This is a genomic window from Anabaena sp. CCY 9910 (genome assembly GCF_963920875.1).
Lineage (GTDB): Bacteria > Cyanobacteriota > Cyanobacteriia > Cyanobacteriales > Nostocaceae > Trichormus > Trichormus variabilis.
The window spans coordinates 1-57671 of sequence record NZ_CAWUDJ010000003.1 but is presented as its reverse complement, the minus strand read 5'-3'; the positions used below and the strand labels follow the sequence as shown (position 1 = coordinate 57671).

Here is a 57671-nt window from a genome sequence, read left to right as displayed (position 1 = left end):
GCCAATTAAGGGACTGTAGTTCAATTGGTTAGAGCACCGCCCTGTCACGGCGGAAGTTGCGGGTTCGAGCCCCGTCAGTCCCGTTCTAATTTGTAAGTGATTATAGCTGAGTCCTGAGTAGCATAGATATGGGATGGAAGCAATTACCTAACTATGTTGAGTCCATGTTTCCTAGATTGATCTCAGGACTCAGAAGCTTAAGTATTAAGCTAAATTTATTCATGCTTTGCGAGAGAGAGAAATACTGTGACTGTTAGAGTCAGAATTGCCCCTAGTCCAACAGGGAATTTACACATTGGTACAGCGAGAACAGCCGTATTTAACTGGCTGTTTGCCCGCCACCACGGCGGCACATTTATTTTACGAATTGAAGACACAGATTTAGAGCGATCGCGTCCCGAATATACGGAAAATATTATGACGGGATTGCGTTGGTTAGGGTTGAACTGGGATGAGGGGCCATTTTTCCAATCCCAACGCCTCGACCTTTATCAAAAAGCAGTAAAACAACTTTTAGATCAGGGTTTAGCCTATCGCTGCTACACCACATCAGAAGAACTAGAAGCCCTACGAGAAGCGCAAAAAGCCAAAGGCGAAGCCCCGCGTTACGACAATCGTCATCGCCACCTCACCCCAGAACAAGAAGCCGAATTTAAAGCCCAAGGACGTAGTTTCGTCATCCGCTTTAAAATCGACGATGAGCGAGAAATCGTTTGGAATGACCTAGTACGGGGTAAGATGTCTTGGCGAGGCAGTGATTTAGGCGGTGATATGGTCATTGCCCGTGCTTCCGAAAATGATACTGGTCAGCCGTTATATAACTTCGTCGTGGTGATTGATGACATCGATATGCAAATCAGTCATGTTATTCGGGGAGAAGACCACATTGCCAATACCGCCAAACAAATTCTGCTATACGAAGCCTTTGGGGCAAAAATCCCAGAATTCGCCCATACTCCCCTGATTTTAAATATGGAAGGGCGAAAACTTTCCAAACGGGATGGAGTGACTTCCATTTCTGACTTTCAGCAAATGGGCTTCACATCCGAGGGTTTAGTGAACTATATGACCTTGCTTGGTTGGTCACCACCAGATTCTACCCAAGAAATATTTACCTTAGAAGCAGCCGCCAAAGAATTTACTTTTGAGCGGGTGAATAAAGCCGGGGCAAAATTTGACTGGGCGAAACTAGATTGGTTGAACAGTCAATATATTCACAACACCCCAGTTGATCAGTTGACTGATTTACTCATTCCCTATTGGGAAGCGGCTGGATATTCATTTGCTGGGGGACGCGATCGCCCTTGGTTAGAACAGTTGGTGGGTTTACTCAGCGCCAGCTTGACTAGGTTAACCGATGCGGTAGATATGAGCAAACTGTTTTTCAGTGAAACAGTGGAATTGAGCGAAGAAGGTAGCAAACAATTGCAGCAAGAAGGTTCTAAAGCTGTACTTGAGGCAATTATCGCCGCCTTAGAAGCTCAAGCCCAACTTACAGAAACTGCCGCCCAAGACATAATTAAGCAGGTAGTGAAAGCCCAAAATGTGAAGAAAGGTTTAGTCATGCGATCGCTCAGAGTCGCCCTCACCGGAGATGTCCATGGCCCAGACTTAATTCAATCTTGGTTACTCCTGAATCAAATTGGTTTGGATAAACCACGCTTGAATCAAGCGATCGCAGCTAGCCTTTAAGTTGCACAATCCATCATGAGGGTTGTTGACTGTTGACAGTTAACAGCCCTTATCAATAGTTATGCAATTGATACCAATTATTTTTAATCAGTCAGCAAACTAGGAGAAGTTAATACAAAAACATCCCTAATACCTTGAGCTTCTGTCTGCGGTTTTATCGGAGTAGTAAAGTGATAGAAATCATGGTCGTTGACCAATAATAACTCTCCGGGATTGAGAATCTTACTGAATACAGGCTTATCTTTTTTGGCAGTATACAAGTGCGTTTCCCCACCTTGAATATTTTCTCTATCAACAGAGAAGATACCGATAAAATCTGTACCATCTTGATGGATACCCTCAGGTGCGGGATTGCCAAAATTATCTGGAGAACAAGTAGTTCTGATTTGATGCACGCCGATTTCTGCTTCTGGATGGAGTTTGCAAGAATCGCTAAATGCTAATACCAGATTTTTAAAACTATTAAGTCCGATGAGTGCGTCATCTAATTCTGCAAATTCTCTTTTAATATCGCCAACTAATGGATTGTAATCTTTACTTTGAAACAGATAACCATGAGGTAGCTTAACTAACTGATCCTCTGCAACTATAAATCGAGATAATCTTCGCAGACGATAGTTGCCTTTAATATAAGGATCAACTGGTAAATTATTATAAAATGGCTTAAAATCTCCTAACTCGATTGAATTTACCTTTCTGAGGGTGAACAAAAAGGCATATTCTAATTCCGTCATTCCCCCGACTATTTGCATAGGATTTCTCTCCTTGCAGATTGCAACCCTTCCGATTTTCCTCTAAGGAAGGCTTATTACATCGAGTATATGCTTCTTTTTATTAAAATGTCGTCATTTTAACTACAAAAATTGACAAATTATGATAAAGGCATAACAAAAGCTCAACCATAGGATATGCCAAACAGATTAATGGTAATGGGTAATGGGAGTATCACTTATTACTAATATCCCAATTCTCTTGTAAGCAAAGATTTTAAATAGTCAGTACTTAGGTGTATATTGGCTAAGTACTGAAAAAAAGCTATAGGACTAGTATCAGGGTATAGAAATCTATCTTCCCAGTCCCCTTAAACATGATTGATTGGCTCTACAGTTACCCACCTTTATATCCTGGCATTTTGCTAAAGCGCTATAAGCGCTTTTTCGCTGATGTACAACTAGCTTCCGGCGAAGTTGTAACAGCACATTGTCCCAATACAGGCCCCATGACCGGAGTCTCAACTCTGGGGAGTGTGGTACAACTTTCTAAAAGTGCCAATCCTAAGCGTAAATTGGCTTATACTCTAGAACTGATTCAAGTACACGATAATGAGCCGACTTGGGTAGGCGTAAATACAGCTTTACCAAATCAGATAGTCAAGTTGGCTTTGGCAAAATACTTGTTTCCAGAGTTAGGTAACTATAGTCACATCAAAAGTGAGGTAGTTTACGGGGTAGATAAAAAAAGTCGGGTGGACTTCTTTTTGACAGGAAGTGATACAGAACGCCCAATTTATCTAGAGGTAAAAAATACAACTTGGGCAAAAGGGACTTTAGCATTATTCCCAGACACAGAAACCACAAGGGGACAAAAGCACCTACGGGAATTAATGGCGTTATTGCCACAAACACGATCAGTAATGCTGTATTTTATTAATCGTGGTGATTGTACAGAGTTTGCCCCTGGTGATAGTACAGATCCTATATATGGTAAGTTGTTACGAGAAGCGATCGCCTTAGGTTTAGAAGTTTTACCTTGTCGTTTCGATGTTACCCCGGAAGGCATCCGTTATTTAGGTTTAGCAAAACTGGTAATTTAATCTCAGCAATGATAATTATCATCATGGGTGTATCTGGTTCCGGTAAAACCACCATCGGACAAATGTTGGCGGAGTCTTTACACTGGGAATTTTATGACGCTGACAGTTTCCACTCACTAGAAAATATTGAGAAAATGCGGCGTGGTATTCCTCTGGATGATGCTGATAGAATACCTTGGTTACAAAGTTTGCAAACCGCTATTACAAATTGGTTACAAAACAATAGAAATGTTGTCTTAGCTTGTTCTGCCCTCAAAGCTAGCTATCGGCAATTTTTATTATTAGATACTGATATTAAACTAGTCTACCTGCAAGGGACATTTGAACTCATTCAAACAAGACTGCAAAAGCGTGAGCATCATTTTATGAATGTCGAATTGCTCACAAGTCAATTTGCTTCACTTGAGGAACCGGATGATGTTATACGTGTCGATATTTCCCAGTCACCTCAAGTTATTATACAAGTTATTAAAACAATGATAAATGTTTAATAACAAGAAGAATTTACATATTTAATGCTCCTGTTATATACCTCATTTATTTGCAAAAATATGTTATTAAGAGCAAGATTAAAAAATTTAAAATCACACACTAAAATTGAATACGCCCTTGCCAATTTTCTATCATCTTTGGACTGATTCCAGGTACTTTATCCAAGTCTTGTGATGAGACAAATTTTCGCTGCTGACGGGCGGTGATAATTTTTTGGGCTAGCTTTTTACCTACACCAGGTAAGGTCTCCAATTCTACTAAATTTGCTGTATTGATATTCACCACTTGAGTTGGAGTAAGTTCGCTGGAAGTGGGAGTTTTAATTTGACCGCATTGCTTTTGTTCTTGTTGAATTTGTGCTTGGACTTTGGTTGGGACACCGACTTGAGCTTTAGCATAAAGACGAGCAAATTCGCGCTCATAATGAGCAGCAATTGTGGGATTATTAATTACTATCAAAGTCTCATCATTGCCATAATTTGCTGCATCAGACCAGTTGTGAGAACCTGTAATTACCGTTTGGTTGTCGATAACAGAAAATTTATGGTGTAGCAGGTCTCCTTCTCGTAAAGTGGGTACACCCACCGTAGTAACTGGATTAGACCAAGGTCGATTATCAATTTCATATCGGCATTTATTACTCAAGGCAATTCCCATCATATCTAAAGCTTCGCTGTAATAACGATAAGCGAATTGTTTGTCAATTAATGCTCGAATTGAGACTTGTTGTTGATGACGTTTTTCTAATGTATTAGCAAGACGCTGTTCGGAAAAAACAAACAACGCCATATCAATAGATGTATTCGCTAAATTTAAGGTTTCATTAATTAAGCCGTTGCTGCTTTGAGTCCAAGGTAAGGTGTGTGAAGTTGGGGAAAAATGCACAGTAATTGTGTTGTCACCCAAGGTAATTTTTTGGGGAGGACGTACAGGTTTATTTAAACCAAATTTACTGTCTGGTTTACCGCCAACACCATCACCCCACATGAGGTTAAATTCTTCTGTGAACAAAGCTGCTAATTCTGGGCTATCAATGTGTAATAGGTTATTGGCATTTCCCAAACTTGAAGAATTAGAAAAATCCCCGAAAACATCGCTTAAGGTGAAGTTTGCCGAAGTCACAATTACTATGCGATTATCTACAACCACAAACTTATGGTGCATCAACTTACTACCTGCTGAACCATCAGCTTGATCATCTATCCAAGGAATTTTGGCATTTTGTAAAATTATCAGTGCATCCCTCTGATTAACTTCTTCAGGACTGAGTTGATTATCTTGATTTAGGTCTACAAATTTAAAGTATTCTTGATATCGAGCTTGTTCCCGTTCAGGTAATTTATTGACTTCATCTGGTGTCAAGTTACTCAAAGAACGAGTATAAGTATTTTCTAAAATTACTCTGACTTTGATTCCCGCTTTTTGTTTGTCTTTGAGGGCTTGGGCGATTCTCGGTAAACGCAATTCTTGTACTGCTACATCGATAGTAGATTTAGCTTGAGAAATAGCGTCAACAATCTGCTGTTCTAAGTTATCTCCCAGTCGAGTTTGTTGACGGTAAGGTTCTCGATATTCTGAGGATTCAGATTGATTAAAGTAAACTTTCACAAATGAGTCTTGCGGTAGAGGTGCAGGACGATTATTGTGAGATTGGACTTTTTGACAGGCTGTGATCGCCACTATCAAAAAAAATACCCAAAAATTACTAAATGCTGGGAAAATCTGCACGTTAATCTGCTACAAGTGGGATGGGAATGGACATATATATAATTCCCACATTGATGATTAATCCATAGTCAACAGTCAGTATTTATTCCCCTCTGCCCCTGCCCTTGCCTTATATGCAAATATATCTAGATTACAGTGCTACTACTCCCACTCGTGCAGAAGCGATCGCACTTATGCAATCAGTCCTGACTCAACAGTGGGGGAATCCTTCTAGTCTACATGAATGGGGACAACGGGCAACGACTATTGTAGAACAAGCAAGAGTGCAGGTAGCAGGGTTAATTAACGCTGCCAATCCCGAATCAATTATTTTCACCTCAGGCGGTACGGAAGCGGACAACCTAGCAATTGTGGGTGTTGTCAGAATGCAAAATGTGCCGCAACATATCATTATTTCTAGTGTGGAACATTCGGCTATTAGCGAACCTGCCAACCTACTAGAAAAATGGGGTTGGGAAGTCACTCGGCTGGGTGTGGATAATACAGGGAGAGTTAACCCCGAACATTTAAAAGCTGCGTTACGACATAACACGGTTTTAGTTTCTGTGATTTACGGTCAAAGTGAGATTGGCACAGTCCAACCAATTGCAGAGTTAGGTAAGATAACTCAACAACACGGGGCATTGTTCCACACAGATGCAGTGCAAGCAGTGGGACGTTTACCTATAGATGTGCAGCAACTACCTGTAGATTTACTCAGTCTTTCTAGTCATAAGCTATACGGGCCGCAAGGAGTAGGGGCGCTATATATTCGTCCTGGTGTGCAATTATCGCCTTTATTGAATGGTGGTGGACAAGAAAGGGGATTACGTTCTGGTACGCAAGCAGTCCCCATCATCGCCGGTTTTGGTGTCGCTGCCGAAATTGCCGCCGAGGAATTATCTATAGAGATACCACGTTTAATGAAATTACGCGATCGCTTATTTGCCCAGTTAGCAGATGTCCCTGGTTTAATCCCCACCGGCGACAGAGAAAATCGTCTACCCCATCATGTGAGTTTCTACCTCGAACAAGCCGACGGTGAAAAACTCAGTGGTAAAACCTTAGTGCGTCATTTAAACCTTGCCGGTATTGGCATTAGTGCGGGCGCAGCTTGTCACAGTGGTAAACTTAGTCCCAGCCCCATATTGTTAGCGATGGGTTACTCAACAAAAGCCGCCTTGGGAGGAATTAGGTTGACATTAGGACGTGAGACTACAGCAGCCGATGTAGATTGGACGGCGATGGTCTTAAAACAAATCTTACAGAGGTTGGTACCAGGAGAATTAGTGATTCATCATTAATCAAGCGTTATCCTCCCATTTCCTTGAATATCCTCAAAGGAATTAAAGTCATAGTCACTTCCAGAGATCAAGTTAGTTCATCGTTACAACTTAGTTGTTATAGTTATGTGACTTATAGTCCGTAGACATATAGTCTACGTCATTCGATTATACCCACAGATATTTAGTGGGTATAACATGCAGGAAGCTAAAATACTATTTTTGTTTGGCGCACATATTAAAAGAATCAGGATCACGAAAGGTTATAGTCAAGAGCAACTTGCTGCTTTTGCCGGATTAGATCGAACTTATATAAGTGGTATAGAAAGAGGACAACGAAATATTAGCTTGATGAATTTGGTAAAACTGGCTAAAGCCTTAGAAGTTCCCGCCAAGCAGCTTTTGGATTTTGATATGGAGGGGGACAATGGCCAGCAATGAAATCAATTTTTTAGAAGAAATTGCTGATAGCTATGAAATCAATAAAAACTCTGTAATTTTTAAGTACATTGAACGTAAAACTAGAGCTTCTGAAAAAGGAAGTAAGGCTCGACGTTCTTTGGGAAATTTGTATGCACTTTATGTATTAGCTCAAGATTATATAAATGATAATTTTGAGGGGTCAAGTTTTACAGAACTAATGCAACGCATGAAAACAATGCCATTTGGTTCAAAATTACAAAATCACCCTCTCGATAATCGATTGAATGATGAAGTAAAACGCCAATACAAAGTCAGTGATAATATGCTTCCTGTACAGCCTGCTAATCTTGGCGACGGAAGAAAAGCTAGAAGGATATCTGTTGATTTACTAGTCGAATATAATATGAATCCTAACTCTTCAGCCAGCTTCATTGTAGATGCCATAGATAGTTATATAACTATTATTGATAATAATCAAACTGCCTACTTGAACCAAATTGAAGCAGCTAATACTGATTCACAAATCGCTGAGTTGATTGCAGAGGCATTTCAATACAATTCAGATGCTAGACTATTTGAAATTATTTCATTCGGATTACTTTATTTACACTTTGCGAAGACAACAGTTTCTTTTTCTATAAATGGTAGAAATTTTTCAGAACAGTTAACTCTTTATCGTACAGGGCGAACAAACGCAAATGATGGCGGAATTGACTTTGTTTTGAAACCATTGGGTAATTTCTTTCAGGTAACTGAAACATTAGATTTTAAAAAATATTTTTTAGATTTTGACAAAGTAAATCGATTTCCAATGAGCTTTGTTATCAAAACCGATTTAACACAACAACAAGTAAGAGATAAAATCAAACAAGACTCTCTTCAGATATACAGCACTGAACAGGTCAAGGTATATCTGAATTTGTTTGATGAGATTTACACGTTAAATGAACTTAGGGCTATTCTTGAACAGGTTAAGGATTCTCATGATTCAATTTATAAATTGAAAGAAATCGTTGTTCAATGCTTTAAATTAGAATATGGATTGTTAGATTATTGAAGCCTGTTTCGGTCGTTCTTCTGATATAAATCTTGCTTTTTTAGAGAGATTTTTTGTTTTTCTTCTTTTTTCTTTAGCTAGTTCTTCACTGGTATAATCAGATGGCAAATTTAGCCGTCTAATTCCAATCTTTACGTATTCTTCGTTTATCTCAATCCCGATAGACTTTCTTCCTAAACGCTTGGCAACTGCACATGTTGAAAAACTACCACAAAACGGATCTAGTACTATGTCTCCAACATTTGAAGATGCTAAAATAATTCGTTCCAGAAGTGATTCAGGCTTTTGGGTTGGATGATTTTCGTACTCCTCCATTTTGAAGCGTACTCGTGCGAAATTCCAAACATTACCTGGTACTTTCTCAGTATTGTATGGTTGAGGAGGTTCTTTTCTATAATCAATTAACTGACGTTTTGCGCCTGTTTTAGCCTCAACCATAATATCTTCAGCATTAAATATATAGTTTCGATCATGCTTTGTTAGCATAAGTATTGGCTCATACATAGATCCGAAGTACCTTTTTGCCTGCATTCCTGAGCTATCATAAGCCCAAATTATTCTGCTTTTAATGTAGAAATTATTACGGCATTTAATATCAATATAAGGCATATTTTCTGTGCTATTCATTAGGTAGAATGTGCCATTAGGCTTGAGAATCCGATGGCATTCATCAATCCACTCATATGTCCAATGGAGAAACTCTTCTTCCGTCCAGTTTTCCAGTAAACCATCAAAGTCTTTTCCTATGTTGTAAGGTGGATCAGCAAAAATTAAGTTTATTGATTCTGATTCAAAGCGTTTTAAGTTTTCCAGAGCATCACCGTGAATAATAGTATGAAAATCATCTTTATATATTTTGGTGTTTAATTTAACTTTTGAAACCATGAGCAATGCCTTTAGGTATTAATTTTAATGTGACTTAAAGTCTACATCATTGACCTGAATATTTCAAGGTTTGATTCTACCCAGTGGCATTTGGGCAGTGCATATAGCGTTTCTGAATCAGGACTGAAAATTGAATTTCACCAACTCATTGGCCAAATTTTGATAATATTCTCAGCACTACCGCCACTAGCAAGATTACGCCCATCGGGACTAATGGCTACGGAATAAATGTATCCAGAATCGCGCTTTAAGGTGCGGATTATCTCTCCTGTCGTTAAATTCCATAGTTTAATTGTGTTGTCATTACTGCCACTGGCAAGAACTGTGCTATTTCTTGGTACATAGACAACAGAATTAACCTTGTCAGAATGCCCTTTTAGGGTGCGGATGGTCTTTCCTGTCGCCAGATTCCACAATCTAATCGTTTTGTCCTTACTAGCACTGGCAAGAGTTTTGCCATCTGGATTGAAGACTACAGACATCACCAAATCGGAATGTCCTTCCAAGGTACGAATTACCTTACTGGTTGTGAGATTCCATAATTTAATTGTTTTATCCCAACTGCCACTAGCAAGAGTTTTGCCATCTGGACTAAAGGCTACATTGGCAACCACATTGGAATGTTCTGACAACGTGCGGATTTCTTTGCCTGTTGCTAGGTTCCACAGTTTGATTGTCTTATCTAAGCTGCCACTAGCTAGAGTCTTGCCATCTGGACTAAAAGCAACGCTAGCCACTCCCTGAGAATGCCCTTTCAGATGGCGAATTTCTTTGCCTGTTGTGAGGTTCCACAATTTGATAGTCTTATCAGCACCGGCACTAGCAAGAGTTTTGCCATCTGGGGAGAAAGCAATAGCCCAAACCCATCCAGAATGACTTGGAAGAGTATGAATTTTCTGTTTAGTTTTTAAATTCCAAACTTTAATAGTTTTGTCATCACTGCCACTAGCTAGAAATTCTCCATGAGGAGAAAAAGCAACGGAATTGACATCGCTGGCATGACCCTTGAGAGTGTAAGGTTGGGTAGAAATTTCGGAAAATTTAGTAATTAACTGGGGGAGAGACTGTAAATGCCCAACACCCACTAACCCTAACAGCGCACTCATGGTATTTATGAGGAGTTGTTGTTTAAACTTACCATTGAGTGATTTCCGAGCTTGTTTTTTGGTTGTAGACGCGGTTAATGAAGTTGATGCAGACCAAGATGTTGAAAAGAGAGCAGACTTTGGTATTGTGGTTTTTAATCTTGAGAGTAGCGATCGCTGCTTGATCAAATCATTCATCACTTCATCAGCCGATTGATAACGCCTTTGAATATCTGTTTCTAACAGCTTGTTCAAAACCTTAACCAGATATTCACCTTCGTTTCTATCTGAATCTAAAGTGTTCCAATATTGCCGCCAGGATTCAACCCAACTGTAGCCTTGTTCTACAAATAAATTAGATGGGTTAATCCCCGTCAACAGATGAAAGCAAGTCGCACCCAGACTAAATAAATCACTCGCTGGGTAAGCTTTGCCATACTGCATTTGTTCAATTGGAGTGTAACCAAGTGAGCCAATAGTGGTTCCCAATTGAGTCTGCATTGTCGCTTTTAGCTGCTTGGCAGCACCAAAATCAATTAGCACTAATCCCCCATCACTCTGACGGCGGATGATATTCTGTGGCTTAATATCTCGATGAATTACCCCACGTTCATGAATATATTTCAATACAGGGAGTAAATCTAAGAGAAATTCGACAATTGTACTTTCGTTGTAAACTACCCCTTGACGTAATTCTTGTAATAGATTGTTTCCATTAATAAACTGTTGCACCAAAAATAGATAATTATCTTGCTCGAAGTAAGCTAATAGGGTAGGAATCTGGTGATGTTCTCCTAAATGTTGCAAGCGTTGAGCTTCTTGTTTAAATAACTCAACTGCTTTTTTCATAGCTGAATTTTCTTGAACTTTAGGTGCAAATTGTTTAACTACACACAATTCGTTCAATTTATCTATATCTTCTGATAGATATGTTCTCCCAAATCCACCTTCATCCGATAGCACCTTGATAATGCGATAATGCCCCCTTAATAAGGGTATCAATTGTGTATTGCAACGTTGGCAATACATTTTGCCATCGGGATTTTGAGGCATGGAGCAATTAGGATTCAAACAGCAAAGCATACTGGGAATCCGTGTACAGTTTGAGTATATGTCAATCCAACAGATATAGTTTTGCTATCAACCTGGTGCATTATGTTAAATCAAAAAATTTTATACAGATGTAACTAAGAGATTGAAGATGGAAGATGATTTTTTTCAAAAACAGTTAACATTTTCTAGAAATCCGATTTGATTATTGAAACAAATATCAGTGTTGGTGGGGGTGGTATTGCCCACTCTGGGTATATTTCAAAAATTAAGTATGAATCTTATCCCTGCTTAATATCAATTCCTATATGTGAGCTATATGTTCCTGATAAAGTATAGTGAAGTTATTGACTCCAAAAATCTAGTATTTTTTGTATATAAAGTTTCTTTCATAGTATAACAATAAACGAGGCAAAACAAAATTTGCCAATACTTGGATATTGTCCAGCATTAAAAGTAGATAAGGCTATCTATCTGAAGTTATATAAATAACTCAATACTAGCAGTATGAGGAGTGAAATTATGGCAGAACAGAAGAACAAAAATTATTGGCTCAAATTTAACTTAGCTTTGATTGTTTCCATGAGCAGTAGCTTAGTAGTTGCAAACTATACTTTGCCTATAAAGGCTCTTGATATCCATGAGAACTCTGGAAAACTGATAATAGCTAAAACCCCAGACGAGAGACAACCAGAAGCAGTACAACAAGCTATCGAGCAAATCCCTACTTCTCCACCGCCTGCAACTCCACAACAAAGCAAGCAATCAATCGAGTCACCCATTCCTGTTCGTGAATCTTCCAACTCAACAGCCTCTAATCCAACTCCCCAACCTAGAGAAAGTAATTCTGCAAATAGAACATCCACACCATCAAATTCCAACCCAACTTCTCAGCCGAGACAAACTAACTCTGCGCCTAGAACATCTACACAGTCCAACTCCAACTCTAGACAAACTAACTCTGCTTCACCGCAGAGAGGTCGTCAATCAGCTACAAATCCAGGTAGCCGCAATTCAACTGCCAAAATTTCCCCTGTTTCCCTGTCTAATCTTCCTTTTAGAGAGATTAACTTTGTAGATATCGCTTTTGGCGTACTTTCTAAAGGTGATTTTCAGTCCCAAGGAAGGTATTTTCATTTCTATAAATTCGAGGGAAGAGAAAACCAACTACTCCAAATCAGGCTGGGTGGTAGCACTGATTCACGTCGCTCCAGCAATTTGAGTCTCAGTCCGTTTATGTTCCTCCTTGATCCTGATAATAAAGTGATCTTAAAAAGAGGTAGTGTTGGGACAAATAGTGATCTTCAGGATGCGTTTGTCTTTGTAAGATTACCTGTCAAAGGTACTTACACAATTGTAGTGACTAGTCGCAACCCTGGTGATACAGGACGTTATAGTTTAGCTCTCAGGAATGACAGAGCCAGCTATATCCTAGACGAGTCGGCGGAACTGAATGCTCAAAGCTCAACCATTAAGCAAAATCGTAGTGCTTATAATGTGTCTCAGTTCCAAGGCAAAAAAAATCAGCTTGTCAGTATTCGTGCAGATAGTGTCAATGAAGAGTTTTCTCCTTATATAGTATTGCTGAATTCTCAAGGGAAGACTATTGCTGCGGATAATGCTAAAGATGGTCTTTATAGTGCTTTAATTGACCGAGCTAGGTTGCCTGAGGATGATACCTACTATATAGTTGTTACTTCCAATAATCCCAATAACCGTGGCACATATCGATTGACTCTTTTCTAAAAATTATTCCTCATAATATCTGCGGAACTTGGTAACGGGTAATGGGTAATAGTAAAAACAATTACCGTTCGACTGAAGCTCACGGCGGAAACCCGTTACCACTCAAGCCAACTACAAGTGATTATCCGGGATTAATATTATACACGCTCATACAGAAGAGTGTTTTGGCTTAAATAATCGACAACTTCTGAGAAAGCCCTAATTTGATTTTGATGTTAATTTAGGATTTAAAACTGGGAATACTATTTGTCTAAGCATAAAAAAATATTTAAAAACAGTCTTAAAAGCAGGTGAAGTGATGGTAGAGTCTAATCGGAACGACAAAAACAACTTTTTTTCTGCTCGCAGTCGCTACTACGGCCGGGGGAAAGCAGAAAATCTTACATTTAACGCTGATTTGCGGGAATTTGCTAACAAAATTGGCTATGTCACAGCCTTGGAAACATCCGGTAAGCTTTCTCCTGATGAAGCTTGTAAGCAAATTAAGTCTCTTTGGAAACAATTGAAACGTAGTAAAAAAGCTCTCTCGATTAGTAACGACCCACCAACATCACCTTGAAGACAAGGGTTTTTACTTGTAGAGGATGTTACGGCAAAATTAGCCAAGGCGATCGCTCAATTGGGTTAAGCTAGCAAATAATTCCTGAAACTGCGGTTATAAGGCGCTTAACCATGTTTTGGCGCGGTTTAATATATATGTTAATCTCTTGAGCTTTAGCTAGTTAGCGAGGCGCTATTTTTCATAAACTGAAACAATAGAAGTAAATGCTTGAGAGATAAATATATTATGCCGGAACTTCCCAACAGTTTAGAAGACGCGATCGCCCAATCTCGTGAAGCCGCTAAAGCAGCTCTCGCAGACGGTTGTAACCGCATCCAAGTCGAGTTGCTGTTTCCCGAACTCAAGTTTATGCCTGTAGCAGAACAGTTTCTCCCCTGTTTGGTAGAATACGAATCTCGCTTGAAAGTCTTCTTTGCTGACGCTGGTGCTGCTGCTTTAGCTCGTCGTGATTGGAAAGATGCACCCTTTCAAATTTTGGATATTGGTACGGGAAGGACTGCTTCTATTCAATCGAAAATTCAACCAGAAGATGAAATTTTCCTCTTTATTTCCCCCACTTCCGTAGAAGTACCCCAACTAGAGAAAATTTGTGAAATAATAGGCGATCGCCCGGCTATTTTCCTCAACCCTCGCTTAGAAGATGCAGGTACTGTAGGTATTGGTTATACAGCAAGACAAACCCGTGAGCGTTTCCTCAGTACAATTCAATCCTGTTACTACCTACGTCCTATTGATGACGAAACGGCTTTATTCCGTTCTTACCCTGGAGACTGGGAAATTTGGGTAGAAAATGATAGTAACTGGGCGAAAATTGCCAATTTACCCAAAAAGCCTTCAGGTGATGAAATAGATTTAATTCTTATGAAAGGACAACCACAAACAGCAGAAACAGATGCTGTACCTGCCAGAAAGCCCAGTGTTTTCAAAAGTTTACAACGTTTTATTAAGGCGTTGAATCGTTGAGTTAGGGGGAATGGGGATTGGGGACAAATCAAATTCTCTTTCATACCCGTTACCGATTACCCATTACCGGAAGAGGTAGGGGGGAAGGGAGCAGGGAGCAGGGGAAGCCCTTCCCCCAACGCGAGTGCGGAGTGGAACATCGGTACAAGCCCCGTCCCGGTCTTTCCCCTTGCCCCCTGCCCCCTGCCCCTTTTCCTCTTTTTGACCCATTCCCCATTCCCCAAACCTAATTCGCCTGCAATGGGGCATTCAAAGCTTTCTCAATGCGATCGCTAGTTTCTAACAAGTGGGCTTTGGTATATTCATCGTTGGTATTGACTGACTTGAGTTTGTCGTTTAATTGTTTAAGTTTATACCACGCTAGGGAACGGGCATCTTCAGGGACGTATTCTCGCCGCAACACCATACCAATCAAGATATCGAGATATTCTCGTTGCAAGCCGCGCCGGAGGCTAGTAATTTTCAGCGCCCCGGCTTTTGGTTTGAGAACTTCTGTCCAAACTCCAGTTTGCAGAGTATCAAAAAGCTCAGGTAATGCTAGTGATTTTTCTGGTAAGCTTTTGAGTTCAATATCCTTGAGACGAGTGAGGCGATCGCCTGCTAGTAATTCCCGTAATACAGCAGCTTGCAGGAATAATATTAAGTCATGAACGGGATAATCTAAGCGTCCAATTTGGGGAAAACTCCCCCAGTGATACCAGCGAGAAGGTGCTAATTTATTCAGTAGCTCTGGGGGAAAATTCAGGGCATCTTCTGCAAAAATATACTTTTGTAATGTTTTGAGTGCTTGCCGTTGTTGTTCAACAGGTACGGGTTCAAAGGGTAAGTGATTTGGGCGACTGGCTAGCTTAGTAGCGGATATTTCCCCAGCCTGTAGACGGTAGAAGGACTGCCCACCAATGTATTTTGTTGTGTAGAAAATATTCTGAAAATAGTTACTGAGAACTGAGCTAAAGCGATCGCTTAAATCACTATAACTTTCTCCCGGCATAGGGAAACGTTTATTGAGATTTGCCCACATCAACCGAGAATTATCTAATTGCCATTGGGAATAAACCAGCACGTTACCACTATGATCCCAAGCATCGGCGGTGGGGTCGAGGTCATACATATCCTCATCGGGAGAATAACTCAATTCCGGCTTATAAGATTGGCTGGCGATCGCTTGTAAAATCGGCTTTTCTGCTATGGGAGTTTTCGCGTTGGTTTGGGTATAACCGTACTGAATGGCCCAATCATCATAAGACCCGACCATACTGGGAAAATAGTCTCCCTGCGGTGTCCCTTGGGGGGCAATATTCGGTGGAATATAATCCATCACCGAACTTGTCAAACCTTTATGGCGGCTAATTTCTGGATTGTTCATCTCTTCTGGTGATAGCAGATTACTACCACGGAAGTTATGCCGCAAACCCAAGGTATGTCCTACTTCATGGGCAACAATTAAACGTAAATATTGATTGATATATTCTTGTAGCTGTTCTTGATTCGGTGCGTTGTTTTGTAGCAGTGACATGGACAAAGCCCCAAAAGCAAATTGATTGGCGGCTTCCATGCCGTAGCATAAGTCATAATCACCGGCTAGCTTGGATAAACGCTGCAAAAAACCATTTGGTCTTGGAGATTTTTCTTGGGTAGTGTTGTTGGCTTTTGCGGCTAAACCTTTGTTACAAAGTCCCCGATTCCGCATTAATGCCGATAAGGAAGTACGGGTATTGAGTTGACTAGGTTCTACAAGTGTGCTGTATCGATTTTTGAGTAAGCGGACAAGACTAGCATCAACTAATATGTCTGCATCCAAAATTTCTCCAGTTAAAGGATTAACGCGAGATGGCCCCATAGCAAAATAACCATCAACAGTGTTAATCCAACGAATTGTATTGTAACGAATATCGGCTGGGTCCCATGCGGCATTGTCTGGCATTTGTCTGGCTTCCACCGCATCTTGAAATCCCGCTTTAAGAAAAGCCTTGTTCCACATGAGTATCCCTTCTTTGACAGCTTCGCGGTACTGTAAGGGTACGGCGTTATCAATCCAGAAGACAATGGGTTTTTTGGGACGAGATAGGGGTGATTCCGGGTCTTTCTTTTCTAAGTGCCAGCGATTAATATAGCGGACAAAAGGATCGTTGCGTTCTTCTTTAGATAAATCTTGGTAAGCGGTGATAAAGTAACCAACCCGTTCATCAGCTATCCGGGGACGATAATTATTTTCTGGTAGTTGGGAAAGACTATAGTGAACCCTGAGGGTGAAGCCACGACTGTCTGGTACGGTCGTGAAATATAACATTTCATTGTTAGGGTTAGTACCAGTACTACTAGAGAAGTTCAAGACCGACTCAATCTCTAAGTTGTGGGGAAAGGTTTTGGCACTGCCAAAGGAGGACTGGTCTGTATTTGGAGTCAATCCTGTAAACAAAGATAATCCGGCTAAGTCTGCCAGCAGCAAGTCACCCAAGTCAATTAGCAAGGTTTTTCTCTGGGGATGGATGCTTTTGATGTCCACCGAGTAGAGAACAGAATCGCTAAACGAACGGGCGAGCGATCGCGCTTGTGGATCACCTTCCCTTGTGCGAAAATTCACATTACGCACCACAAAAGATAGTTTTTTGTCTACTCTCTGGAAATAAAATAAAAAGTCTTGTAATGGTAAACCACTGTAAATTCCTTGTTCGCCAATACCAGATTCTAGGGTTGCGGTAGCTAAGTAATTTTTATTTAGCTGTTCTGGCTTAATTTCTAGATATATTTTATTCTTTTCTTTATGACGATAGAGAGTAAATAGACCGTCTAGTTTTTCAGTATCTTTTACTACTTCATCAAAAGATTCTAAGTCATCCTTTTTTTCCGGCTTAGATTCTGTAGCAGGTTTCTTCTCTGGTTTATCTGTGGCTTTACCAATTTGTAGAAATGGTTGCTGTGCCGCCTTTTTATGATCATTCACCACCCAAATAAAGGGTTGATCCTTGACCTGTTGATTTTGGTTAATTACCCAAATTTGTTCTGGTCTTTGTAGTAGAGGCTGATGTGATTGCTTGATAGCAGCAGAGGAAGAAAGAGTGTAAGCAGGGTGTAAGGGTGTAGATATATAGGGGTGTTGATTGGTTATGGGTTTTTGAGGCTTAGTTGTTATATCTATAATTGGAGAATTTTGCAAATGTTGATTAACTATATCTACAGGTGATAACTTGGCGTTCGCTGTTGCAATTCCTAAAAATAATCCATTGAACAATATTAAATAAAAGGTAAATTTTCTCATCTAGTTTATTCCTGATAAGTATCGTTAATTATTTCTCATGCGCTATGAGCGTTAGTTAGTTGTCTGTTCACCGGAAAAGACACAAAACTACCTGATGGCTAGCAATTAGCTTCTCAGTTTGGTGAGGAACAGCATTTTTTAGATTTTTTGTGCTGTTTTGTTGTAGTATTTTTCCTAACAATCGTCTTTGTAGCAAACAGTACGTATTATTTTTACATCTGTTTTGGTAGAGTTAGCGCCTAAAAATAGAATTATTTCCTTAAAATAGCTCAATTTCCCCAATTTTTGAGAACATATAGCCTTATCGTCCTCTTAAAGATTAAATTTTCTACCGAGAAAATCCTTATGTCAGGTGTTGTTGATGTAATTTTAATTTTAAATACTTGGATTTATTTTATACTAAATATTTATGTTCTCACAGCACCAAACCATTGAATTTATCTATATATTTCTACCTTGACAATTTATTATTAATGGATAAAAAAATGTCACAACTACCTCATGTTTGGAAACTATTACAAAATTATGTTCGGGGTACAAGGTCAACAGATAGGCCTACAACAAAGTATGTAGGTAGTCGCTCATTTTTACCTCTGGGAAAATACCAACAAAAACCAGCCAAAGATGTAAATTTTTCTCAAGTTAATTTACAGAAAGAAATTTTATGTGAAAGATTACAAATCAGTTTAGAGGCATGGATAAGAGAGGATAGTAGGGGGCAATTTTCAACTAGTAGTAGCCAACTCCAACAAGAGATTTATGATTTACTCGGTAATGGTGCATTAACTCCAGAAATAGTCGAAAAAGTTATAGAATTGCTTATCTTTGAAAAAGAATTTCGCCCAGAGTTGCTATTTCACCGCCTAGAAGACTTTTATCAACGTTGGTGTCGAGGAGAATTTATCGATGCGCCACCAAGCGAGAACTTACCTCAGCGAAAATTGATGGAGATGGCAGCACAAAATCAGGGTATTGGACTGAGGCAGATTGATATTTACGCCGGGCTTAATGTCCTGATTTTACTTCTAGAATTACACCGCCACGCCCAAGAGCAAGAAGAACTGCGGCAACAAATCAACTTTTATCCTTCTTCCCCACCAGATACAGACAGCTTTTTCACCTCCCAACTACTGCGGGTAATTAATTATAGCGATGCCATTGAAATTGGCAACTTTAGTAATATCGTGGGGGAATTTCTCCGGGGTGGTAACTTTCAAGGTGCATACCTGGGAAACGCCAACTTGACGGGAGTCAACTTCAGTGGTGCTAACCTCAGTGGTGCATACCTTGGTGATGCCAACCTTACAGGGGCAAACTTCCAAGGTGCTAACCTCACAGGTGCAGACTTTGGTGATGCCAACCTCAGCAGTGTTAATCTCAGTGGTGCCAACCTGAGTAGTGCCGACCTCAGCAGCGCTAACCTTACAGGCGCAAACCTAAGCGGTGCTAACTTGGAACGTGCCGACCTCAGCCGTGCTGACTTGAGTAGCTGCATCCTCAACGATGGCGAATTCAGCCACGCCAACCTCAGTGGTGTTAACCTCAGAGATGCCGAACTCTGTCGGGCTAACCTCAGCAACGCCATCTTATTTGGTGCTAACCTCAGTGATGCCAACCTCAATCATGTTGACCTCAGTCGCGCCGACCTTTGTCGTGCAGACCTGAGTGGTGCAGACCTGACACACGCCACCCTCAACGGTACTAACCTGAGCGATACCATTCTTTTTAGTACTAACTTAAGTGATGCCATTCTGGAGGTAGCTGACCTCAGTTATGCCAAACTCAACGGCGCGAAACTCAACTACGCCAGACTCAACGGCGCTATGTTCTTAGGTGCAGACCTCAGTGGCGTAGATTTAACTGGCGTAGTTCTCAACGATGCCGATTTGAGTGGCGGAATTCTCAGCGAAGCCGACCTCACAGGCGCAGACCTCAGCGATGCCATACTTTTGGGTACTGACTTTAGCTTTGCCAACCTCAACAGTGCCAACCTCAGTGGTAGTAACTTGAGTGGCGCAATTTTGAATGGTGCAGACCTCAGTAGTGCTAACCTCAGTTATGCCATTCTCGATGATACAGACATAAGTGAAGCCAACCTAGAAGAGATGACATGGGGAGAAATTCAGCAATGGGAAGGTGTACGGGGTTTGGAGACAGCACTGAATTTACCGGAGGCGTTGCGGGAAAAGTTGGGAAAGAGGTAAATCAATTCAAAATTCAAAATTCAAAATTCAAAATTCAAAATTCAAAATTCAAAATTCAAAATACCTCACTGGCGTGTCTAGAGTTTAGTAGGGTGCGTCAGTGCGATAGAACCTAACTATACTCAGAAATTATCCATACTGACGCACCCTTACATTTTGGATATTTTTTGGCGTTGCTGATTAAGGGGATGATTTTTATCGGGCTACGCCCCACTAACGCTAACACGCAAAGGCGCATTCGCCGTAAGGCGTTCCCGAAGGGTAGGCGCAAAGGTGTAAAAAGCAAGGATTCATCTAGAAGTTCCCTACTCGGCGCTCCTCAAAATGCTACACTAAGCTCGAATTAACGGTAGTTACACGGGTGTGAGTGGATGGGCAAGCGCTTCTGGCAAACTTGGCAAGAATTTAGGCAGTCATTTTCAGTATCAGAAAGCCTAAGTACAAGTGTCGAGACAGGTAAGGCAGTGTTGGAAGCTGCCAATACTCTCAAAGAAGAGGGTGATAGTATAGAAATCTTGCAATCAGTCCTGCAAAACTCATCTTCTTTATTAGATGTGTTGTGTTCGCCAATGGCGCAGGTGATAGGTGCAGGGTTGCCATTTGTGCCAATTGGCATTGCTTTGTTAAAGTTTGCCCGTGACATAAATCAAAAAGACCCATCTTTAGAAGACTGCTTTTTTATAGTTAGTCAAGCGGCTTATTTGGAAAGCACCAAAGAAATTTTAAGTTTAAATATATATCAAAATTTTAATTGGGATGCCAAGTTAGATATTAAAGCCATCAGTCAGCAAATAGAAAAGCTCAATGATGTTGAATTTAATTCTGATGGTGCGAATAAAGCAATCAGATGTTTCCATGAATCACCTTTAGCTGAAGCTTTCAACCGGGTCTTATTAGCTAGATTAGCAGCAGCAAATATTTCCCCAGGACTAGCGGAAATTTTAACCCAACGTGTGGCGCGGAACACTCACCGCTATATTATTAAAGCTTGGATAGAAGCGGGTGAGGTGATAAAAACTTTAATTCAGCCTTCCTTGGGTGATTGGCAGAGAGAACAGGAGAGATTTCAGAGTATTGATAGTTATCTAAAAACTCATATTGAGCAGAAACCTTTTGAATTAGTTTTTGATGAAAAATTTGCCTTTAAAGATATTTATGTACCTATCAAAGCCAAGCCTGTAGATGCAAATGGCAAGATAGATGAAAAAAAAGATTCATTCAATTTAGAAATTTGGGCGAAAACGATTCTGTTGAATCCCGATAACTTGGAACAGGTCATGTTTATCCAAGGAGGCCCAGGTAGAGGTAAAAGCGTTTTCTGCCGGATGTTTGCTTATACAGTGTGGCGACAATTACATCCAATTTGGACACCAATTTTAATTCGCTTGAGAGATATCGATACTTTTGAAACACGGTTAGAAAATACTATTAAAGCCGAATTAAAACTGGGTTTTATTCAAGGTGATGCTAACTGGTTGACTAATGCTAATACTCGATTTTTATTTATTCTTGATGGTTTTGATGAACTGCACATTGAAACGAGAAATAACCTCAACTTGGGCGACTTTATTAAACAAGTAGCTGGATTTCAGAAGGAATGCAAAGATTACAGTGAAATGGGGCATCGAGTTATTATTACTGGTAGGTCGATGGCTTTACAAGGTATTGCTGATTTACCCCGCAATTTAGAACGGGTGGAGATTGTCGAAATGGATGGACAACTCCAACAGCAATGGTTAAATAAATGGGAAGCCTTACAAATAAATAAAGGTAAAACCATCGCATTTGAGCAGTTTTTACAAAGTGATAAATGCCCCGATGAAGTTAAGAAATTAGCTCAGGAACCTTTACTGCTCTACTTATTAGCGGCAATGTATCGAGATGGGAAGTTAGATATTCATAAGTTAGAGCAAGCAAGTGATAATCGCACCGCTAAAATTATCATTTACCAAGAAGCTGTAAATTGGGTACTGACTAAACAGCGTTCTGAAGCAGATGGGACTGATTTAAATATTGAGTTCACTAAACAAAAGCCGGAGGATTTAAAACGCATTCTCATGGAAGCTGCGGTTTGTGTTGTGCAGTCTGGTGGTGAATTTGCTTCTATGTCGATGTTAGAAGCACGTTTACAAGAAGATGAAGCAGCGAAGGCTTTAATTGAAAAAGCGAAAGAGAAACTGGGGAATGAAGCACTGAAAACGGCTTTGGCTGCATTTTACATTCGTCCGGCGGAAAAACAAGAAGGCGGGGTTGAGTTCTTCCATAAAAGTTTCGGTGAGTTTCTCTTTGCTGAACGCCTGAAAGCACGGCTTAAGGCTTGGACGCAAGATTATGATGCAGATGAGGGGAGACAGCCAATTATTTCTGAAGCTGTGATGAATTGGGAAATCTATGATTTACTCGGTTACGGTGGGTTAACACAGGAAATTGTAGACTACTTGATGGGGTTGTTAACTGAGAGTCAAGATTTCCCGTGGGTGGAATTATTTAAGCGGTTAGACAAGTTTTACGGTAAATGGTGTCAAGGGAAATTTATTGACACGGCTGAAGAGACTTTACCCCAGAAGAAGTTGCGACAGTTGCAAAGGTATGGAATTCAAGGGTTAGGTCAGCGTCAGGTGGATGTTTACGCTGGGTTGAATGTGATGATTCTGCTGTTGGAGTTACACCGCTATGCTCAAGGGCGAGATGAGCTGAAAGCAGAAATTGTCTTTTATCCATCTGGGAAACCGCAGGAAGATAATTGGACAACTCAATTACTTTGCATCATTAATTATAGTGATGGCTTGGGTTTAAGGAACTTTATTAAGATAGTTGGCAAATTCCTCAGAGGCGCAAACCTCAGTGGCGTATCCCTCAGAGGCGCAGACCTCAGTCTCGCAAACCTCAGAGGCGCAGACCTCAGTGGCGCACACCTCGGTGGCGCATCCCTCATTTTCGCATACCTCAGAGGCGCAGACCTCAGTGGCGCACACCTCAATGGCGCATCCCTCAATGGCGCATCCCTCAGTGGCGCATCCCTCAATGGCGCATCCCTCAATGGCGCAAACCTCAGTGGCGCATACCTCAATGGCGCACACCTCAATGGTGCAAACCTCAGTGATGAATTTTTGGGAGATGTCAAATGGGATGAAAAGACAAACTGGGAGAATGTACGAGGACTAGATACAGCGATTAATATGCCAGAAGCGTTAAAGCAACAGTTAGGACTGAGTTAGATTTGTGATTAACTCCCTGTGCAGCTTGCTCTCAATATATAAGGTTGAGTTGCGCTGTTGCTTCACACGATGAGATTTTGATTTATGTGGGAGAATAACGCTCTGCTTTGACTTTGGGTAGAGGAGAATGTATTTGGAAGAACCCCTCTCCAAACCTCTCCCCGACGCGGGGAGAGGCTTAAAATCGTGTTTCTTTGGTGGTTAGTAATTCGTGGTTGGCAAAAACGTTATGGTAGGTTGGGTGGGGTGATAGCGCATCTCAACAAAGTTTTGATTTGTCTGCGAGAATAAAAGACTCGTTCACGAGATTCTGATACTCGCGCACGAGAATAAAAGACTCGTAGGCGAGATTTTGATACTCGCGCACGAGAATAAAAGACTCATTCACGAGATTTTGATACTCGCCTGCGAGAATAAAAGACTCATGGGCGAGATTCTGATACTCGTTCACGAGAATAAAAGACTCATGGGCGAGGTTTTAATACTCGCGCACGAGAATAAAAGACTCATGGGTGAGGTTTTGATACTCGTTCACAAGTTTTCATGATTAATAAAACAGATATATAGCAATTCCTAAGCAAGTGAGGTACAGATTTTATTCTTTTTAAACGCGGAGGGGCGCGGAGGAAAACGCAGAGGGGCGCGGTGAACCAGCGTTGTAGGAGGGTCTCTCTTCGTAGACGACTGGTGTTAGCGTAGCGGTAGCGAGTTTGCGTTCGCTTTTAGCGTCTCGTAGAGAGCGTCACCCGAAGGGAGATTGCCAAATTTTATTAGTGGTTTACTCAGTTTCTCAGCAGATTGGCAAACGCTATATCCAAACCCATATTCTGTTTGGCTTTCCTAATTTTGAGTTTTGAATTGGTATTAATTACCTCTGTCGAGGGTGTAGGATAAGGGCTGAGATTATTTATGCTGTTAATCCAGTCTTTAGCTACACAACTATAGGTTAAGCATTATGCCAGCATTGCAGAGACTAGAACGCTTTGGAAATCACTTAATTCTGGGTATTTCTGGTACTAGTTTGAGTGATGAAGATAAACGCGCTCTGGGTGAATTGAAACCAATAGGGGTAATATTTTTTGCTAAAAACTTTGTAGATGGTGTACCTTACGAGGTTTGGCTGGAGACTTTTCAGGAGTTACATAGCCAGATACAAGAATATACAGAACGCGATTCGATGTTTTTTTCCTTAGACCATGAGGGAGGACGCGTTGTCAGGACACCTTTACCGATTACGCGATTTCCTCAGGCGTTGTTGTTGCGATCGCACGCCCGCGAAGTAGCAAAAGCCACGGCAATTGAATTAAAATCTTTAGGCATCAACTTATCTTGGTCACCTGTAGCTGATATTTATTCCCATCCGCAAAATCCGATTATCGGTTCTCGCGCCTTTGGTAATACTCCTGAAACTGCGGCTACTGGTGCGCGGGAATATTATTTGGGACTGACAGAAACCGGAATTGTGGGATGCGCCAAACATTTCCCTGGACATGGTGATACTAGCAAAGACTCCCATGTGGAATTACCAATCCTCAACCTGACTCCAGAGGAATTACAAAATCGAGAACTTATACCCTTCAAAGCTTTGATTGAGGAAGGGATTCCTCTAATTATGACTGCCCATATTTTATTTCCCAAAATCGACCCAGATTTACCAGCTACCCTATCCCGCCCCATCCTCAAAACTATACTGCGGGAAGAACTTGGTTTTCAGGGTGTGGTTGTATCTGATGACTTAGACATGAAAGCAGTTTCCGATATGTTTATGGAACGTGGTACAGTTGCACGGGCTTTTAATGCTGGCTGTGATTTATTTATTGTTTCTCGCAATATCCATGCGTCTTCTATCGAGCGTACATATAAAATTGCGGAAGATTTTGCTGATTCTGTAGCTAATGGTAGCTTGGCTGAGTCAGTAGTAGATTCCGCCAAGGAGAGAATCGAAAGACTATTGACGGTAACTCCAGAATATTCTGTACAGATGTTAGATAAAGATACTTTAGTACGTCATGCCGAATTAGCGATCGCTTGTTGTTTTTAAGATTGTGCCTGAGAGTTTATTAATAAAGTAAAAATACAATACTCTTACTCTTGTGAGTGGGGATTTGGTAATCAGTAATAGCGGCAGTTACCTATTACCAATTACCAACACAAAGCGGCGGCTTTCTGTAATTAAGCTTTGAGGTTTTTTAACTCCATTTAGGGGTCATCGAGCCAAAACGGGAAATTGTACGCTAAGGAAATGCTCAGACTGCTAAACGCCTACTGTGCTTTGCTTCTAGCAAATACTTGAGGGAATTTTTCAGCTAATGGCTCAAAATCGGCTTCAAGACGAACTTGCCCATAAATGATAGTTGGCGTTCGTAAAGTTATGAACCGTAGAATAAGCTTTATAGGTTATTTCATATCAACAACTTGCCCAAAAATGGTTATTTTTGGCAATTCCACCTTGATTATTGATCTTTAATATTTGGATGTGTTTGCCCCACAGGCACTACCTCTTGCCATTTTTTAGTTTCGTCGAACTCATGTTTTTTAGCAACATAAAAATCACTGCTAAATTCATTTTTCTCGGTTACACCATTAATCAATAAACCTAAAACCTTTTGTCCAGAACGCTCTAATGTATCTTTAGCAGCCCAGGCACTACCCGAATCAATTACATTAGGTCTAGATACTAATAAAATTCCATCCGTCATGTGGCTTAAAGTTAGGGAATCAGCCGCAACAAGCAGAGGAGGAGCGTCAATAATCACAAAATCATACTGTGATGAAAAATCAGCGATTAATGCAGCCATTCGCTTTGAATCTAGCAAAGCCAACGGATTGGGAGGTCTGACACCTGCTGTCAAAACATCCAAATTATCCATTACCTTAGATATAGCAGTAATAAATTCTACTTGTCCAACAAGTACTTCACTTAAACCTACTAAATTATTCAATTGCCAGAATTGATGTTGAGATGGAGAACGCATATCTCCATCGATTAATAAAACTCTACGTCCTAATTGAGCGATCGCAGCAGCTAAATTAGCTGAAACAGTAGATTTACCTTCTCTAGGTAAAGCACTTGTTATTACTAAGTTTTTGAGAACTTGATCAGAACTCAGAAATCTTAAATTAGCTTGAATCATGCGATACATTTCGCTAGTCAATGAATCAGGCGTATCTCTGACAGCTACTTCCAGATTAGTTAACTCTACATCCCGATGGGAAGATGTTATTTTCTTCGTAGTTGCTGAAGGAATAATTCCTAGTAAAGTATATTCAAATATTTCTCTAATTTCTTGAATTGTTTTTAGGGATCTATCTCTTATTTCTAAAAATAAAACTGTAGTAATTGACAAAAATATCCCAAATAAAATACCTAGCAATATAACAATTATTTTATTTCTGGAATCTGGTTTATCAGGAACCAAAGCATTAGCAATAATCCTCGCACTTGCAGTATTTTTACTTTCTGCTAGTCTTAATTCTTGAACTTTAGTTAATAGAGTCTGATAAGTCGAGCGAGCACTTTCAAGATTTTGTTCTAATTCACCTAAATTTTGTTCTAATTGGGGTATAATTCGTAAGCGTTGTTCGTAATCTGCACGAGACTTAGACAAAGAATTTAATTTTTTAATTAAACTCAATCGTTCTTGCTCCGATTGCAAAAATTCTCTAATCATACTTTGCTTAAGTTCACTAAGTGGGAACTTTGTCTGTGGTAGTTTTACTTGACTACCAATAATTTGGTTAGTTTGTTTTTGTAATAAATCTTGCAGATTTTTTTTGTTAGTTTCCAAATCAACTATTTTCGGATCGTTATCCAGAAATCTACTACGTTCTAAAGCGAGTTTTTGTTCTACTTGTTGAATTTGAGTTAAAATAGATTGAATTGCCTGGGATTGAGAGAGATCATTTATAGCGATCGCTTGCTCTACATCCAGAGAAATTTGCTTGCGGAGTGTATTATTTTTAGATGTAACTTTTTCTAATTCTGAACTGACATTAGCAACCTGAGTATCTAAATTGTTAATTTGTAAAACTGCTAATTTAGATTCTTCTGCAAGATTGACGATTTTATTTTGCTCTTTAAAACTGCGTAAGGCTAATTCTGCTCTTTGTAAATTTAATTTGGGTTGATTTAATTGTTGAGCAATCAGCATTCTGGTCTTTTCAGCTTCTGATCTACTTGTAAGAATACTGTTCTCTAAATATAAGTCCATCACCTTGTTCACAATCGCTGCTCCTTCTTCAGGATTACGACTTTTATAAGCCACTCTTAAAACATCTGTACCACCAATAATTTTTAAAGTTAGTCCAGATTTGAGAGTATTAGAATTTAAGGGTTTACCTTGTTTGTTTTTCAGATTTAGCTCTTCTATTACCTTGTCTAGTATCATCGGAGAAGAGAGAACCTCTATCTCAGTATTAATAGGGTTTTGGCTAGATACTAGTGATTTAAGATCCCCTTCAGCTTCTGAACCACTAGCTAATAAATTTTGACCTATGATCTTAAAAGATGGTACTTTGAATAAAAGTTTTCCTTCTGCTTCATAGGATGATTTCAGCAAGGTGGTAGATAAGGCACTAAGAGCAACTGTTACCGTAAAGATATTAATAGCTACTAACCAACGACGCTTCAGTCCAGCAAAATATCTGCTTAAATCTAAATCTATCGATTCTTTTGATTGCATAATTTTATTCTATGAAGACTCTGTATGAACGATGTTAGTTTTAAAACTACAGTAAATATAAAAATCTAAGTGTTTCACAACACAACCAACAAGAAAAATTAGTAGATTATTCTTGTAGAAGTCACTCCTCTAAGTATTTTTACATAATTTTACATTACATGATGCTTGGTGGTTATTTTTTAAGGTAATTGTAAAACTTTATTGATGTTATTGTGTTGCTTAGATTCATACACAGTGATTCAAACCTTAAATACTGTTGTACCACAAGTAACGTAATAGATAGATTGAATGTCAGAACAAGAAAATATAGAAGAAAATTAGGTACATAATTATGAATATGAGTAGTCAAGCGTATCGGGAGTGAACAAACCACCGATTGGAGAATATAGATAGGATAAACATTTTGCCCGCACCATTCAAAACAACGCACGATTTTGCGAATACGTTTTTTCCGGGGATATTTCCAAATATGTTTGAGAATAATAAATATATGAATTGGTATAAGACTATAAATCAGATATAGAAAGGATGGAGGAAATTTATGAGCTTGAATTAAAATTCTTCCATTATCTATTAAAAAAACAGGATATATCAATATTATGTTTAACAAGAATGAAAATATTAAATATCGCAAATTAATTCTTAATTCCTGTTGTTTATAGAATGCACCTAGTAGACAGATAAACAGGTAAAATAAACCAAAAAAAATAGTTTTTTTGAAATGAACAATTTGGTTTATTTCTAAATACCATAGAAAATAAAAAACCAATAATGGCGATAATATAAGAATAAATTTTCGTTTAAAAGACCTCATTACATAAAGTGCTATACCTAAAAATGGTAATACTAATAAATATGTACGTAAATACCAAAGATTATAATCATAACATCCTAAGGTGGTATACAACCAAAATTCACTATTAGGACGCAATTTCAACATAGAAATAATAGCTGAAAATACATCGTTCAAGTTAAAATGATTTTTAGTAAAGAGTATATTTTTTACAGGTATATTTATAATTTCAAATAAAGTAATTTCTAAATACTTGAGGATTAAATATCCCAATGAAATAAAGATAATAAGTACTAAACTAATAAAAACATATCGATAATACAAACTCAAAAATTGTCTTAGTGATTTTTTTAAGGACGAAAGAAAATTAGAGGATTTAGTCAAATAGCCAGATATGAAAAAGAATACGGGAACATCCATCAAGAGAAATAATTGTTGTATATTATCTGAAATATAGGAATCACCAGACCAAACTATTGTATGAATATTGATTACCCATAAAATAAGTATTCCTTTAAAAACATCAATAAATGTATCACGTTGATTTTTCATGACTTATTTAATCTTAAATGAGTAGTAAAAATTACAGTTTATCCAGACTTAAATCTAAAAAAATAATTTTCGTTTATGGAGCCAAAATCACAATTATATTTATGACTGAAATCTGTGATTTGTTGAGTATTTTCATTTAACATAAAGAGTGAATTATTGAAATATATTCTAATCTTTAACTTCTATTTGAACTCATAGGCTCCAATATCATATCCTGAACCTATAGGTCTTTTTTGACCATTAAAATCACTACTAGCTGCACTCATTGATGTACCTGCGTCAATCACAGGACTTGTGGCTTGCAAGCGAAAATTGGCAACACCATGAATAATAGATGGATTAACAAAAAGAGGATTAAAGTCAACTAGATTATTTTTGCCCAAACTAGCATCAGAATGACCATCATTGATTAAAATAGAGCCATTGTATGACAAGTTATAATCCCATTTGTTATTTTGAGAATAATCATCTACAAAAGTTTTTTTAGACTTATTTGCAGCGTAGGCAATGTTGTTATAAAAATGCACATTAGATGAAAAATATGTACTAATTTCTCCATTAAGAGTGCCTTCCAAGTTATCAGATTTCAGATTTTTAAAAGTGGTATTGTTTCGGACAACAACATTATCACTTTGAAAAACATGAATCCCTCTGCCACCATTATCAAAAACGATATTATTTTCTATCAAAGTCCAAGCAGTGTATTTTGATGTTTGCCCTTGACCTTGAGTATGTCGAAAATCATCAATGATAATACCGTTACCATCAGTAACTTTACCATTTTCTCTCGGTAATTTATTTTCATTAAAGTAAGATATATTGCCTCTAATGATATTGTGAAATCCAGGTTTATTATCGAATGCTTTAGCTTGATAAATGGAGATGCCACTACATTGATAAGGTGCTTTGAATGCGTTTCTATAAACAATATTACCTTCAATGTAAAGATAATCCGTCTCTTGACCAGAAATTCCTCCACACCCAGAGTCATGAATTTCATTGTTGATAATTTTCGTATGGTGGTTACCATTACCAACATGGATTCCAGAGCCGAGTTGAGTAGAAGTAATTCTAAACCCAATTATTTTGATGTAATTACCAGAAACTCTAAAAGTACCGTCTTGAGTTCCTCTAACAAATGGCTTGTGTCCAGGAAAAGCTTGGAACACAATCCAATTATTGGGATTTCCAGATTTAGTTACTGTAATGTTTTCGTCATAAGTACCATTTTTCACATAAATAATATCTCCCTCATTTATTATTTGATTAGCTTTCTGTATTGTCTTAAATGCTAGATTTTCTGTAGTACCAGGATTGCTGTCATTTCCAAGACTTTGATCAACGTAGTATGTTGTACCTAAACTTTGACTGACATCTCCGTTTCGACCAAATTCTTGTGCTTCAAACTCTGCCCATAGATAGTTGTTTTTAATTGCTTCCTGATTTAATGAATCTCCATTGTTAGCATTGACAATTTTGCTAACATATATTGTGGTTAAGCCAAAAATCAGAATGGTAAAAACACCCCATGTTAAAGATTTGTACCTCATCATAAAAAAAATGTTGCTTGATTGCTGTCAATATTTTGAACACCTCTCTGAGAATAAAACTAAAATTATTTGAACTTTAATTTTCTAGAAGCTAATTGCATCATAAAGAACAATACAAAGCGAGGATTATGCTTAAAATACCTCTTCCATAACCTTTTTGGTTCCATTATGAGCCGGAAAAACCACTCCAAACCTATGTTTTGCATCCAGCTTGGAGCTTGCTTAACACGACCCGAATGAAAATCAAATGCTGCTCCGACACCAAGCATTACTGCTGGAATAATATTCTTATGTTCTGCAATCCAAAACTCTTGCCGAGGACAACCAATACCAACAAATAAGATTTGCGCTCCTGATGCGATAATTTCATCGGTGAAAGCTTCATCTTCTTCTGGTGTAAGTGGACGAAAAGGCGGTGCAATTTGAGAAACAATTTTAATGCCTGGGAACTGATTTCTTAAAAATTTACTGAATGCGGCCAGACTTTCTGTTGTACCACCATAAAAAGCAACAGGAACACCTAAATTTGCAGCCGCATTGCACACGTGTAAAGTGAGAGTTGGCCCGTATACCCTGGAGGCATTTTTGATGCCAAGAGCTTTTAAAGCCCATACCAAAGGCATACCGTCAGCTGTAACTAAATCAGTATTATTAACTACTCTTGCAAATTTGGAATTGTCATGAGTTTCCATTGTCATGTGAACATTAGCAGCAAAAACAGACTTGCTTTCTTTGTTAGCTGACCAAGCTAAAATTCTTTGGGTTGCATCTTCATAACTGGTAGCATCGACACGCATACCCAAAATATAACGATATTCTAAGGGTAATGTTTCTTTAACAGTTAACTTCATTTTGATGAATCTCCTATCTTAGTTAAGGTTAAATGTAAACAAAAATCTCTGCATTTTATGGATTTAGTTATTGAATAGAATTAATATTTTGATTCCATTTCTGTTGTTGAATTAACTAAATAATTACTACATTTAACTGCCGAGAAATAAGTTTCTGATAAAGAATTTATGTAGTGTTTAACGTCAAAATATTCAACACTATGGCGGGCAGCGTTACCTAACGCAATCCTCATATCTTCGTCATTAATAAGTTGCTGCATGGCTTGTACTAACTGTTGTTTATTTCCTGGTTGCACTAATATGCCGTTTTGATTGTGATTGATCACTTCAGGTATGCCACCAACAGGTGTCACAATCACAGGTAAACCGCATGACATGGCTTCTAACATTGACATAGGCAAGCCTTCGTTATATGAAGGTAAAACAAAAACATCTGCTGATGCTATCAGAGCATCTCTTTGTTCAGGATTGAGCCAGGCGCTAATTTTTACTTGAGCTTCAAGACCTAATTCTTGAATTAGTTGTTGAGCTTTATCTAAATCTCCATTACCAGCTAGAACCAATTCAGCAGATTTTTTATTTTCTTCGGGTAGGGCTGCAAATGCTTTAATAAGATCAAATGCGCCTTTATCTTGCTGAGGGAACTTCATAACAGATTTTGCTACGTCTAGCGCACCACCACGTTTACCAATTCTTCCAAGAAAGACAAATCTTACCGATTGTTTTTGTCGTCTTACAGGAATAAAAGTTGGCATTTTTACAGGATTATGTAGTACGGAAATTTGATTTTTATCAAGATTAAATGTTTCTAAATAATAAGACTTCCAACTTTCTGATAGAGCTATAAATTGACTACATCGCCTAAATAAATTAGATATAATTTTTTGCAATGTCTTAGGAAGATCGGCAAAAAATTCTTGATATGTTGCGCCATGAGCATGAAGAATAAAGGGCTGGCGAAAGCTAAGAATTATAAGGACAAGAATTAGTTTTCGGAAAGTACTGCCTCTCTCAGCGAAATGAATATGGACTAAGTCTGTTTTTCTTTGTATCAGGTTTTGTATCAGTATTTTAATTGATCGTAGAAATACGAAAATATTATGCCGTCCAGATCCAGGTGCAAATGTAGCAACATGAGTAATTTGTAATTCTGGGAGCGCATTTTCGATAATCAGTTTTTCAACTGACGTAATCCCACCTTGGACATCTAAACTAGCACCGAGCATTAAAACTTTTAGAGGAGACTGTTGATAATAGATTCTATTCATAAACCTCTGAAATCTTAGGTAGTAAAAACACAAAAATATTACAGCATTTTGTGTTTTTTTTGTGAGTAATTAATCTTCTTTTTATGCTTGATTTTGGAAGGAGTTGTTTTTTGTTCTTCACATATTCTTAGTGATAGTAATATGGAAACTTGAATCACAAAAAAGAAATTATTTTGGATAAGCAATGTACTTTCTGTGAGATTTGATAACACAACATACACAAGAAAGACTGCTGGCCAAAATCCATCTGATGTTTTAACTGACCTCACATAAGCTAATGCCCTGAGTAGACCTTGTAAATAATCAATTACATATAGTGATAAGCCTACTAATCCCAATTCAAGGCAAAGGTCTAAGTAACCATTGTGGCTATTTGGTGGTTTCCAGCCAGAGGAGTACCAAATATCGGCGGAAGGACCAGTCCATCCTAGCCAGAATGCACCATATCCATAACCAAACCAAGGACGTTCGGCTATTTTATCGATGATCAAAGGCCAAAAATTAGTTCGTCCAGTGAGTGTTAAATCTTTGCCTAATAATGCTGCTATGGCTTCAGCATTAGTAGTCATTAATATATATGCAATAGTACTTAATGTTGTGATTCCCACTAACGCGGGGATCATAAAGTTATATCGCCACCTTAAAATCCGAAATAAAAATAATGAAAGACTTAAAGTAATAACATTTATAAAAGGTGATGATGCTTTTGAAGCAATAATTAGCCAGAGCGATGCTATAAACCCTCCCCAAAATAGCCAACGCTTTTTTTCTGGTTGAAGAGCCAGAAGTAAAAACACCATAGCACTGGGAGCCATAACTTTCCCAAGAACGTTTTTATGGTTATATATTCCTCGCCATGTGCCGAAATGCACTCCAGCCATACGACCATAGTTTCTTAAACCGAAGGCGAATAAAAAACTACCTACGATCGCTATGCCAAAAGTCCATGCTAGTAACTGTAATTGTTCTTTTAATGTGTAGCGACTGGCTAAGTAAAGGGGAAATAAAAGTGTACCTGATAAAGCGATGACGCGACTTTGTGTCATTGCAGGTACATCAGACCAAAATATAGAAAATATAGCTACTAGGAGTAAAAGCCATATATACCAATCTTTATTAATTAATTGAATTACTTTTTTCCAACGCACAACGAGTAAGGCGAAGGTAATGAAGTAAATGATTAAAAATATGAATTGAATTAAGGCAAAATCAGGAGCTGCAATTGAATCGTCACCTTCACTTGCTCCCCCTGACAGAATCACAACCAGAGGAGCGCCTGAATAATGGAGTAGAGACAGAACTGTAAAAGCTTTTTCTGCAAATAGGAGATATTTTTTCATTTGGTCATCAAAGATGTACTCTTGGCGGCGATCGCTTGGTGGTAAACTTCGATTGTTTGATCTGCAATGTTTGACCAGTTCAAGTCTTGTTGACAACGCTCTAATGCGGCGATTTGCATCTGACGTTGTAAGTGAGAGTCACTTAATAGCTGAATGATTGCATCTGCAAGAGACTGGACATCACACGGTGGTACTAGCAGTCCGTCTTGTTCATGTCGGACTATTTCCCTCAAACCGCCAATATTAGAAGCAATTACAGGAGTACCCATCGCATAGGCGATCGCTGCTACACCGCTCTGTGAAGATTCAATGTAAGGTAGAACAACAGCCGCACTTCGTTGAAATAAATTGGCGACATTTCCGGTAGGGATAAAGTTATTGAGAATTTCGTAGTGTTTTTTGTCTGCATCCTGCAATAATTCACTGACATTTTCTCCCCGTCCAGCAATGATAAGTTTGACTCCGGGGATGTGTTCTGCAACTAAGGGGATAGCTTGCAGCAAGTATTTTAGACCCTTGTATGGCCAGATACGCCCGAAAAATAGTAATGTATGAGGCTCACGAGGTGCTATTTGACCACTTGACCAACTTTGAAACAAACTACCTAACTCTCCGTGAGGTAGGACGTTAATTCGCTGTTGAGGTAAGCGGAACTGTGTGATGAGGATATCTTGAAGTGACTGGGAGTGGACAATTAGTTGTTGGGAACGGTAGAAAGCTATTCTGCGAGTATATTCAGCGCCCGGTGTTAAATCGCGATCGCCTGGGTGACGATATATGTCATGAATTGTAGTTACCAGAGGCGGCATTTTACTGAATAACAGAGTTAAATCATACCAAGGATCGTTAGTTTCTTGGACATGGAGTACATCAGGGTTTATCTCTCGAATCATTCGCATCATTGCTGTTATCACCTTAATGTTGCGAGGATCACGAATGCGGGGTTTTTTAATTTGAATTACTCGAATATGAGGATTAAGAACATCTTTGCATTGACTATATATTTCTTCTGAATGAATCAGTATTAAATCAACATATTTAACTAAACTATTTGCCAATTGAATGGTATATTCACTAAAAGCAAAATGTAATAAAACGACTTTAATTCGATGCTTACCCATTTTCGTTAAATTGTAATATTTTCAATAAAATTTCTTATTTCTCGTCTGTATGTTTTCGCAAAATATACGTGATTCGATGTAGAAATAATTCTTGTAAGATTGGCATTGATGCCAAAGGATATAGAAGAATTGAGGCTAAATTGATTATTTCATTTTGAGAAATATTTCTGCCAACGTTACCAATTGGCTTACAAGTTTTTAGGACTATTTGCCAGTTTTGTGTCTTGATTATTTTTTGAAATTTAGCAACTGTAGTACCATTAATGGTATTACATTTTTCCCATGATTTCAATTCTGATGAATGACGATAATACCAATGAGCTTCTTCACCACGCTCTTGCAAAATTTCATAATACGCTTGCATCAAAATTTCACCCTTAAAAAGGTAATGTATGAAGGGGATTTTTGTCACCAAGTCTAGATGGTGTCCTGTAGGGTGATAGTAACCGGGAAAAACAACACATAAAACTCCATTTGAACCCAGAACCCGATCGCATTGAATCAGAGTTTTTTCTACATTTTGGAGATGTTCCATAACGTTAAAGGCCACAATTGCATCAAAAGTTTTATCAGCAAAAGGTAGTTCCTCTCCTTTAGCTAGTAAATATTTAGCATTTATGTTTTTCAATCCAGCAAATTGCATTGCTGCATCAATATATTCATGTTTGACATCAATTCCAGTAATTGATGCCATGTTAAATTTCTCAAACCAGGCTATACCTCTGCCTCCATTAAAACAGCCCAAGTCTAGGACATTTTTATTTTCTAAATAGGGAGTTAGGTCTTTGCCAAAATAATTACATAAAGAATAGGCTTTTTCACTTTCATAACTACTTTGGGAGGAATGAAGCATAATTTCTTTCCTCTTATGATGTGTACCGTTGACAAAAATAGAATGATTGAAAACTTCTTCTAATTCTCCTACATAGATATCAGGTGAGATAGGGAAATTTCCAAATCTCTTCATGATTAACTTAGCGAATTTAACTTGTATATTTGTATTTTGACTATTAGCAAATTTAGAATTTCTAGCTTTCATATTATTATTAATTATAAATTCTAAATGCTGATTTATCTTGTAATATATAGTACTTAACTCTGCGTTTAATTATACCTGGAATTTTCATAGAAAGATGTATAAAAAAATAAGGATAATTGAAAATTTCGTGCAAAGCAGATAGCCATAATTTCTTCTTAATTGGTTCAACAACTCGATGATAAGCTAGATTTTTTTGTAACACTGCAAGATTATGAGATAAAGCTTGTACTAACTGAGGATTTTGATAGACTAAATTCTGTTCTTTGATGAACTCTTGCACTTTTTTACAATATAACTCAAGAGTTTTTTTCTGATTAGAAGATACTAAGGAACCTTGACGGCAACGATAGTAATAATATGGCTGTGGGACGAGAACAAATTTAGCTCCCATAACTAAACACTGCATATCCAACCAGAAATCTTCCCCTACTAAGAGATTTTCATCATATTTGATATGATTTTTGATGAGGAAATCTCTTCTAAACATAGGCTTGGAAAGACCAAGACGCAAGCCTTTTTTGCCGTAGACATCTGTTTTTACAAAATATACTGGATCAATTATTTTTAAGTTATTAATTATTTCTCCACTTTCACGAATGGCTGTACTCCACGGAAAATCTTGACCATCTTGTACAAGATATAAATCATCAGCAACAATGTCAGCATTCTCTGAAGTTGCTACTTGCCATAGTTTTTCTAATCGCTCTGGTGCATACCAATCATCTGCATCCAGAACAGCAATCCATTTACCCTGAGCCACCTGAAGAGCGCGGTTACGCGCACCACTTGCGCCAGTATTTTTGGAGTTTACAAATAATTTGATTCGTTGGTCTGTAAAACTTTTAATTACATCTACTGTGCAATCTGTGGAGGCATCATCTACCACAATTAGTTCAAAATTGTTCCAGGTTTGGAATAAAACAGATTCTACTGCTTTGGCAATATAGACCTCTGTATTGTATGCAGGAATAATTACGGATATATCAGGTTTCATATAAATATTTTCTTGATATATTTTAAAATTCACCCTTTACTAAGAATTTTTTTGTAGACAGAATTAAAGCCTCCAAATTGACGAACAGCCAACAAGGAGATTAGCATAATATAGATGGAAAATGCAAAAATTAAAATCCATGCAAAATTCAAATTAGTTGCTTTAAGTAAGAAAAAAATAGCAGTCATAAAAGTGGTAATCAACGAAGGACGGATTAAAACTCGCCGAAAATTTAGGGAGAATAGACGGCGATAGATGATGTATCCGAAAAAAGACAAATTAGTATAACTCATAAACAGACTCATCAAGGCAGCACCCAATAATTGATATTGACCAATTAAAACAATACCTGATACACCTCCTACTAAAGTAGTTAATACTGCTTCTATTAAGTTAAATCTTTCAAAGCTATTTGCTATCAATAAATAGCCAAATATTCCCGAAAAGCTAGTTGAAATCAGTGCAAAAGAAACTAGTTTTAAGGTTGTTGCTGCTTCTGTAATACCTTGATCTTTGTATACCAAGGATAATAAGTCATGAGAGAATAATAAAATCCCTACAAAGAACGGTAAACTCATGCAAAGTAAGATGTTAATTACATCTTCTGCCACTTTGCGTTGTTGATTTCTATCTATAGCAACAGCTTTGGACATACTAGGGAAAGCAGCCAAAGCTATACTACTAGAAACAAGAATAAAGGGCTGTAAAAGCTGTATGACTGCCCCATAAATGCCAACTAAGACTTCACTACCTAAAATAGATAAAATAAGTAGATTTAATTTGCTCGAAATAATACCTATCCCTTCAATAGCAACAAACGTGCGGGCTGCTTTGATAGTTTTCCAGATAAAATCTTGCTTAATGCGCCATTTAGGTTTAATTATCTGAGTCAATAATAACCATTCAATTACCAAAATCAAACATTCAGAAAATAGTAAAATTCCGGCAATATACTCAACTCCATAATTTAGCTGAATCGCCCAGATCATCACCAGTAAACGGAGAATATAAACTGGTACAGTAGAAATAGCAATTAAGTGCATTTTTTCTTGAGCTTGAAAAATTGCCTCCGTGATGTTGGAAAGGGCAAAAGGTACAATAGTCAAGCCCATAACGTAACAAATGAATGAAGTATCGGCATTATATGGTAGTAAAAATACTACAACAACTAGGGCTAAATAACCAATAATGCTAAAAACAAACTGTAATAAAGTACCGCTTACTAGGTATTCTGATGTTAATTCTGGCTCACGAGCTATTTCTCTAGTAAACAAGGTCTTAAAACCTTGAGATATAAGATTCACAAAAATGTAGTAATAGCTGAGAGCCAAAAGATATTGCCCTAAGGAGGAAGCGCCGAGATTACGAGCTATAGCCGCAGTTAATACAAAGGTTGTAATCCCTTGTGTTAACTTATTTACTAACATTGATAGAGAATTGACTACTAGTTTGCGTTGTCCCGACATGAGAAATCAGCCTTTGTTGAAATTTATTTAAATCATCAGAAAGCAAAGTATTGTCTGTTAGCGATCGCTCTAAACAGATTTGCAATTGTTCTGTCAATTTTTGGACGTGGGGTTCTTTGAGTAACCTGCTGTGATCTCCAGTAAGATGATGAATCTCTAAACCTCCCGTGACTAAATCATGCCATCCCAAATCAATATTGTCTGACAATTTCACTGGCTGTATGCTAGAGCGAAATAAAGTCATTGCTCCTGCATACGGTTGAGCTGTGTAATTTTCATAAGCTTGTACGTTAGCATCTATAACATTGACAATATGAGAGTTTTCCAAAACTTCTTGCCAATCTTGAATTAAAACATCTCTGGTATTTTTATTTTTTAAATACCACTTCAACCAATTGCGGATATAAATCAACTTCTCTTGGGGTTGAAGTTTCCAAAGATTATTTACATGAACTCGGACAAATTTAGTCAATGATGGACGAGTTATCTGTAAGTTAGGACAGCTTGTATCTAATAAGGCTAAGAGTCCTATTTTTTGTCCTTGAGTGTATAGTTGTTGTGCCATTTCATAGGCTACTAATCCACCAAAGGAATAACCTGCAATGAAATATGGCCCATTAGGTTGAATGCTACGTATTTCTTGAAGATAGGCGTTAGCCATGTCTTCAACTCGGTTCAGAGGAGCTTGCTTACCATCTAATCCCAAGGACTGTAGTCCATAAATGGGTTGTTCTTCACCTAAATAACGAGCAAGGGTAGAATACTCTAAAACGTTACCACCAATTGGATGAATTAGAAATAAAGGTGGCTTAGATCCATTGAGTTGGATAGGAACAAGTGAAGACCATGAAGTTGAGCATCCTTCCTGTTGCAAAATGTCAGATAATTGCTGAATTGTCGGTGCTTGAAAGAGGATAGCTAGGGGGAGATTTTTACCAAAAATAGTTTCAATCTGAGAAAACATTCGTAGTGCTAAAAGTGAATGTCCTCCCAACCCGAAAAAGTTGTCTTTTAATCCTATTGGATGTTTACCTAAAACATTTTCCCAAATTTTCGTTAACTCTATTTCTAGCTGATTGCGAGGAGCTACAAAATTAGCTCCTGATTTTTGTTTGATGAAATTAGGCTCTGGGAGAGCGCCACGATTGACTTGCCCGTTGGTATTGACAGGTAGAGATTCTAGGAAAATAAAGTCTGAAGGAATCCAGTAATGGGGAATTTTTTGTGAGAGAAAAGTTTGTAAATCATCAATTGTAGGAGTTTGTTCTGGTTGAGTGACGAGGTAAGCTACTAGCTGCTTTTCGCCAGAAGTTACTTCAGTAGCAATAACCACGACTTGAGTTATGGCTTGATGTTGATGAAGTAGAGCTTCTATTTGTTCTAAATCAACACAGACACCACATATTTTCACTTGGTTGTCAGTGCGTCCCAAATATTCAATATTGCCATCTGGTAGGTAGCGGGCTAAATCTCCAGTTTTATACAATTGTTCATGAGTATTGTCACTGAAGGGATGAGGGATAAATCTCTCAGATGTCAAATCAGTGCGTCTGAAGTAGCCTTTAGCGACACCAACACCACTGATGTAGATTTCTCCAGGAGCGCCAACGGGTACAGGTTGCAATAGTTGATCGAGAATGTATATTTGAGTATTGGCTATGGGTTGACCGATGAGAATTTCTGTTTCACTACTAGCTGTTTGTGGATCGTAAACTGTGGCAGTGAACGTTGTGGCGATTGAGCCATAGGCATTGAGCCAGCGTGTTTGTTTCCCGACCAGTTCTATCCAACTTTCATAAGCAGTACGTGAGACTTTTTCGCCGCCAACCATTACCAAGCGTAAGCTTTCAAGTAAAGGTGCTTGAGAGTTTGATATTTTTCTCAGTATTTTATACCAAAAGAAAGTAGGTAAATTGAGAACTGTAATCTGCTGTTGGGCGATGAACGAAAAGAAATTTGTGATTGAGTTTTGGGTGGTTTGGGGCTGAATAACTGCACTAGCACCATTCATCCAACAGGGGAATAGTGATTCGATAGTTGTATCGCTACTGATACCAGAAAACACTAGGATGCGATCGCCTGCGCTCACTTCCCAAAGTTGATGAATAGCTACAGCATGATTAACTAAATTGCTGTGGCTCATGGCGATCCCGTCGGGTTTATTTATCGGATTGAGTGTATATATTACACAGGCGAGATTCCCAGATGTTACCTGAGTGACTAAATTTTGCCGACTGTGGGGGGCGATCGCTTCTTCATCACTATCCAAACAAATAATGCTGGATTCGCACTCAGGTAGTTTCTCAGACCAGGACTTTTTAGTTAACAATAAAGATACATGAGCATCATTTAAGATGAAAGCTAGAGCATCCTGGTGGGATGTTGGGGTGATTGGTATGTATGTTCCTCCGGCCTTGCAAATACCCAGCAATCCGACAATCATTTCCAGGGATGGCTCTAAATATAAACCAACACATATCCCTGCACCTACCCCTAATGTCTGCAAATAATGAGCTAATTGATTGGCACGTTCGTTGAGTTCTTGATAAGTTAGTTGTTGATTATGCTCAATTACAGCAATATTATGGGGAGTGCGTTGGACTTGAGCCTCAAATAATTGATGAATGCAAACATCTTTGATATCCGCAGTTTGGCGATGATTCCACTCAACTAAAAGCTGATGCTGCTCTGGCTGTGTTAACAAAGTTAATTCGGAAATCGGACAATCTGGATTAGCTACAATACCTTCAAGTAAATTCTGGAAGTGTCCCAACATCCTTTCTATGGTACTGGACTCAAACATATCTGCATTGTAGTCAAATACCATGCCCAGTCCGTTATCCTGTTCCCGTAACACCAATGTCAAATCATATTTGGTCTTGCCATGATAGATGTAACCAAACAGGGAAGTAATCTTCAAATCAGGCAACTCCACCGATGCCATGCCACGACCATTCGACCAAGGGGGATTGAGGGAAAATTTCACCTGAAATAGTGATGAGGTGCCGCGATTGCGTTGCTCTGGTCTGAGTTCTTCAATTAACCGTTCAAAGGGTAGGTCTTGGTGGGCATAAGCTTCTAAGCAATCCTTACGTACCCGACCCAACAATTGGCGGAAAGTTGGGTTACCTGCCAAGTCACTCCGCAAGACAAGAGTATTAGAAAAAAATCCAATGAGTCTTTCGGTTTCCACCTGCCCCCGACCAGCACTGGCAAAGCTAATAAGCAGGTCTTCTTGCCCAGAATAACGGTAGAGTAGTAGCTCAAACACCGTCAGTAGAGTCATAAAGAGAGTTACACCCCACTTTTGACTCAATTCTGTTAGGGCATAATTCAGAGATTTTGGTAGCAGTAGGGCGGAGCGATCGCCCCGATAAGTCTGCGCGCCAGCAGGACGAGGGCGATCGTAAGGTAATTGAATAATAGGTAAACTGCCCTCTAGTTTTTGCTTCCAGTAATTTACTTGGGACTCTAAAACCTCTCCTTGTAGCCACTGATGTTGCCAGTGAGCAAAATCAGCATACTGTAGTGGTAAAGGAGATAATGGAGATGCTTTTCCCTCTGCCAAAGCTTTGTAGATGGTGGTCAAGTCCTGATAAAACACATCAGATGAAGCCCCATCACAAACTATGCAGTGCATATTCCAAATTAGCAGATGCTCTTGTTCGCTCAACCTGAGCAGTAAGACTCGCAAGATGGGGCCGTTAGCCAAGTCAAAGGGTCGATGAGCTTCATTAGTTGCTAATCGGTAAGCCTCAGCCTCCCGTTCTTCATCTGATACTGACTGCAAATCAATTATTGGCAATTGTAAAGAAATATCAGGAGCGATGAGTAGAGTAGCTTTTCCATTGACGGCGGGGAAAGTTGTCCGCAAAACTTCATGACGACGGACGACTTCGTTAATGCTTTCTTCGAGGATGGTAACGTTGAGGTTGCCTGTAAAACGCACCACCACTGGCATATTATTTGAGGAACTATCAGGTTCAAACTGATGGAGAAACCATAACCTTTGTTGACCAAAAGAAAGTGGTAAGCTGCCGTTCCGTTCACAGGATACGATTGGAGGAATTTGAGAACTGGCTACTGTGGTAATTCGCCGCAGAAAGTCAATGATTTCCGCTTTTTGAGACTTTAACTCTGTTAGCAGTTCTGGGGTGAGGCTGTCTTTTGCTACCCGATAGCGTAGGCGATCGCCTTCCAGCCAAAGCTGCACATTTCGCTGACGTAGCTCAGATAGGAGTTCATCCAATGTTTTCATAGCTCACCTTCCTCGTAATCATCTGCGGTTTCAACTCCAGTAGCTTGAACGTTCTGAGTTGCCCAACGCAGAGTCTCTACTCGTTCTGCTAAATCTGCCACGGTTGGTAGTTCAAATAAGTTGGACATCAAGATTTCTACTTGCAGGGCTTGGCGCAGTCGAGAGATGACTTGGATGCCTACTAGAGAATATCCACCCAGTTCAAAAAAGTTGTCGTAAATTCCCACCCGTTTGATATTGAGAACCTGCATCCAGATGTCAGCAATTTGTTGCTCAATGGGAGTGCGCGGTGCGACATAATTTGCTTCTAATTCTGGACGAGAAGAATCAGGTTTTGGTAGTACTCGGCGATCAACTTTGCCGTTAGCATTTAGTGGTAAAGCTTCCAGTGCCATAAAAACCTTTGGCACCATATATTCTGGGAGTTGTTGTTTTAAAAATTGACGTAATTCCGAGATGATTGACAAGTTATCTTGACCAGTTTCTGCAACAAAATAACCAACTAAGAGTTTCTCTCCAGGAGTATCTTCTCTAACAACTACAACAGCTTCTTTGACTGCTGGATGTTGCAAAAATGCGATTTCAATTTCACCCAATTCTATGCGGAAACCACTGACTTTTACCTGATTATCAATCCGACCCAGGTATTCAATCTCGCCATCGGGTAAATAGCGTGCCAAATCACCACTTTTATATAAGCGTGATTGAGGATCTGAGCTAAAAGGATGAAGAATAAATCTCTCAGCAGTTAAATCAGGGCGATGGAAATATTCTCGCGCTAGACCATCCCCACCAATGTACAGTTCACCTGTGACCCCAATGGGAACTGGTTGTAAATGAGAGTCTAATATATAAACTTGGCTATTGGCGATCGGGCGACCAATAGGAATAGAAGCCCCTGGTTTTAGTGGTGCTGTGATGTCATAACAGCAAGTAAAAGTTGTGTTTTCCGTTGGTCCATAACCATTAATTAATTTACAGTTCTCTACTGTGCTAAGGAATTTCTGGACGTGGGAAACTGATAAAACATCACCACCTGCTAATAGTTGACGTAAGGGTTTTAACGCATCAATTTTTTCATCGACTATCAGATGAAATAACCCAGCCGTTAACCACAGAGTTGTTACCTGGTGTTGTTGAATAATATGCTCTAATTCGTCTAAAGATGGTGTGTTTGGAGGGAATATTACTAGTTTTCCACCGTTGAGCAAACAACCCCAAATTTCAAAAGTTGAAGCGTCGAAAGAGATGGGGCTAATTTGCAGAAATACTTCTTTATCGGTGAGGCTGACATAGTTAGCTTCTTTGACTAATCTAACTACGCCTTGATGAATAACACTGACACCTTTGGGCTGACCTGTAGAACCAGATGTGTACATCACATAAGCCAAGTTATTGGCTGTGACGTTACTAACGGGATTTTCTACTGTTGTTTGGTTGATCGTATCCCCGTCGGTATCTAGACAAATTAATGTTGCAGTGTGGGTAGGTAGCTTTTCAACTAGATGTTTTTGAGTCAATAATAATTGAATCTGGGTGTCTGCCAGCATGAAAGCCAGGCGTTCTGGTGGATAACCAGGATCTAGTGGTACATAAGCGCCACCTGCTTTTAGGATGCCTAAAAGACCAACCACCATTTCTAAGGAACGCTCAACGCAGATACCCACCAGAACGTCTGCCCCTACTCCTAGTGTTTGCAGATATTGCGCCAATTTATTGGCTCGAATATTTAATTCTCGATAAGTAAGTTGTTGCTCTTGAAATATCAAGGCCACAGCATCGGGGGTGCGCTCTACCTGTTCCGCAAATAACTGGTGTATGGATTTATCTTGGGGATAGTCAGTTTGAGTCTGGTTCCATACTGCTAATAACTGTTGCTCAACGGCTGGTAAGATGGGCAACTTAGCAATAATTTGATCGGGGTTAGACACTATACCCAATAGCAAGGTTTCCAACTCTGCCAGGCGACGGCGGATAGTATCAGCATCAAATAAATTAGTGTTGTACTGACATTCCAGTGTCAGTTGACCACGCAATTCTGTAGCGTTGATAAACAGTTCAAAATTTTCAAATGAGCGAGGATTAGAGAAAAATTCTACTTCCAATCCAGCGAAGGGTAATTTATCACTATCCAATCCTTGATCAATATTGAATGTAATTGGCACTAAAGGAATCCGGCTAGAATCCCGTGGCAGTGACAGTTTTTTGACTAGGCCACCAAAGGTAAATTGTTGATGATCGTAGGCATCTAAGATGGTGGAACGTCTAGTTTGTAAGTAGTGACTAAAAGATTTTTGGCTATCTATCTGAGTCCGCAGTGGTAATAAATTTACACAATGCCCCACAAGATTATACTGTCCTGAGGCAGCTTGTCCGGCGGCGGGAATACCGACAACTAAATCTTTTTGCCCTGTCAAGCGATGTAGCCAAACTTCAAACCCTGCCAAAATAGTTGTCATAAAGCTACAACCAAATTTTGTTCCTAGTTGTTTGAGGTGGGTAACTAGTTCGGGTTTTAATTGCCAGTCTTCACGGGCAGCGTTAAAAGTCCTCAGTGGTGGACGGGGACGATCTGTAGGAAAGTCTACTACGGGTACTGAGTCAGAAAATTGCTCTAACCAATATTGTTCTGTGGCGATCGCTTCTGATGTTTGTTCTTCTTCTTCCTGTAAAATAGCGTATTCACTAAATTTGTCTGGCTCTTCTAAATCAGGCGTTATCCCTTGCAGCAAATCAGAATATATCTGACCCAAATCAGGCATCAGTACCCCCCAAGACCAACCATCACAAATAATATGATGGGCAGTTAAAGTAACTAAATGTTCTTGGGGATGCAATTTAATTATTTTTGCTCGAAATAGTGGGCCATGTTCTAAATCAAAAGGTTGTCCTACTTCTCGCTGTAAGATTTCAGCTACTTTTATTTCTCTCTCTTGAACCTCTAAATTAGAAACATCAATAAAAGGAATATCAATTAGTAACGAAGCCACAATACAGAGTGTACTACCATTAGTACTAAAGGTTGTTCGTAAAGCCTCATGACGTTGAACTAGCTGTTGGATAGCAGATTGAAAAGCTTCTAAATTGAATTGTCCTTTTAAGTTTAGGGATTGGGATTCGTTATAAGCACAATTAGCAGCACTCCCCATCTGTACAGATGCCCAAATTTCTTTTTGAGATTCGGTAGCAGGGGCAGTTAATAATAATTCACCATCTGCAAATGGATCGAAATCAATAGCGGTCAATTCAGTTTGATTTTCTATAGGTAATATTTTCATAAAACATCGTAACTCTTGCTATGAGAGTAGGCTAATAAATTTCAAGTTGGCTCACGCATAAAGAAGATTGTATTTTACTCGTGAGCTATTAATGATGAAGATATTGTTTTATTGTTTAGTTAAAAATTTATATTTTAAAGAATTTCTCCCAGGTACTTCTATAAAGTTATGAATTAATGATGCACTGCATAATACTATTACCATAAATATACCCAAGGATATCATAGATTGATATTCGTTAAAAGTACTTCCGAAAGTAACATTAAACTTATAAAACCAAAAAACTTTTAATGCTTCTTGAATAAACCAGTGAACCATATAAATAGAGTAAGATATAGTCCCCAAATATACGATAAATGATGATTTAAGAAATTTTGTCATTACATTATTTTTGTTAACGGATAAAGATAAGATAAGTAGCGAAAAACCCGGTAAGACTATCCAGTCGTGGATACTACGAATAAGACGCGAATCATCCCAGTTAAAATTCATAATCAAAAATATCCACAATAAAGATACGATGGCTAATAAATTGTTATTCCAGTATTTTTGATAATTGCCTTTGCGATATAACTTATAAGTAATAATACCAATAATACATTCTAGTCCACATCTAGCTATTGAAGGTATTCCAATAATGCTGTCTAGATTACCTCTGGTTAGTGTGACCAAGAATAATAATGTCAGACTAAAAAAGTAAATTAACAAATCATCTTTCTGCTGATTGTTTAACAATTTAATCAAGAGGGATGGAAATATAAAGTAAATAATAAATTCTACACTAATTGACCAAGCTGGTTCATTCCAATAGGTATTACACCAAAATAATGGTGGACAATTAAGAGCGAAAGCTTGCAACAAAAAAATGTTAGCAAAAAGTGCAGTTAAATTAAATTTTTCTGTAAAAGGATCAGCATTTGGTAAAAATATTTTTATAATCTCTAATCCAATAAAAAGAATCAATATAAATATATGTAGGGGATAAATCCTAGCAAAGCGCGAAAATAAATATGAGCAGTATTTATGTAAATTGACTCCAGATGAAAAATGATTGATGTAAACATGAGTCATAATAAAACCACTCAGGATGAAGAAAAAATCAACCCATAAATAGCTGTTATAGAAAAAAGCACTATAGGATGACAAAATTACGCCTGTTTTTGGTAAGGCATAGTAAGAAAAATGAAGTATTACAACTGATAAAGCTGCAATACCTCGTATAGAAGTCAGAGGCTTAATATGTTTTACATCGTTGGTCATGAAAGCTATATCTCGATGAACTATTAACAGTCTGTTCCTCATCTAAATTTACATCTAAAACTATTGAAGACGTAAATAGAATCCTTGATAGTTACGAACCAATCTCTCAGGATGAAAAGGTATAGCACAGGAACGCTCTAATTTCCAATTATCAATTAATTCATATCCAATTGCTGAAAGTGATGCAATAAATTCGTGGCGATTTTGAATTTTGTAAGGACAAAAAGCATAACCAATATTTTGTAGTGTAATAAATGTTTCTCCGTCGTAAAATGGTACTTGATTTATCAAGATGTGACGAGGTTTTTTCTTCAATTTATTCAACATCTCTGCCAATGATGGTTCTATGTATTGAAGAGTCCCGCAAGTAATCAAGATGTCTGAATTTTCCGCCTGGGAAAAATCTACAGTAAAAGATAAGCCTGGGTTATTGCCTTTTTTTGCTAACTCCTCTCCTGCGTTAACTACTTCTGGAATATCACATACTAACCATTGCAAATTGTGAGGATATTGCAAAAACTTTTTGGAAGTATAGTAGGCGTGTCCTACATTACCACCGAGGTCAAAAACAGTTGAACTATTTCTGAATGCAGACGCAAGCCAGACAAGGATTGGATAATCCTGACTATTAAACTCATTAGCCTCCCTGGCTGCTGTTAATTTTGCTGCGGATGGATGTTTACTAATTTCAGGCTGGTTGTAGCCAGCTTTAGCCCCTTTTGGAGTTGCCCGCAACGCCTCAGGAAAGTTACGATAAACGCCCCGGCAAGCAGTTAGAGTTCTATAAAAACTCCAGTGATAACGGATGTAATCTGAAATGACAGGAATGTTCTTTAAAACTTTTTTCAAAAACTGATATTTTTGATAGGGGGAGGCTATTACAGTCATATTGCTTTGCTAATTTACTAAAATTAAATTTTGAAAAGAAAATCAATTCAATGTATAAAAATTACCTCTGTTGCTTTATTAGCAAAAACCTGTTTTTTAAACAACAGAGATAGGCTGATGTCAATCTGTTTTAAGAAACACTACTGACTTGTAAATATTTCCCTGGTCGTTGAGGATCTGGAACATACCAGGATGGATTACCTTCAGGATCTCGCCCTAATTTAGCTCCGGGTTGGGGTGGACGGTTACGAAGGTTCTTAGATGATTCTGGACTATTGTTAGCTGTTGAAATTGGGGCAGAAAAAAAACCAGCAGACTGCATTTCGGCAATACTTTCTTTAAAGGCTGCCATTGCTAAGGACAAATCAGCATCAGAATGAGCTGTGGTGAGGAAGCATGGTCGATGATCCCAAATATGCACTCCCTTATCCCGCATCAAGTAGAATAATAAGTCTCCGTAGAGGAATTCTGGTGCAGACTTCACCATAAACAGAGAACCGAAATTGTGAACAGTGTATGGTGCTTGCATTTGTTGGAAATAATCCGTTAGTTCTGCCACAAACTGATCAGTTTTAGCGTTTAACTGTTGTTGCAAGCTTGGTCCATTCTTTAGTAGATGTTGGAGTACTGCTTTTGCTGCCGCTAATGCTAGGGGATGACGCACAAAAGTTCCGGCAAAATAAGTCACGCCAACTTCTGGAACAGAATCATCTCCGTATTGCCAAAAGCCACCATCCAACGCATCCATGTATTTCGATTTGCCTGCAATGACTCCAATAGGTAAACCACCACCTACAATCTTGCCGTAGGTAGCAATGTCAGCTTTGATGCCAAAATGAGCTTGTGCGCCACCGGGATGAATCCTAAAGCCGGTGACAATTTCGTCAAAAATCAAGGCAATATCTTCTTGTTCAGTGAATTGTCGCAATTGTTGGAGAAATTCCCTTGGCTGGTATTCTGGGCGGCGACTCTGTACTGATTCCACCATGACACCAGCTAATTCATCAGCCCGACTTTTGAGAATATCTAAAGCATCGGGAGCATCGTAGTCAATTACTAAGATATTGTCTACTTTTTCTTGGGGGATACCAGGGGCTGCGGGAATCGATCGCAGTTTTTTTGTACCACGAACAATAACTTCATCTAAAATACCGTGATAACCTCCAGAGAAGATGGCGATTAAGTTACGTCCTGTAATGGTTCGTGCCAGGCGCATCGCTCCTAGTACTGCTTCTGAACCTGTGTTACAAAAAGCGGCGCGATCGAAGTTGGTTATTTCACACATCAGCTTGGCAACTTCTCCCACCAATGGGGTCTGGGGTCCAATTTCCATACCGAGCTTAAGCTGGGCTTCGATGGCTTCTGTGACAAATGCAGGCGACCAACCGAACAAATTCAGGCCAAAACCGTTACTTAAATCGACGTATTCATTGCCGTCAATGTCCCAAAGTTTAGAACCCGATGAGCGAGATACCACAATTGGGTAAACCATCTCTTTCATCGTTGGGTTAAAGCCGGAAACACTCCTGGGATCTGCTAGATGAGGGCGATTGGTTTGAGTATATTCTTTAGATTTTTGAGTTCTTTGTGTATATCTTTGAATAATGCTGTCTAAATAAGTGCGTTGTTGCGGTGTGAGAGTTTTAGTCTGAGTGGTTTCTATGCGAGCGCCTGCACCAAAAACTTTCTTGGGAAGATTCTCTGTAGAATCTTGTGGTTCTGGTTTTTGGTTGCTTTGGGTAACGGGTTTTTCTGATTTGACACCGTTATTTTGTCCGTTTACGGCTGGCACAGTTACAGGTTGACTGTTATTACCCAGCAGCGCTAGTTGTTGAGCCATAATTTGTAGCTGCTGATTAATCACCCCTTCGAGGGCGCTGGATGCTACATTGGGCAAAGAAACTTGGGGTAAGGAGCCATTCTTTGATCCATTTCCATTTGTTGAAGTTGGAGGTACTAGCAACATTGGGGATGGGGTAGAACCATTCTTGCCATTCTTGCCATTTGAGCCGTTTGTTGAAACTTCTTGCAGGCTTAAGGTGGCGGATGGTGATGTTGTTTCGGAAGGAACTAATGCAGATAAAGCTTCGGCAGATAGGTTTTGCTGGAGAAAATCAGCCAGTGTTGCTAAATTTGGATAAACTTCTAGTAACTGTCTCAGTGAAACTTTAACTTTGAATTTTTTCTTCAATGCCAGTCCAACTTGTGTGAGAGACAAAGAGTCTAAACCCATTTCCAGAAATGTTGTTGATGCGTCAACGCTGGCAATTTCTAGTCCAGAGGTTTCTTCAATAATTTCTTTTAGCAGTGAAATGAGTGTAGTTTGGGCTGACATAGTTTGAGTTTTTTCTAGTTGATAATGGGCAGGTTTGTGATTGGTATTACGGTTGGGATGGGGTAGAGGATCAATCCAAAAGCGTTGACGTTCAAAGGGATAGTTAGGTAGAGGAATACGTTTTCGTCTTTCTTCTTGATAGAAGTTGTTCCAGTTGATGGTGACTCCTGCTAACCATAGTTGCCCCATTGCTTGCAGTAGGGCTGTCCATTCTGCCTCGTTATCGGCATTGTCGCTGAGAGAGGCGATGGTTATTTGTTGTTTAATATCTTTAGCTTGTTGCCGTGCTAGGGTGGTGGTGGTTGTGCGTGGCCCTACTTCTAGTAAGAGGCGTTCTGGCTGCTGCCATAAAGTTTTGACACCATCAGCAAATCTGACTGTCTGGCGCAAATGCTGGGCCCAATACATGGGATTGGTGGCTTCTTCTGGGGTAATCCAATCACCTGTAACACTGGAAACAAAGGGAATTTGGGGTGGCGATAATTTAACTTTCCCGACTAACTCAGCAAAGGGAGCAACGATCGCCTCCATCATGGGAGAATGAAATGCGTGGGATGTGTGTAACAGACGACAGACAATTTCTGCTGTCTCTAGTTGTGTCTGCCAGGCGGCGATCGCTTCTGTGGTTCCAGAAACCACACATAGAGAAGGGCTGTTGATGGCGGCGATCGCTAATTCTCCTGTCAATCGTTTTTCTACCTCTGGGGCGGACAAACGCACAGATAACATTGCCCCCCTGGGTAACTCCCACATCAATCGACCACGATTAGCTACCAGCATTAAGGCATCTTCTAAACTAAAGACACCGGCAAGACAAGCAGCCACAAATTCCCCAATACTGTGACCGATCATTGCTTGGGGCTTCACTCCCCAACTTTGCCACAATTGCGCCAGGGCATATTCAACTACAAATAATGCAGGCTGGGTAAAGCAGGTTTGTTGCAGTGCTGTAGATGCAGTTTCAATATCCGTGGCTACTGGATAAATAATTTCTCGCAAATCTCTACCCAATATTGGTTTGAGAATTTCTGCACACTGATCTACTACTTGCCGAAACACAATTTCGCGGCTGTAGAGATTAAATCCCATATTGACGTATTGTGAACCTTGTCCGGGAAACATGAAGGCAATTTCGGGATCACGGACTTGTGTGTGGCGAGTCAACACGCGCTTGGGTTCTAAAGACTGTAGCGTGGTGATGGCCTCTTTAGTATTTTGACAAACCACAAAGCGCCGATAGTTAAAGGCTTTACGTCCCCTTTGTAGGGTATGGGCAACATCAGCTAAGTTGATGGAGGCATTGTTTCGTAAATGCTCCTGCAAATTTGCTGTAGCTGTATCTAAAGCTGTACTGGTTTTGGCTGAAAGCAATAATAACTGGCTGGGGCGGGATAAGTTAGAAGGTAGAATCGCTGGTGCTTCTTCTAGGACAATGTGGGCATTAGTCCCACCCACACCAAAGGAACTCACACCAGCACGCCTGGGCGTTTCTCCTTGCGGCCAAGGAGTTAATTGAGTGTTGACATAAAAAGGACTATTGGCAAAATCAATATTGGGATTTGGAGCCTCAAAGTTTAAACTGGGCGGAATCTGCTGATGATAAAGGGCAAGGGCAGTTTTAATCAAACCTGCAACACCAGCCGCCGCTACTAAATGTCCCACATTACTTTTGAGAGAACCGATCGCACAAAATTGTTTGCTATTGGTATGGATGCGAAAGGCTTGGGTCAAAGCTTCAATCTCAATGGGGTCGCCTAGAGATGTGGCAGTACCATGAGCTTCAATGTAAGAAATCGTTTCTGGATGAAAGTTAGCATAGGCTTGAGCCATTGCTATGGCTTCGGCTTGCCCATCTACACTAGGTGCAGTGAAACTTACCTTGTCAGCACCGTCATTGTTTATACCAAAGCCTCGAATGACTGCATAGATGCGATCGCCATCTTGTATTGCATCTTCTACACGCTTTAATACTACTAATCCCGCACCATTATTAAACATTGTGCCTTGAGATTTGGCATCAAAAGGACGGCAGTGACCATCCCCAGATAACATAGTTCCTTCTTGGGCGATATAACCACTGTTCTGGGGTGTAGTCATGGACACACCACCAGCTAAAGCCATATCACACTGATAGTTACTTAAGCTTTGACAGGCTTGAATGACTGCCACCAAAGAAGTAGAACAAGCAGTACTGATACTAACAGCCGGGCCTTTGAGGTTGAGCTTATGGGCAGCGCGGGTAGTCAAAAAATCCTTTTCATTGGCCAGCATTGTCTGAAATTCACCGACGCGATCGATAATTTCCCGGCGACCGCAGATATGATTAGCGAAATAGGTATTTTGACCACAGCCAGCATACAAACCAATTAAGCCACTGTATGCTTCAGCATCGTAACCGGCGTTTTCCAGCGCTTCATAAACTAGTTCTAAAAACACCCGACTTTGGGGGTCCATCACTTCGGCTTCTCTGGGATTAATTCCAAAGAAGGCAGCATCAAAGGTTTCTCCCCCAGGAATTATCCCTCTAGCTTTCACATAACTCGGATCTTGTATGAGGTGCGGATCTATGCTGGGATCTAACTCCTCATCTTGAAAGAAAGTAGTTGACTCTAACCCAGCACAAAGATTTCCCCAAAATTCCTGGACATTTTTCGCACCTGGGAATCGTCCTACCATACCAACAATTGCAACACCATCAAGAGGCTCTTGGTTTTCCACTGTTTTCATATTCACCATTGCTTAAACCCCCCGTTGACTATGACGACGACGAGCAGAAGCTGCTGCTTGCTGGCGTTGAGCGCGACTTTGCAGCTGGTTATAGGATTGTTGAGTGTTCTGCTCTACATTTAAATATTTTTCCAAGCCAGCGATTGTAGGATACTGAAACAGTTTCACCACCGATAGCTCAATTCCTAGTTGTTGTTGTACTCGCACAGCTATCTGCATAATTAAGGTCGAAGTTGCACCCAAATCAAAGAAGTTGTCATCAATACCCACTGGCTCAATATTCAAAACATCAGACCAAATATTGGTTAACTGCCGTTGTAAATCAGTTTGGGGTGCAATATATACTTGTTCCAGTTGGGGACGTTCTTTGCTGGGAGTGGGAAGTTTATGTCTATCTACTTTGCCATTAGCAGTTAACGGCAATGATTCTAAAACCATAAATGCCGATGGCAACATATAGTCTGGTAATCGCTGCTGGAGGAAATTACGTAATTGTTCTTGTTTATATGAACTGCTTTGATGTAGCACGATATAAGCTACCAATCTCTTTTCGCCTGTTGCCGTCTGATGAGCCAAAACGACGTTTTCTCGCACATCAGGATATTGAGAAATCTCTCGCTCAATTTCTCCTAACTCAATGCGGAAGCCGCGAATTTTCACTTGGTTGTCAATTCGTCCCAGAAATTCAATATTGCCATCTGGTAAATAACGAGCTAGATCCCCTGTTTTATATAGAGTTAGGGATTGAAAGTTTGAGTTATTTAATTCAATAAATCTTTCTTTGGTTAATTCTGGACGATGGAGATAACCGCGTGCCAAGCCGTCGCCACCAATATATAATTCTCCTGTTGCTCCCATTGCTACTGGTTGCAAATTTTCATCTAATATGTGCACCTGGGTATGAGCGATGGGGCGACCAATAGGAATTGAGCTATCTGGTCTGACTGGGTCTTTGATGTGATAACAACAGGTAAAGGTGGTGTTTTCTGTGGGGCCGTAACCGTTAATTAGTTGACAATTTTCTACTGTTTTTAGAAATTTTTGGACGTGAGAAACGGATAAAACATCACCACCTGCTAACAGTTGACGTAAGGGTTTTAAAGCATGAATATTTTCATCTACCATGAGATGAAATAAGCCTGCTGTTAACCAGATGGTAGTGATTTGATATTTTTGAATAACTTGTCCTAATTCATCTATAGATGGGGTGTTACTGGGATATAAAACGAGTTTTCCGCCGTTGAGTAAGCAACCCCAAATTTCAAATGTGGAAGCATCAAAAGATATGGGCGCAAGTTGTAAAAATATTTCTGTATTAGTAAAGTTAGCGTAGTTAGTTTCTTTGACTAAGCGGACTACACCACGATGAACAACACTCACACCTTTGGGTTGTCCTGTAGAACCTGAGGTATACATGACATAAGCCAAATTATCAGGTGTGATGCTAATATTTTGGTTTTCTGGTGTGTGTTGATTGATGATTTCCCAATCAGTATCAAGGCAAATTACGCGCGCCTCATGATTAGGTAATTTTTTGACTAATTCTTTTTGGGTTAATAACACTGGAATTTGGGTATCTACTAGCATGAAAGCTAGGCGTTCTTGTGGATATCCTGCATCTAAAGGTACATAAGCTCCCCCAGCTTTGAGGATTGCTAACAATCCAATGATCATTTCTGGCGATCGCTCTAGACAAATTCCTACTAGCATTTCTGCACCTATACCCAAGGTTCGCAGATATTGCGCTAATTGATTGGCTCGGTGATTTACTTGTTGGTAAGTCAAATGTTGTTCACCAAAAACAACAGCCACTGCATCAGGTGTGCGTTCTACTTGTTCTTCAAATAACTGATGAATGCACTGGTTGTGGGGATATTTCCTTAACTGTTTTTCCATACAAAGTTAAAATCACCGATTGTTTTATCATGAAAAATCAAATTTCTCTGGACATTTCCCTAATAAGCACCTTCTTTTTTCAAAACTACTCGTACTGTTTTGAGTAGGATTTCAAAATCTAAGCGGAGTGACCAGTTTTCAATGTAATTCAGATCCAAATTGATTATTTGTTCAAAATCTAAAATATTTGAGCGACCAGAAACTTGCCAAAGACCAGTAATACCAGGTAAAACTTCTTGTCTGATAAAATGACGCTCAGAGAATTTCTCTACATCTCTAGTAGGTAAAGGACGAGGACCAACTAAGCTCATCTCTCCCAACAAGACGTTAAAGATTTGAGGTAATTCATCTAAGCTGTAACGACGGAGAAATTTACCAACCTTGGTGATTCTTGGGTCATCTTTGATTTTAAAGATAATGCCGTCCTTCACTTCATTCAGAGCTTCCAACTCTTTTTGCATCTTTTCCGCATCAGACTTCATGGTGCGAAATTTCCAGACTTTAAATTGTTTTCCCCGTATGCCTATGCGAGTTTGTTTGTAAAAGACTGTACCAGGAGAATCTAGTTTAATCGCTATGGCGATCGCTAGATATACAGGAAAAGTCAACAATAAAAATAAACTAGCAAAACAAAAATCAAAACTCCGCTTAATCCAAAAATCTCTACCTGTGATTATTGGACAATCAAAAGTTAAATAAGTCATCCCTCCAATTCTATTGAAATCTATATCTCTATGAATCGGATTTAGTTCCATTGGGACAATATGTACTGCAATTCCCGCAGCCTGAAATAGCCAGCAGACAAAAATTCTGTTTTTGATAGCATCCCAAGAAACGAAAATTTCCGTTACACCCAATTTATTAAGTTTCCCTAACGTTTCTTGGCGGTAATCTCTATCTAAACAATTAGCATTTGCTTGTCCTAGCAAGACGTAACGCTCGTCTTTATTGATTAGGTTTACGAATTTTTCGTACTTTTGAGATTCACAAATAATAAATATTTTAGCCCTACCTAATAATTTAAATCTTCGTAGATAATTAAGCTTAAGGTATACAATATATCTACCAAAACAAACAAAGGTTGTGCTAAATACCCACGACCATATAATTAATGATGAACTCTTAGACTCAATTATTGGCTGATATAGTAAACAGAAAAATAATATTAGTCCATGTGCAAAAGTCAGTGTTTTCAGAATATTTAAGTAATCATACCATTTTTTACCAGAGTGGTAATTACCCTGGATAGCTAATGCACCTATTTGGATAGCAGCAGCTATTGATATAGATGAAAAGCTTTTTATATCAAACCAATTATAATTTGTAGAATAATTTTTAGCCAATACCCAAGCTAGTAATAGAAGAGAAAAATCTACAATAACAAGTGTTACTAATCTTAACCACCATGAACCTTTACGCAATTTGATAAATACAGGTTCACGTAAGTCTAGGTAAGTCTTGTCTAACTGAACATTTGACATATATTCACAAGTGTATGCTGAAGGTGAGGAAGGAGATGTTAGATTTCTGCTTAGTATCCTGTGCAAAGCAACATGAAAAACATTATTTATACTAAAAACGGATGCTTGCTAGACTTTTGCCCCGGCAAAAATCTTTTTATATCAATACTATTAGCGATTTTGAAACTAAAGCTGCAACCCGTCTTTAGTGTAATGGTCAATTTTAGTACTTCACTAATTTTTTGTGTCAAAAAACTTATTTTGATGTCACTGTACCCCAAAACATACTGTTTTGGAGATATCTATTAATGAAGAACTAGAGTTATTACCGAGGGAAATCACACAAAATTACGATGTTACTCTACACCAAAACATACTGTTTTGGAAATATCTATTACTGAAGAACTAGAGTTATTACCGAGGGAAATCACACAAAATTACGATGTTACTTTACACCAAAACATACTGTTTTGG

At 39.1% G+C, this 57671-nt stretch carries 35 protein-coding genes and 1 tRNA gene; 13 read left to right on the top strand and 23 right to left on the bottom strand.

Going from position 1 to position 57671, the window contains the following annotated elements:
* The first annotated feature begins 9 nt into the window (after nucleotides 1-9).
* Nucleotides 10-83: transfer RNA gene (locus tag ACM5QX_RS03955), tRNA-Asp, on the top strand.
* A gap of 163 nt (nucleotides 84-246) precedes the next feature.
* Nucleotides 247-1692 carry a glutamate--tRNA ligase gene (gltX, locus tag ACM5QX_RS03950; protein ID WP_414752473.1) on the top strand — a complete coding sequence of 482 codons (1446 nt, stop codon included), beginning with the start codon at nucleotides 247-249 and terminating at the stop codon, nucleotides 1690-1692.
* Between the two features lie 83 nt (nucleotides 1693-1775).
* Here the strand turns inward: gltX and ACM5QX_RS03945 are convergent, their stop codons facing one another.
* Nucleotides 1776-2444, bottom strand: a complete 669-nt coding sequence (locus tag ACM5QX_RS03945; protein ID WP_414752472.1) for a 2OG-Fe dioxygenase family protein — start codon at nucleotides 2442-2444, stop codon at nucleotides 1776-1778.
* A gap of 335 nt (nucleotides 2445-2779) precedes the next feature.
* Between ACM5QX_RS03945 and sfsA the strand changes: the two genes are divergently transcribed.
* Together sfsA and ACM5QX_RS03935 are read left to right on the top strand one after the other, a co-directional pair.
* Nucleotides 2780-3505, top strand: coding sequence for a DNA/RNA nuclease SfsA (sfsA, locus tag ACM5QX_RS03940; RefSeq protein ID WP_414752471.1), 726 nt, complete (start codon nucleotides 2780-2782; stop codon nucleotides 3503-3505).
* Nucleotides 3506-3513: 8 nt separating this feature from the next.
* The gene (locus tag ACM5QX_RS03935) at nucleotides 3514-3996 is read left to right on the top strand and encodes a gluconokinase (RefSeq protein WP_041456504.1); all 483 of its coding nucleotides are present in this window, start codon (nucleotides 3514-3516) and stop codon (nucleotides 3994-3996) included.
* A 100-nt stretch (nucleotides 3997-4096) separates the two neighbouring features.
* Here the strand turns inward: ACM5QX_RS03935 and ACM5QX_RS03930 are convergent, their stop codons facing one another.
* Nucleotides 4097-5725 (bottom strand): DUF655 domain-containing protein, encoded by a 1629-nt coding sequence (locus ACM5QX_RS03930; RefSeq protein ID WP_414752470.1) that lies wholly within the window; start codon nucleotides 5723-5725, stop codon nucleotides 4097-4099.
* 113 nt (nucleotides 5726-5838) lie between these two features.
* Here ACM5QX_RS03930 and ACM5QX_RS03925 point away from each other — a divergent pair, with 113 nt between their 5' ends.
* The 3 genes from ACM5QX_RS03925 (at nucleotide 5839) to ACM5QX_RS03915 (ending at nucleotide 8467) form a co-directional block, all read left to right on the top strand.
* Nucleotides 5839-7008 carry a cysteine desulfurase family protein gene (locus ACM5QX_RS03925; RefSeq protein WP_414752469.1) on the top strand — a complete coding sequence of 390 codons (1170 nt, stop codon included), beginning with the start codon at nucleotides 5839-5841 and terminating at the stop codon, nucleotides 7006-7008.
* Nucleotides 7009-7185: 177 nt separating this feature from the next.
* The gene (locus ACM5QX_RS03920) at nucleotides 7186-7428 is read left to right on the top strand and encodes a helix-turn-helix domain-containing protein (protein ID WP_414752468.1); all 243 of its coding nucleotides are present in this window, start codon (nucleotides 7186-7188) and stop codon (nucleotides 7426-7428) included.
* Nucleotides 7415-8467 carry a type II restriction endonuclease gene (locus ACM5QX_RS03915; protein WP_414752467.1) on the top strand — a complete coding sequence of 351 codons (1053 nt, stop codon included), beginning with the start codon at nucleotides 7415-7417 and terminating at the stop codon, nucleotides 8465-8467. Before ACM5QX_RS03920 ends, ACM5QX_RS03915 begins: the two co-directional genes overlap by 14 nt.
* Here ACM5QX_RS03915 and yhdJ read toward each other — a convergent pair.
* Entirely contained in the window at nucleotides 8456-9352 is an 897-nt protein-coding gene (gene yhdJ / locus ACM5QX_RS03910) for an adenine-specific DNA-methyltransferase (protein WP_414752466.1), read from the bottom strand. The genes ACM5QX_RS03915 and yhdJ overlap by 12 nt on opposite strands.
* Nucleotides 9353-9489: 137 nt before the next feature.
* Entirely contained in the window at nucleotides 9490-11520 is a 2031-nt protein-coding gene (locus ACM5QX_RS03905; RefSeq protein ID WP_414752465.1) for a protein kinase domain-containing protein, read from the bottom strand.
* Between the two features lie 489 nt (nucleotides 11521-12009).
* Between ACM5QX_RS03905 and ACM5QX_RS03900 the strand changes: the two genes are divergently transcribed.
* The 3 genes from ACM5QX_RS03900 (at nucleotide 12010) to ACM5QX_RS03890 (ending at nucleotide 14758) form a co-directional block, all read left to right on the top strand.
* The gene (locus tag ACM5QX_RS03900) at nucleotides 12010-13233 is read left to right on the top strand and encodes a pre-peptidase C-terminal domain-containing protein (protein WP_414752464.1); all 1224 of its coding nucleotides are present in this window, start codon (nucleotides 12010-12012) and stop codon (nucleotides 13231-13233) included.
* Between the two features lie 298 nt (nucleotides 13234-13531).
* Nucleotides 13532-13792: a hypothetical protein gene (locus tag ACM5QX_RS03895; RefSeq protein ID WP_414752463.1), complete on the top strand. Its 261-nt coding sequence runs from the start codon at nucleotides 13532-13534 to the stop codon at nucleotides 13790-13792.
* Between the two features lie 228 nt (nucleotides 13793-14020).
* Nucleotides 14021-14758: a DUF1995 family protein gene (locus ACM5QX_RS03890; RefSeq protein ID WP_414752462.1), complete on the top strand. Its 738-nt coding sequence runs from the start codon at nucleotides 14021-14023 to the stop codon at nucleotides 14756-14758.
* Nucleotides 14759-14984: 226 nt separating this feature from the next.
* On the opposite strand, the gene ACM5QX_RS03885 is transcribed toward ACM5QX_RS03890, so the two are convergent.
* On the bottom strand, nucleotides 14985-18017 hold the full coding sequence (locus tag ACM5QX_RS03885) for a zinc-dependent metalloprotease (protein ID WP_414752461.1): 3033 nt from the start codon (nucleotides 18015-18017) through the stop codon (nucleotides 14985-14987).
* Nucleotides 18018-18502: 485 nt separating this feature from the next.
* Between ACM5QX_RS03885 and ACM5QX_RS03880 the strand changes: the two genes are divergently transcribed.
* Both ACM5QX_RS03880 and ACM5QX_RS03875 read left to right on the top strand, forming a co-directional pair.
* Nucleotides 18503-20221, top strand: a complete 1719-nt coding sequence (locus tag ACM5QX_RS03880) for a pentapeptide repeat-containing protein (protein ID WP_414752460.1) — start codon at nucleotides 18503-18505, stop codon at nucleotides 20219-20221.
* A 371-nt stretch (nucleotides 20222-20592) separates the two neighbouring features.
* Nucleotides 20593-23439, top strand: a complete 2847-nt coding sequence (locus ACM5QX_RS03875; protein ID WP_414752459.1) for an NACHT domain-containing protein — start codon at nucleotides 20593-20595, stop codon at nucleotides 23437-23439.
* 259 nt (nucleotides 23440-23698) lie between these two features.
* Here the strand turns inward: ACM5QX_RS03875 and ACM5QX_RS03870 are convergent, their stop codons facing one another.
* On the bottom strand, nucleotides 23699-23890 hold the full coding sequence (locus ACM5QX_RS03870; RefSeq protein ID WP_414752458.1) for a hypothetical protein: 192 nt from the start codon (nucleotides 23888-23890) through the stop codon (nucleotides 23699-23701).
* 504 nt (nucleotides 23891-24394) lie between these two features.
* Between ACM5QX_RS03870 and nagZ the strand changes: the two genes are divergently transcribed.
* Nucleotides 24395-25480 (top strand): beta-N-acetylhexosaminidase, encoded by a 1086-nt coding sequence (gene nagZ / locus ACM5QX_RS03865; RefSeq protein WP_414752457.1) that lies wholly within the window; start codon nucleotides 24395-24397, stop codon nucleotides 25478-25480.
* A 412-nt stretch (nucleotides 25481-25892) separates the two neighbouring features.
* Here nagZ and ACM5QX_RS03860 read toward each other — a convergent pair whose 3' ends face one another.
* The 17 genes from ACM5QX_RS03860 to ACM5QX_RS03780 all read right to left on the bottom strand — a co-directional run bounded on the left by ACM5QX_RS03860 (nucleotide 25893) and on the right by ACM5QX_RS03780 (nucleotide 57218).
* Nucleotides 25893-28121: a GumC family protein gene (locus ACM5QX_RS03860; RefSeq protein ID WP_414752456.1), complete on the bottom strand. Its 2229-nt coding sequence runs from the start codon at nucleotides 28119-28121 to the stop codon at nucleotides 25893-25895.
* Between the two features lie 172 nt (nucleotides 28122-28293).
* Nucleotides 28294-29466, bottom strand: a complete 1173-nt coding sequence (locus ACM5QX_RS03855) for an acyltransferase family protein (RefSeq protein ID WP_414752455.1) — start codon at nucleotides 29464-29466, stop codon at nucleotides 28294-28296.
* 182 nt (nucleotides 29467-29648) lie between these two features.
* The gene (locus ACM5QX_RS03850) at nucleotides 29649-31019 is read right to left on the bottom strand and encodes a choice-of-anchor Q domain-containing protein (RefSeq protein ID WP_414752454.1); all 1371 of its coding nucleotides are present in this window, start codon (nucleotides 31017-31019) and stop codon (nucleotides 29649-29651) included.
* A gap of 62 nt (nucleotides 31020-31081) precedes the next feature.
* On the bottom strand, nucleotides 31082-31867 hold the full coding sequence (locus tag ACM5QX_RS03845) for a WecB/TagA/CpsF family glycosyltransferase (protein WP_414752453.1): 786 nt from the start codon (nucleotides 31865-31867) through the stop codon (nucleotides 31082-31084).
* An 80-nt stretch (nucleotides 31868-31947) separates the two neighbouring features.
* Nucleotides 31948-33135, bottom strand: coding sequence for a glycosyltransferase family 4 protein (locus ACM5QX_RS03840; protein ID WP_414752452.1), 1188 nt, complete (start codon nucleotides 33133-33135; stop codon nucleotides 31948-31950).
* A gap of 38 nt (nucleotides 33136-33173) precedes the next feature.
* Complete coding sequence (locus ACM5QX_RS03835; RefSeq protein ID WP_414752451.1) at nucleotides 33174-34571, bottom strand: O-antigen ligase family protein; 1398 nt, start codon at nucleotides 34569-34571, stop codon at nucleotides 33174-33176.
* A complete protein-coding gene (locus tag ACM5QX_RS03830) occupies nucleotides 34472-35596 on the bottom strand; it encodes a glycosyltransferase family 4 protein (RefSeq protein WP_414752450.1) in 1125 nt (374 codons plus the stop codon). Before ACM5QX_RS03830 ends, ACM5QX_RS03835 begins: the two co-directional genes overlap by 100 nt.
* Nucleotides 35597-35630: 34 nt before the next feature.
* Nucleotides 35631-36635: a methyltransferase domain-containing protein gene (locus ACM5QX_RS03825; RefSeq protein WP_414752449.1), complete on the bottom strand. Its 1005-nt coding sequence runs from the start codon at nucleotides 36633-36635 to the stop codon at nucleotides 35631-35633.
* A 7-nt stretch (nucleotides 36636-36642) separates the two neighbouring features.
* Entirely contained in the window at nucleotides 36643-37662 is a 1020-nt protein-coding gene (locus ACM5QX_RS03820) for a glycosyltransferase family 2 protein (RefSeq protein ID WP_414752448.1), read from the bottom strand.
* On the bottom strand, nucleotides 37659-39095 hold the full coding sequence (locus ACM5QX_RS03815; protein ID WP_414752447.1) for an oligosaccharide flippase family protein: 1437 nt from the start codon (nucleotides 39093-39095) through the stop codon (nucleotides 37659-37661). Before ACM5QX_RS03815 ends, ACM5QX_RS03820 begins: the two co-directional genes overlap by 4 nt.
* Nucleotides 39043-43353, bottom strand: a complete 4311-nt coding sequence (locus ACM5QX_RS03810; RefSeq protein ID WP_414752446.1) for an amino acid adenylation domain-containing protein — start codon at nucleotides 43351-43353, stop codon at nucleotides 39043-39045. The genes ACM5QX_RS03815 and ACM5QX_RS03810 overlap by 53 nt, the downstream gene beginning before the upstream one ends.
* A complete protein-coding gene (locus ACM5QX_RS03805) occupies nucleotides 43350-46631 on the bottom strand; it encodes a non-ribosomal peptide synthetase (protein ID WP_414752445.1) in 3282 nt (1093 codons plus the stop codon). Before ACM5QX_RS03805 ends, ACM5QX_RS03810 begins: the two co-directional genes overlap by 4 nt.
* Before the next feature lie 108 nt (nucleotides 46632-46739).
* On the bottom strand, nucleotides 46740-47891 hold the full coding sequence (locus ACM5QX_RS03800; RefSeq protein WP_414752444.1) for an acyltransferase family protein: 1152 nt from the start codon (nucleotides 47889-47891) through the stop codon (nucleotides 46740-46742).
* Nucleotides 47892-47951: 60 nt separating this feature from the next.
* Entirely contained in the window at nucleotides 47952-48779 is an 828-nt protein-coding gene (locus ACM5QX_RS03795) for a TIGR04325 family methyltransferase (RefSeq protein WP_011321493.1), read from the bottom strand.
* Nucleotides 48780-48909: 130 nt separating this feature from the next.
* Complete coding sequence (locus tag ACM5QX_RS03790; RefSeq protein ID WP_414752443.1) at nucleotides 48910-53850, bottom strand: aminotransferase class III-fold pyridoxal phosphate-dependent enzyme; 4941 nt, start codon at nucleotides 53848-53850, stop codon at nucleotides 48910-48912.
* 3 nt (nucleotides 53851-53853) lie between these two features.
* Nucleotides 53854-55737: a non-ribosomal peptide synthetase gene (locus tag ACM5QX_RS03785; protein WP_414752442.1), complete on the bottom strand. Its 1884-nt coding sequence runs from the start codon at nucleotides 55735-55737 to the stop codon at nucleotides 53854-53856.
* 59 nt (nucleotides 55738-55796) lie between these two features.
* A complete protein-coding gene (locus ACM5QX_RS03780; RefSeq protein ID WP_414752441.1) occupies nucleotides 55797-57218 on the bottom strand; it encodes a sugar transferase in 1422 nt (473 codons plus the stop codon).
* Nucleotides 57219-57671: the final 453 nt, after the last annotated feature.

Excerpts from the sequence above, each read along its gene's own strand:
- ACM5QX_RS03945 (WP_414752472.1), bottom strand. The coding sequence starts at position 2,444 with ATGCAAATAGTCGGGGGAATGACGGAATTAGAATATGCCTTTTTGTTC.
- sfsA (WP_414752471.1), top strand. The coding sequence starts at position 2,780 with ATGATTGATTGGCTCTACAGTTACCCACCTTTATATCCTGGCATTTTG.
- ACM5QX_RS03935 (WP_041456504.1), top strand. The coding sequence starts at position 3,514 with ATGATAATTATCATCATGGGTGTATCTGGTTCCGGTAAAACCACCATC.
- ACM5QX_RS03925 (WP_414752469.1), top strand. The coding sequence starts at position 5,839 with ATGCAAATATATCTAGATTACAGTGCTACTACTCCCACTCGTGCAGAA.
- ACM5QX_RS03920 (WP_414752468.1), top strand. The coding sequence starts at position 7,186 with ATGCAGGAAGCTAAAATACTATTTTTGTTTGGCGCACATATTAAAAGA.
- ACM5QX_RS03915 (WP_414752467.1), top strand. The coding sequence starts at position 7,415 with ATGGCCAGCAATGAAATCAATTTTTTAGAAGAAATTGCTGATAGCTAT.
- yhdJ (WP_414752466.1), bottom strand. The coding sequence starts at position 9,352 with ATGGTTTCAAAAGTTAAATTAAACACCAAAATATATAAAGATGATTTT.
- ACM5QX_RS03905 (WP_414752465.1), bottom strand. The coding sequence starts at position 11,520 with ATGCTTTGCTGTTTGAATCCTAATTGCTCCATGCCTCAAAATCCCGAT.
- ACM5QX_RS03900 (WP_414752464.1), top strand. The coding sequence starts at position 12,010 with ATGGCAGAACAGAAGAACAAAAATTATTGGCTCAAATTTAACTTAGCT.
- ACM5QX_RS03895 (WP_414752463.1), top strand. The coding sequence starts at position 13,532 with ATGGTAGAGTCTAATCGGAACGACAAAAACAACTTTTTTTCTGCTCGC.
- ACM5QX_RS03890 (WP_414752462.1), top strand. The coding sequence starts at position 14,021 with ATGCCGGAACTTCCCAACAGTTTAGAAGACGCGATCGCCCAATCTCGT.
- ACM5QX_RS03885 (WP_414752461.1), bottom strand. The coding sequence starts at position 18,017 with ATGAGAAAATTTACCTTTTATTTAATATTGTTCAATGGATTATTTTTA.
- ACM5QX_RS03880 (WP_414752460.1), top strand. The coding sequence starts at position 18,503 with ATGTCACAACTACCTCATGTTTGGAAACTATTACAAAATTATGTTCGG.
- ACM5QX_RS03875 (WP_414752459.1), top strand. The coding sequence starts at position 20,593 with ATGGGCAAGCGCTTCTGGCAAACTTGGCAAGAATTTAGGCAGTCATTT.
- nagZ (WP_414752457.1), top strand. The coding sequence starts at position 24,395 with ATGCCAGCATTGCAGAGACTAGAACGCTTTGGAAATCACTTAATTCTG.
- ACM5QX_RS03860 (WP_414752456.1), bottom strand. The coding sequence starts at position 28,121 with ATGCAATCAAAAGAATCGATAGATTTAGATTTAAGCAGATATTTTGCT.
- ACM5QX_RS03855 (WP_414752455.1), bottom strand. The coding sequence starts at position 29,466 with ATGAAAAATCAACGTGATACATTTATTGATGTTTTTAAAGGAATACTT.
- ACM5QX_RS03850 (WP_414752454.1), bottom strand. The coding sequence starts at position 31,019 with ATGATGAGGTACAAATCTTTAACATGGGGTGTTTTTACCATTCTGATT.
- ACM5QX_RS03845 (WP_414752453.1), bottom strand. The coding sequence starts at position 31,867 with ATGAAGTTAACTGTTAAAGAAACATTACCCTTAGAATATCGTTATATT.
- ACM5QX_RS03840 (WP_414752452.1), bottom strand. The coding sequence starts at position 33,135 with ATGAATAGAATCTATTATCAACAGTCTCCTCTAAAAGTTTTAATGCTC.
- ACM5QX_RS03830 (WP_414752450.1), bottom strand. The coding sequence starts at position 35,596 with ATGGGTAAGCATCGAATTAAAGTCGTTTTATTACATTTTGCTTTTAGT.
- ACM5QX_RS03825 (WP_414752449.1), bottom strand. The coding sequence starts at position 36,635 with ATGAAAGCTAGAAATTCTAAATTTGCTAATAGTCAAAATACAAATATA.
- ACM5QX_RS03815 (WP_414752447.1), bottom strand. The coding sequence starts at position 39,095 with ATGTCGGGACAACGCAAACTAGTAGTCAATTCTCTATCAATGTTAGTA.
- ACM5QX_RS03810 (WP_414752446.1), bottom strand. The coding sequence starts at position 43,353 with ATGAAAACATTGGATGAACTCCTATCTGAGCTACGTCAGCGAAATGTG.
- ACM5QX_RS03805 (WP_414752445.1), bottom strand. The coding sequence starts at position 46,631 with ATGAAAATATTACCTATAGAAAATCAAACTGAATTGACCGCTATTGAT.
- ACM5QX_RS03800 (WP_414752444.1), bottom strand. The coding sequence starts at position 47,891 with ATGACCAACGATGTAAAACATATTAAGCCTCTGACTTCTATACGAGGT.
- ACM5QX_RS03795 (WP_011321493.1), bottom strand. The coding sequence starts at position 48,779 with ATGACTGTAATAGCCTCCCCCTATCAAAAATATCAGTTTTTGAAAAAA.
- ACM5QX_RS03790 (WP_414752443.1), bottom strand. The coding sequence starts at position 53,850 with ATGGTGAATATGAAAACAGTGGAAAACCAAGAGCCTCTTGATGGTGTT.
- ACM5QX_RS03785 (WP_414752442.1), bottom strand. The coding sequence starts at position 55,737 with ATGGAAAAACAGTTAAGGAAATATCCCCACAACCAGTGCATTCATCAG.
- ACM5QX_RS03780 (WP_414752441.1), bottom strand. The coding sequence starts at position 57,218 with ATGTCAAATGTTCAGTTAGACAAGACTTACCTAGACTTACGTGAACCT.